Source organism: Vibrio sp. 10N.261.51.F12, from assembly GCF_041471725.1.
Lineage (GTDB): Bacteria > Pseudomonadota > Gammaproteobacteria > Enterobacterales > Vibrionaceae > Vibrio.
Window position 1 is genome coordinate 370,957 of the sequence record NZ_JBFROV010000014.1, and the last position, 48,489, is coordinate 419,445.

The 48,489-nt window shown below is 45.2% G+C and carries 41 protein-coding genes and 1 pseudogene (1 of these 42 only partly in view); 28 read left to right on the forward strand and 14 right to left on the reverse strand.

All coding sequences use genetic code 11. The features are described 5' to 3' along the window. From lpxH to AB4405_RS08975, 3 genes are all read left to right on the forward strand, one after another. On the forward strand, positions 1–289 hold the final stretch of the coding sequence (lpxH, locus tag AB4405_RS08965; RefSeq protein ID WP_372060489.1) for a UDP-2,3-diacylglucosamine diphosphatase. It extends 458 nt beyond the left edge of the window; 289 of the gene's 747 nt are visible here — the last part of the coding sequence; the start codon falls outside the window, past its left edge; it ends in the stop codon at positions 287–289. A 78-nt stretch (positions 290–367) separates the two neighbouring features. Continuing rightward, positions 368–1,600: an EAL and HDOD domain-containing protein gene (locus AB4405_RS08970; protein ID WP_372060692.1), complete on the forward strand. Its 1,233-nt coding sequence runs from the start codon at positions 368–370 to the stop codon at positions 1,598–1,600. Positions 1,601–1,612: 12 nt separating this feature from the next. Then, the gene (locus AB4405_RS08975; protein ID WP_372060490.1) at positions 1,613–2,101 is read left to right on the forward strand and encodes a YchJ family metal-binding protein; all 489 of its coding nucleotides are present in this window, start codon (positions 1,613–1,615) and stop codon (positions 2,099–2,101) included. A gap of 109 nt (positions 2,102–2,210) precedes the next feature. Here the strand turns inward: AB4405_RS08975 and AB4405_RS08980 are convergent, their stop codons facing one another. Together AB4405_RS08980 and AB4405_RS08985 are read right to left on the reverse strand one after the other, a co-directional pair. Next, the gene (locus AB4405_RS08980) at positions 2,211–2,411 is read right to left on the reverse strand and encodes a DUF4250 domain-containing protein (RefSeq protein WP_372060491.1); all 201 of its coding nucleotides are present in this window, start codon (positions 2,409–2,411) and stop codon (positions 2,211–2,213) included. A 123-nt stretch (positions 2,412–2,534) separates the two neighbouring features. Next, complete coding sequence (locus AB4405_RS08985) at positions 2,535–3,218, reverse strand: hypothetical protein (RefSeq protein WP_372060693.1); 684 nt, start codon at positions 3,216–3,218, stop codon at positions 2,535–2,537. Between the two features lie 179 nt (positions 3,219–3,397). Between AB4405_RS08985 and AB4405_RS08990 the strand changes: the two genes are divergently transcribed. From AB4405_RS08990 to AB4405_RS09070, 17 genes and pseudogenes are all read left to right on the forward strand, one after another. Further along, positions 3,398–5,629 (forward strand): YgiQ family radical SAM protein, encoded by a 2,232-nt coding sequence (locus AB4405_RS08990; RefSeq protein WP_372060492.1) that lies wholly within the window; start codon positions 3,398–3,400, stop codon positions 5,627–5,629. A 188-nt stretch (positions 5,630–5,817) separates the two neighbouring features. Next, the gene (locus tag AB4405_RS08995; RefSeq protein WP_372060493.1) at positions 5,818–6,153 is read left to right on the forward strand and encodes an STAS domain-containing protein; all 336 of its coding nucleotides are present in this window, start codon (positions 5,818–5,820) and stop codon (positions 6,151–6,153) included. A 42-nt stretch (positions 6,154–6,195) separates the two neighbouring features. Continuing rightward, the gene (locus AB4405_RS09000; protein ID WP_372060494.1) at positions 6,196–7,017 is read left to right on the forward strand and encodes an OmpA family protein; all 822 of its coding nucleotides are present in this window, start codon (positions 6,196–6,198) and stop codon (positions 7,015–7,017) included. Positions 7,018–7,103: 86 nt separating this feature from the next. After that, a pseudogene (locus tag AB4405_RS09005) lies at positions 7,104–9,122 on the forward strand (SLBB domain-containing protein); the annotation flags it as partial. After that, entirely contained in the window at positions 9,119–9,841 is a 723-nt protein-coding gene (locus AB4405_RS09010) for a chromosome partitioning protein ParA (RefSeq protein WP_372060496.1), read from the forward strand. The pseudogene AB4405_RS09005 and the gene AB4405_RS09010, both read left to right, overlap by 4 nt. Positions 9,842–9,974: 133 nt before the next feature. Further along, positions 9,975–11,459 (forward strand): sigma-54-dependent transcriptional regulator, encoded by a 1,485-nt coding sequence (locus tag AB4405_RS09015; RefSeq protein ID WP_372060497.1) that lies wholly within the window; start codon positions 9,975–9,977, stop codon positions 11,457–11,459. A gap of 18 nt (positions 11,460–11,477) precedes the next feature. Continuing rightward, entirely contained in the window at positions 11,478–12,542 is a 1,065-nt protein-coding gene (locus AB4405_RS09020) for a glycosyltransferase family 4 protein (RefSeq protein WP_372060498.1), read from the forward strand. A 202-nt stretch (positions 12,543–12,744) separates the two neighbouring features. Next, entirely contained in the window at positions 12,745–13,947 is a 1,203-nt protein-coding gene (locus AB4405_RS09025) for a glycosyltransferase (protein ID WP_372060499.1), read from the forward strand. Further along, positions 13,940–15,139 carry a glycosyltransferase family 4 protein gene (locus tag AB4405_RS09030; RefSeq protein WP_372060500.1) on the forward strand — a complete coding sequence of 400 codons (1,200 nt, stop codon included), beginning with the start codon at positions 13,940–13,942 and terminating at the stop codon, positions 15,137–15,139. The genes AB4405_RS09025 and AB4405_RS09030 overlap by 8 nt, the downstream gene beginning before the upstream one ends. Beyond that, positions 15,132–16,538 (forward strand): lipopolysaccharide biosynthesis protein, encoded by a 1,407-nt coding sequence (locus AB4405_RS09035; protein WP_372060501.1) that lies wholly within the window; start codon positions 15,132–15,134, stop codon positions 16,536–16,538. The genes AB4405_RS09030 and AB4405_RS09035 overlap by 8 nt, the downstream gene beginning before the upstream one ends. Next, entirely contained in the window at positions 16,539–17,915 is a 1,377-nt protein-coding gene (locus AB4405_RS09040) for an O-antigen ligase family protein (RefSeq protein WP_372060502.1), read from the forward strand. 105 nt (positions 17,916–18,020) lie between these two features. Beyond that, positions 18,021–18,848 carry a DapH/DapD/GlmU-related protein gene (locus AB4405_RS09045; RefSeq protein ID WP_372060503.1) on the forward strand — a complete coding sequence of 276 codons (828 nt, stop codon included), beginning with the start codon at positions 18,021–18,023 and terminating at the stop codon, positions 18,846–18,848. Continuing rightward, positions 18,841–19,962 (forward strand): glycosyltransferase, encoded by a 1,122-nt coding sequence (locus AB4405_RS09050; protein WP_372060504.1) that lies wholly within the window; start codon positions 18,841–18,843, stop codon positions 19,960–19,962. The genes AB4405_RS09045 and AB4405_RS09050 overlap by 8 nt, the downstream gene beginning before the upstream one ends. Beyond that, the gene (locus AB4405_RS09055; protein WP_372060505.1) at positions 19,959–21,383 is read left to right on the forward strand and encodes a GumC family protein; all 1,425 of its coding nucleotides are present in this window, start codon (positions 19,959–19,961) and stop codon (positions 21,381–21,383) included. Before AB4405_RS09050 ends, AB4405_RS09055 begins: the two co-directional genes overlap by 4 nt. A 149-nt stretch (positions 21,384–21,532) precedes the next feature. Next, complete coding sequence (locus AB4405_RS09060; protein ID WP_372060506.1) at positions 21,533–22,648, forward strand: glycosyltransferase; 1,116 nt, start codon at positions 21,533–21,535, stop codon at positions 22,646–22,648. Between the two features lie 33 nt (positions 22,649–22,681). Next, positions 22,682–23,866: a glycosyltransferase family 2 protein gene (locus AB4405_RS09065; RefSeq protein WP_372060694.1), complete on the forward strand. Its 1,185-nt coding sequence runs from the start codon at positions 22,682–22,684 to the stop codon at positions 23,864–23,866. A gap of 9 nt (positions 23,867–23,875) precedes the next feature. Continuing rightward, positions 23,876–24,517 carry a sugar transferase gene (locus AB4405_RS09070; RefSeq protein WP_102470462.1) on the forward strand — a complete coding sequence of 214 codons (642 nt, stop codon included), beginning with the start codon at positions 23,876–23,878 and terminating at the stop codon, positions 24,515–24,517. 41 nt (positions 24,518–24,558) lie between these two features. Here AB4405_RS09070 and arnF read toward each other — a convergent pair whose 3' ends face one another. From arnF to AB4405_RS09105, 7 genes are all read right to left on the reverse strand, one after another. After that, positions 24,559–24,981, reverse strand: a complete 423-nt coding sequence (arnF, locus tag AB4405_RS09075; RefSeq protein ID WP_372060507.1) for a 4-amino-4-deoxy-L-arabinose-phosphoundecaprenol flippase subunit ArnF — start codon at positions 24,979–24,981, stop codon at positions 24,559–24,561. After that, complete coding sequence (locus AB4405_RS09080) at positions 24,981–25,328, reverse strand: EamA family transporter (protein WP_102470460.1); 348 nt, start codon at positions 25,326–25,328, stop codon at positions 24,981–24,983. The genes arnF and AB4405_RS09080 overlap by 1 nt, the downstream gene beginning before the upstream one ends. A 2-nt stretch (positions 25,329–25,330) precedes the next feature. Continuing rightward, a complete protein-coding gene (gene arnT, locus AB4405_RS09085) occupies positions 25,331–26,980 on the reverse strand; it encodes a lipid IV(A) 4-amino-4-deoxy-L-arabinosyltransferase (protein ID WP_372060508.1) in 1,650 nt (549 codons plus the stop codon). Between the two features lie 70 nt (positions 26,981–27,050). Next, positions 27,051–27,965, reverse strand: a complete 915-nt coding sequence (arnD, locus tag AB4405_RS09090; RefSeq protein ID WP_372060509.1) for a 4-deoxy-4-formamido-L-arabinose-phosphoundecaprenol deformylase — start codon at positions 27,963–27,965, stop codon at positions 27,051–27,053. After that, the gene (arnA, locus tag AB4405_RS09095) at positions 27,965–29,947 is read right to left on the reverse strand and encodes a bifunctional UDP-4-amino-4-deoxy-L-arabinose formyltransferase/UDP-glucuronic acid oxidase ArnA (RefSeq protein WP_102470457.1); all 1,983 of its coding nucleotides are present in this window, start codon (positions 29,945–29,947) and stop codon (positions 27,965–27,967) included. Before arnA ends, arnD begins: the two co-directional genes overlap by 1 nt. Positions 29,948–29,973: 26 nt before the next feature. Next, positions 29,974–30,969, reverse strand: coding sequence for an undecaprenyl-phosphate 4-deoxy-4-formamido-L-arabinose transferase (gene arnC, locus AB4405_RS09100; RefSeq protein WP_102470456.1), 996 nt, complete (start codon positions 30,967–30,969; stop codon positions 29,974–29,976). Between the two features lie 3 nt (positions 30,970–30,972). Then, complete coding sequence (locus tag AB4405_RS09105; protein ID WP_102470455.1) at positions 30,973–32,133, reverse strand: aminotransferase class I/II-fold pyridoxal phosphate-dependent enzyme; 1,161 nt, start codon at positions 32,131–32,133, stop codon at positions 30,973–30,975. A 453-nt stretch (positions 32,134–32,586) separates the two neighbouring features. Between AB4405_RS09105 and AB4405_RS09110 the strand changes: the two genes are divergently transcribed. Continuing rightward, complete coding sequence (locus AB4405_RS09110) at positions 32,587–33,534, forward strand: 1-aminocyclopropane-1-carboxylate deaminase/D-cysteine desulfhydrase (protein ID WP_372060510.1); 948 nt, start codon at positions 32,587–32,589, stop codon at positions 33,532–33,534. 112 nt (positions 33,535–33,646) lie between these two features. Here AB4405_RS09110 and AB4405_RS09115 read toward each other — a convergent pair whose 3' ends face one another. Further along, positions 33,647–34,426, reverse strand: a complete 780-nt coding sequence (locus AB4405_RS09115; protein ID WP_372060511.1) for a tetratricopeptide repeat protein — start codon at positions 34,424–34,426, stop codon at positions 33,647–33,649. A 287-nt stretch (positions 34,427–34,713) separates the two neighbouring features. On the opposite strand from AB4405_RS09115, the gene AB4405_RS09120 reads away from it, so the two are divergent. Together AB4405_RS09120 and AB4405_RS09125 are read left to right on the forward strand one after the other, a co-directional pair. After that, complete coding sequence (locus AB4405_RS09120; RefSeq protein ID WP_372060512.1) at positions 34,714–35,169, forward strand: dCMP deaminase family protein; 456 nt, start codon at positions 34,714–34,716, stop codon at positions 35,167–35,169. Between the two features lie 257 nt (positions 35,170–35,426). Further along, positions 35,427–36,305: a TonB-dependent receptor gene (locus tag AB4405_RS09125; protein WP_372060513.1), complete on the forward strand. Its 879-nt coding sequence runs from the start codon at positions 35,427–35,429 to the stop codon at positions 36,303–36,305. Positions 36,306–36,352: 47 nt separating this feature from the next. Here AB4405_RS09125 and AB4405_RS09130 read toward each other — a convergent pair whose 3' ends face one another. The 3 genes from AB4405_RS09130 to AB4405_RS09140 all read right to left on the reverse strand — a co-directional run bounded on the left by AB4405_RS09130 (position 36,353) and on the right by AB4405_RS09140 (position 40,902). Further along, entirely contained in the window at positions 36,353–38,797 is a 2,445-nt protein-coding gene (locus AB4405_RS09130) for an MMPL family transporter (protein ID WP_372060514.1), read from the reverse strand. A 207-nt stretch (positions 38,798–39,004) separates the two neighbouring features. After that, entirely contained in the window at positions 39,005–39,703 is a 699-nt protein-coding gene (locus AB4405_RS09135; RefSeq protein WP_372060515.1) for a DUF2057 family protein, read from the reverse strand. 167 nt (positions 39,704–39,870) lie between these two features. Then, positions 39,871–40,902, reverse strand: coding sequence for a porin (locus AB4405_RS09140; RefSeq protein ID WP_372060516.1), 1,032 nt, complete (start codon positions 40,900–40,902; stop codon positions 39,871–39,873). Between the two features lie 534 nt (positions 40,903–41,436). Between AB4405_RS09140 and dinG the strand changes: the two genes are divergently transcribed. From dinG to rsmS, 4 genes are read left to right on the forward strand one after another with little or no spacing between them, the layout of a single operon-like run. Beyond that, positions 41,437–43,524 (forward strand): ATP-dependent DNA helicase DinG, encoded by a 2,088-nt coding sequence (dinG, locus tag AB4405_RS09145; RefSeq protein ID WP_372060517.1) that lies wholly within the window; start codon positions 41,437–41,439, stop codon positions 43,522–43,524. A 14-nt stretch (positions 43,525–43,538) separates the two neighbouring features. Continuing rightward, positions 43,539–44,309, forward strand: a complete 771-nt coding sequence (locus tag AB4405_RS09150; RefSeq protein ID WP_102471614.1) for a TSUP family transporter — start codon at positions 43,539–43,541, stop codon at positions 44,307–44,309. Positions 44,310–44,364: 55 nt separating this feature from the next. Further along, complete coding sequence (priC, locus tag AB4405_RS09155; RefSeq protein WP_372060518.1) at positions 44,365–44,874, forward strand: primosomal replication protein PriC; 510 nt, start codon at positions 44,365–44,367, stop codon at positions 44,872–44,874. Next, positions 44,874–45,038 carry a pleiotropic regulatory protein RsmS gene (gene rsmS, locus AB4405_RS09160; RefSeq protein ID WP_372060519.1) on the forward strand — a complete coding sequence of 55 codons (165 nt, stop codon included), beginning with the start codon at positions 44,874–44,876 and terminating at the stop codon, positions 45,036–45,038. The genes priC and rsmS overlap by 1 nt, the downstream gene beginning before the upstream one ends. 155 nt (positions 45,039–45,193) lie before the next feature. On the opposite strand, the gene AB4405_RS09165 is transcribed toward rsmS, so the two are convergent. Continuing rightward, on the reverse strand, positions 45,194–47,311 hold the full coding sequence (locus tag AB4405_RS09165) for a methyl-accepting chemotaxis protein (RefSeq protein ID WP_372060520.1): 2,118 nt from the start codon (positions 47,309–47,311) through the stop codon (positions 45,194–45,196). A gap of 319 nt (positions 47,312–47,630) precedes the next feature. Here AB4405_RS09165 and xthA point away from each other — a divergent pair, with 319 nt between their 5' ends. After that, on the forward strand, positions 47,631–48,437 hold the full coding sequence (gene xthA, locus AB4405_RS09170) for an exodeoxyribonuclease III (protein WP_372060521.1): 807 nt from the start codon (positions 47,631–47,633) through the stop codon (positions 48,435–48,437). The last annotated feature ends 52 nt before the right edge of the window (positions 48,438–48,489 follow it).

The following is a 48,489-nucleotide window of genomic DNA, read 5'->3' on the forward strand; positions in this document are numbered from 1 at the left end:
TAATAAAATACAAGGCGATATCAAAGAGGAAAAAATCGGGAAATCGCTTGATATTATGGACGTGACACAACATGAAGTTGAAGTGGTCATGCAAGCAGAGAATGTCAAACTCATGATTCATGGGCACACACACCGTCCGAATATTCATACATTTGATATCGAAGGCGAAGAATACACCCGTATCGTCCTTGGTGATTGGTACACACAAGGCTCTGTATTGGTCTGCACACCTGGAAAACAGGAACTGCAAATCCGACATTTTGTCAAAAGCATGAGCCATTCCACATAAAATCCGACAGATCGATGGTCAACGTTACTTATTAGACGTTAAGATAGTTGATACGTTTATGAGATCACGATGCCAAATTTGAAATACTCGTACATTGCTAGACAACCTATTCTAGATAATCAACAAAAAACCATTGGTTATGAGTTGCTTTTTAGGGACGGTCCGAATAATACGTTTCCTGATATTGACCCCGATATCGCGACAAATCGTTTGCTTTCTGAGCACTTTTTAGCCACGCATTACAGTACGATAGGCGATAAACTTGGCTTCGTTAACTTTCCCTATCAGAGTTTGGTTAACCTTGTCCCTACGCTATTTCCTAAAGATAACTTAGTCATCGAAATACTCGAGAGTTGCGAGCCGACCAAGGAGCTGTTGTCTGCAGTTCGAAAAATGGCGGAAGCGGGTTACACTATTGCCTTAGATGATTTCATCCCTAAAAAGGAGTGGTTACCGTTCTTACCGTATACCTCGATCATCAAGATCGATATTCGTCAGTATCCGCTTGATAAAGCCAAGGCGCTTATCAACAAACTACATGCTCACGACATCATTTTCTTGGCAGAAAAAGTTGAGACTTATGAAGAATTTGAACTAGCTAAATCGGTAGGGTTTACCCAATTTCAAGGGTACTTTTTTAGTAAGCCGCAACTTATTCGTCGCAAACAGATAAAACCGTCATTTCCAACGGTTGTTCAGCTATGTAAAGAAATCTCCAACCCAAATATAGATTATGATGAACTAGAACGCTTATTCTCGCTCGATGTCACCTTATCCTACAAGCTGCTAACGTTTGTAAACTCTTCTTATCTCATCCGTGCAGAAATCAAATCGTTTAAACAAGCACTGGTTTACCTCGGTGATGATCGTTTACGTAAATTCATTTCCTTGGTCGCAATCACGTCTACGCAAGACGACAAACCAGATTCTCTGTACAGTTTATCGATCCAACGAGCTCGCTTTTGTGAACTGATTTTGCAAGATATGAATAGTAATATCGAAGATGGTCTCGGCTTTCTTACTGGTATGTTCTCATTACTTGATTCATTGTTTGATCAGCCGCTTGAAGAGCTTGTGCATAAAATGCCAATCAATAACCTAGTAAAATCAGCATTGGTGATTAAAAAAGGCAAGCTTGGGGATATATTGAGTTTAGTCAAAGCTTACGAGGCTGCCGATTGGTCTTTTGTGATTCAACTTCGCGATAAGCTTGAACTTAATGATGAGAGACTAGCAAAGCACTATGACGATGCGATAAAATGGACAGAAGATCTACTCACGATCGAATCTGACTATCACACTCACGCTTAATTTAGGTTCACTATGTCACTTTGCTTTTGTGGCAGCCAGCTAGAGTTTTCAGCTTGTTGCCAGCCAATCCATCTCAACCCTGCCCTCGCCACAACACCACAACAATTAATGCGGGCACGTTTCTGCGCACACATCACAAAGAATGTCGATTTCGTTGTTGATACTTACCATCCAAGCTGCCAGGCCGAAAAAGAGCGTAACTCTATTGCCGATTCAATTGATGGGAAATGGACCAAGCTAGAAGTGACAAATACAGAGAACGGGGCAAACTCGCATGAAGGTTATGTCACTTTTAAAGCGTATTTAGAAGAGAATGGATTTGAACATTGCTTGTCTGAACGCTCACGATTTCTGTTTGAAAACGAGCAGTGGTATTACGTCGATGGGGAGTTAGATGATAGCCTACCACCTCGCCCTATCACGATTGAATCATCGAAAGTCGGCAGAAACGATCCTTGCCCTTGCGGTAGCAAGAAAAAACACAAGAAGTGCTGTGGATAACCCTCTGAGCACTCCGATTACTTTCGTTGAATAGATACCGCCAATAAGCTTGTCCTGCGAATGATACACAACTGACAAGCTTACTATATCAACGTTATTTAGAGCGTGTTTATCGCTGATACGCTTTAAATTGATTGGTCAACGGATCGTACTTATAGCCTAGCATATCAAGCTTACCGACAACCCCTTCAATATCTAACTCATACGCGCATACCAATTCTTCAAAGGATTCACACTCTAAACGCAGCTTTTCGTTCACGATTCCCAGCAAAATGATGCTATCAAAACCACTGACATTACTTAAATCCATCGTCACTCTCCCCAAAAAAAAGCCAGTCTTTTAAAGACTAGCTTGGTTTAAAGAAATAGAAAGCGACACGCTGCTCATATTCAAGATGTCAGACTGTGTTCACATGAAACTTCCGCATCCGCCCTACATCACCGCGTAAAGCTGGAACAAGCCGACATTAGCAGAAAGTAAGCAAAAAAAGGCAACACTGAGCTGACGTTTTTCAGGGGCATGATGGCGAACAAGATGCCAGACCCAGCAAGTAACCCCCACTAGCAACATCACAAAAGACATCACAAGCTCAACCACATACTGCTGTGCGACACTTTCTTGCCAGTGATACGCGTTCCCTAAAAAGCTAACGGCGAATACGATCGCAAGTATCACTCCAGAAACAGGGAGAACGCTGTGGAAAGCTTGCAGACGGGTACGAGCAATCGTCAACAAAAGGTGAGCAAAGGCCGTACCAAGCAAAAGACCGGAACTTAACAGCGCTACCCCATGACCAAATGTTGCCTGCGAAGAAATAAGAATAGCGGAAAAGGCAATGCCAAACCCATTGGCTAGATGGATAACCCAAAACGGACCTCGCTCTCGCGTTTTGCCCGTTTTTACTTTTGAATAAAAATAGAAAATAGCAAAAACGACAAGAAAGGCCTCTACTTTAAGCGAGGCAATGGCCAACCACAGCAAACCAATAGCTGGCAACAATTTATGAATTCGGCCGCGCTGACCTGGACAGATATCACCTTTAGCCAATATGAGCGTAAGAATGAGCAATGTCACCGTAATAGATGGCGCTAGTAGCGTTAGAATTGAAGAAACCATAATTCCATTATTCACAGACATAAAAGTGCGCTGATGATATATCAGCTTGAGTCACTTTACTATTGTTGCTCTCAATGCCCATTCCATATAACCCTACGCTCTTTATTGACAAAGCTTTAATTTTGAAGTCTCTCGATTAGAAGTATATAATGCGCGCCTCCAAAGTTAGAGGTCAAAACATGTACAACGACATAACCCCAATCCATGAAACCAAAAAATACTGGGCTGAGTGCTACGGTGTTGCTCCATTTCTACCCACCAGTAGGAAAGAGATGGATGCTCTTGGTTGGGATAGCTGTGACATTATTATTGTAACGGGCGACGCGTATGTGGACCACCCTAGCTTTGGTATGGCAATCATTGGTCGACTATTAGAAGCTCAAGGTTTTCGAGTCGGTATCATCGCTCAACCGGAGTGGAACAACAAAGACGCCTTCATGGCGCTCGGCCAGCCGAACCTATTTTTTGGTATTACGGCTGGTAATATGGACTCAATGATCAACCGTTATACGGCTGACAAAAAACTGCGTCATGATGATGCTTATACGCCTAATAATGAAGGCGGCAAACGCCCAGACCGAGCCACATTGGTTTATTCTCAGCGCTGTCGTGAAGCGTTCAAAGAGACACCTATTGTGCTAGGTGGCATTGAAGCAAGCCTACGTCGAATTGCCCATTATGATTATTGGTCAGATAAAGTACGCCGCTCCGTGCTATTTGACGCAAAGGCCGACATTTTATTGTTTGGTAACGCAGAGCGAGCCCTAGTTGAAGTGGCCCATCGGTTGGCTGATGGCGAGCCGATAACAACGCTGACTAACATCCGCGGTACTGCCATTAACCTTCCTGCAGAGCCAGAAGGCTACAAAATCATTGATTCATCGCGAATAGAAAAACCGGGCAAAGCGTTTGTCCCACAGAATCCTTATGAAGTCGAAACAAATTGCGACACAAACAAAAAAGAAACCGATGTCACGGTAGAAGCTCAACCAATTGCGATTCGACCTTCCCGCCACGACTCAAAAACAACGGCCGTTAGGCTTCCGCCGTTTGAAAAGCTCAATAACGACCGTATTTTGTATGCGCACGCTAGCCGAATCATGCATTTGGAAACCAATCCTTATTCAGGTAGAGCGCTCATTCAACGTCACGGAAACCGTGAACTTTGGGTTAACCAAGCACCAATCCCACTGTCTACGAATGAAATGGATTACGTCTTTGGGCTTCCTTATGCTCGTGTACCTCATCCTGCCTACGGCAAAGCCAAGATTCCAGCTTACGAGATGATCAAAACCTCGGTCAATATCATGCGTGGCTGTTTTGGTGGCTGTTCATTCTGCTCTATTACCGAGCACGAAGGACGCATCATTCAGAACCGTTCTAAAGATTCCATCATCAATGAACTGGAAGAAATTCGTGACAAAGTGCCAGGATTTACCGGCACCATCTCTGACCTTGGCGGACCAACGGCTAACATGTACCGCTTAGGGTGTTCCGACCCTAAAGCAGAAGCAAACTGTCGTCGACCATCGTGCGTGTTCCCGGGCATCTGTAACAAGCTTAATACCGACCACAAACACACCATCGACCTCTATCGCTCAGCGAGAAAAGTCGATGGCATTAAGAAGGTCCTGATCGCTTCTGGTGTTCGATACGATTTGGCAATTGAATCACCAGAGTATGTCCGTGAACTGGTTACACATCACGTCGGTGGGTATCTAAAAATTGCCCCTGAACACACAGAGAAAGCCCCGCTGGATCTGATGATGAAACCCGGTATGGGCACGTACGATCGTTTCAAAGAAATGTTTGAAAAATACAGCAAGGAAGCAGGTAAGAAACAATATCTTATCCCTTACTTTATCTCAGCGCACCCAGGCGCCGAAGACGAAGACATGCTGAACTTGGCGCTTTGGCTGAAGAAAAACAACTTTGAGTGCGATCAGGTCCAAAACTTCTACCCATCTCCAATGTGTAATGCCACGTCCATGTATTACTCGGAGACCAACCCGCTCAAGCGAGTGAAGTACAAAAAACGAATCGATATACCCGTTGCAAAAGGTGAACGTCAGCGTCGACTCCACAAGGCGCTACTTCGCTACCACGATCCATCTAACTGGCCAATGATACGTGAGGCCCTCATTAGCATGGGTAAGGCGTACTTGATTGGCGAAAAAGACAGTTGCTTGGTTCCGGCCGAAGATCTGGATTCAAAAACCCCAGCTCAACGCAGAAAATCAGGCCGTCACGGTGCACATCGCTTCGCAACTAAGCACACCAAAGGTCAACCAGACATTCGTACCGATGGACAAAACCAACGAAATGGCAAAAAAAAGCCGGGTAGCCGAAACAATAGCGCAACGCCACCCACTAAAAAGCCAAACAAGAATAGACGACCTAACGCCAGATAAATCGACAGCGATGCAGGTTAAGACCCAGTATTGAACCGATTAGAAAACGCTTCTCAATTTGAGAAGCGTTTTTTTATTTTGGGAATCCCATTCCTTAATAATTTTAACCCATTGATTAAAAACAAATAAATTTCTGGCACGTAAGCTGCAATTCCTAATTTGTCTAACCTATCACTGAGGCAACAATCATGGAATTACTCAAAGCAGAAGCCAACAATAACCAAACACTTCATGTACAACTATTTGGTGACTTTGATGCTAAAGGAAGCCGAGAAGCTCAGACAGAAATAGATCATATTATTCATAATGATGGACATCATGAAGTAGAAGTTGATCTCAAGCAGGTTCACTTTATGGACTCTTCGGGCATCGGTGCTATTGTTTATCTATATAAGCGTCTTGTTGAACGTGAACGCGTGATGCGAATCGAGAATGCAACAGGACAACCGCTACAAATCATGAAGTTATTACGGATTGGGCAAGCCATTCCGATCAACACACACATCAGCAACGAATACTTATAATAACAGCGTGAAACGTCATCACGTTGAGCTAGGGATGGTTATATGGATGTAATTTCTCGCCTAAAAGTGATCAGTGTCGTCATGCTTCTATCGGCATGTACCAGTTATCCTGATGAAGGAACCGGAGGCATCGCTGAACAATATGCAGGATCCGACTTTTCACCGGTCATGCCTGATGAACCACTAGGGCCAGAGCATGGACTCAGGTTCGACTGGAAGCTCAGTAAGCTGCATTTAGACACGCTCATTCGAGAAGGCGCCAATTGGTGTTTCCCTGCTGCGGTACTGCAGGCTCAAGAAAAGCAAAATAGAATCGCGAGAGAATTAGAGGGCGGACTGTGGATTGACGCCGCCAACGATATCGTCATTCAACGCCAGAAACTGAATGACCTTGAACTTCGCCTTGATTACGTTCGCACACAATCCTCTTGCACGCCTCCCATGCAAGGGCAAGATTTCGATAACCTAATGGCTGTGGTTGAGGAAGTTTATGGGCTGCTCAATGTTGATAATCAATTTGCCTACGATTCAATTGAAGTCAACCCAAAGTACATGGGCCATTTAGCTGAAGCAACCAACATCCTAAAACAACACCCTACCATACGTTTGTCCGTCACCGGCCACGCTGACGCCACGGGTGGTGAAGAGTATAACGAACGCCTAGCATTAGGTCGGGCCAAGCAAGTGAAACGTTATTTGTCTATTTTTGGCCTTAACCCCAATCGTGTTGACACTAAATCATTAGGTGACGAACTCCCGCTTTATGAAGGCGATTCAGAAGGGGTGAAGCTGACCAATCGTCGCGTGAGTATTGAAGTCCTCGCCGATGATGATAGCTCGTATAGTTCGGGAGGTTCTCAATGATGTTTAAATCAATACTGGCTCACATCTTGACCTTCTTGTGCCTAATTGGGCTGGTTGTTACCCCTAATGCACTTGCCGATGACAAGCAGGTTCAGGTGGGCGACCTCATACAAGTTGATCTGCCGGGGGAACCGACACTCAATCGCGGTTTTCAAGTCGATAAACGAGGTCGTATTACCCTACCCGAAGTCGGTGCTATCTTTGTGGCAGGTTATGATGAAACCCAGCTCGCCACTACTGTGAGCACGGCTCTTTCGCAAGCTTTTCGTGACACCAGCAATGCGCAGGTCTACATCGCTGAAAGACAGATTCTTGTTTCAGTACAAGGGTACGTGACCTCTCCTGGTGAATATACGTTGCCGTTTAATTCTAATGTTCAAATGGCACTTCACGCGGCAGGCGGGCTACGCTCTGGCGCCCAACTTAACAAGATGATATTGAAGCGTGGCGCAGAGCGACAAAATTTTGATTACAAACGTTTCTTGGATACGGGCGACAATGACAACTTACCGCAACTACAGTCTTTAGACACATTGTTTGTCCCAGCGTCCCCTCTTGTTGGTAATATCGAACAAGAATTTGATCCCGCTAAACTGGCTGATGCAGGCGACAGCGCTGACGCAAGACGGGCTGTCAAAGTATTTGGCGAAGTCAACGCGCCCGGTTCGTTTTCATACAAGCCCAACACAGACCTTGTTGATGTGTTGATGCGAGCGGGAGGAGTGACACGATACGCTGGCGTAGAGCAGATCAGAATTATCAGTAACAACACGCCGACATTGTTTAATTTAAAACGTTATTTGGATTCAGGGGACGTCTCCATGCTCCCTCCCCTTGAAGCCGGTGCGACTATTTTTGTTCCTCGCCAAGAGGAAGAAATAAAATCAGGCGCCAACACCGTCTATGTCATGGGCGAAGTGGCAAGCCCTGGGGCTTATGAAGGCAAGCGCGGCGCTACCTTTATGGATATTCTCGCCAACGCTGGCGGCCCCACTCGTTTTGCAGAATCACGACAAATTCGCGTTATCAAATCAACGGGAAAAGTAGTTAGATTTGATATGACCGCATTCACCGAGGGATTAAAGGGTGGCCAAGCACCGGATATCGGGCCTGGTGATGCTATTTTTGTTCCTGAAAAAACAGACATGAATGAAAAATCATGGCTGAAGATCGCGCCGGACCGCGCGGTGAACGTTATTGGCGAGGTGGTGAGACCGGGCCGTATCGAGTGGTCAGATGAAATGGACCTAATGGATTTGCTTGCCCATGTGGGTGGTCCAACGCTTCGTGCTGATACGACAAAAATTGAAATTGCAAACGGACGCAAGACGACAGTTTTCAATCTAGACACCTTTATAAAAAAAGGCGCACCACAATCAGAGCTCCCGTACATCACAGCGGGTACCCTTATACGTATCCATGACCTGCCACAAGACCCATCCGACAACAAATCTCAATGGGTTCGTCAAAGCTCAGACGCCTCGATTTATGTTTTCGGACAAGTGAACGCACCCGGACGTTATCGATTCACCAATGAGATGCATTTTCTTGACATTTTATCGGCAGCCGATGGGCCTACCAAGGATGCTGACATTCATAATATCCGCGTCACTCACCGCGATAAAACGTACGCTAAAGTGAGTAAACTTAATTTATCTCTTTATTTTGAAACCGGTGATGAGACTATCCTACCGAGCGTGAGACCAGGCGATACCATTTACTTGCCAGAAAAAGACAAAAACTGGCTAGATACGCCTAAGGAAGAAACCATTCGTGTACTAGGCGCAGTCAACAACCCAGGTCGATATGCCTTTAATGACAACATGACCATTCTGGACATTTTAGCCGAAGCAGGTGGACCAAGCGACAAAGCCTACATGGAAAAAATCAGTGTCGTCAATATGTCTTGCTGCCAAGGCCAAGCTCGCACCTTTGACTTAGTCTCTTTCAGTAAAACAGCCGACATTCGAAAACTGCCAGTCCTACGTGCAGGCGATACCATTTACATCCCAGATCGACGTGACAGCTTCGCCGAAAAAGCGCGAATCGGGCTTACTGATATCCTAAGACTAACAACCACTATCGTATTAATAGGAGCACTATGATGACGATTCCGTCTACGCATTCAGAAATTGAAGACATTTATCTTAGTGCTGAGCTGCATCAATGCCGCTCATTATGTATCTCTGCGTGTAACGAGGCCGAGGGGACAACATCCATCGCTCAAGCCTTAACTGAACGATACCTCCTTGCGGGACACAAGACCTTGCTGGTCGATCTAAACCTCAATCATCCGACACTTTCTCCGCTGTCAATTGGGTCACAACAGGATGACCCTCTCAACGAGCAAGCTCATGGCTCTAGCACTTGGGTGCAACACAATGATTCACCAAAGGTTTTTCTTGGCGTCTCTGCCCCTAGTGACCCAGGAACGCGTTTAGCCTACAAAGATCCAAACTTTTTAAGGCAAGAAGTGGCGAATTGGCTTACCGAATTTGATCGAGTAATCATCGACACTTCTCCCATTCTTAACGTTAACAAAAATAATATCCCTGCATCTTGCGTTGCTAATGCTTGCGATGGCACATTCCTTGTTGTTTTAGGTGGTGTTACGCTCGTTAATCAGGTCTCAGATGCGGTGCGACGCCTTTCCCAAGGAGAGCACACCCAAATATTAGGGACCATTCTTAATTACCAACATCAACCTACGTTATCTGCAGAGATTTGTCGGGAATTAAACCGATTACCTTGGCTACCTCAAAGCTTAATGACTCGTTTGAAGAACAAAGTTAACAACAGTTCGTTTTTGTCGCTGTCAATTTAGGTGTCGTTGAGATGAGTTTTTGTGTTATCGCTATTAGTTTCAGGTTGTTACCGATACTTTTCAATAACACCACCTTACTTTTCGTCTATGATTAATGCATAGGGATATACCAAGAAAAGCAAAGGATCTCGATATGACACCGAAAGTACTTCTGATTGAGGACTCATCGTCTTTGGCAGTACTCTACACACAGTTCTTAAAAGATGAGCCTTACGACGTCATACACGTTGCAACGGGCGGTGAAGCCAAAAGAGTCTTAGAGCGGACGTTACCTTCATTAGTGATTCTTGACCTGCAATTACCTGATATGCAAGGCGAAGTCATATTGGAATGGATTGCAGAACAGAATCTGCAAGTGCCCGTCATCATCGCGACAGCACATGGTAGTGTCGACATTGCCGTCAACCTTATCCAAAAGGGTGCCAAAGACTTTTTAGAAAAGCCGATTCGTGCTGACCGATTAAAAACCTCAATTCGCATCCACTTAAAGCAAGCAAAACTCGAAACGATGCTTGATGATATTCAACAACGAATGGATCGACAGCATTTTCATGGTTTTATTGGTGCTAGCCTTCCCATGCAAGGGGTATACAAAATTATCGATGCTGTTGCGAACACCAACGCCAGTGTGTTTGTCATCGGTGAAAGTGGCACCGGTAAAGAAGTGTGTGCGAATGCTATCCACAATGAAAGCGACAGAAGAGACAAGCCTTTTATCGCCATCAACTGTGGTGCCATACCCAAAGATCTTATGGAAAGTGAAGTATTTGGTCATATGAAAGGAGCATTCACAGGGGCAACCACCGATCGGAAAGGCGCAGCTTCTCTCGCTCATGGCGGGACCCTATTTCTCGATGAACTTTGCGAGATGGATTTAGAGATGCAGAAGAAACTACTTCGTTTTCTGCAAACTGGAACCTTTACTCCACTTGGTGGGACAAAGGAGCACCAGGTCGATACTCGAATTATTTGTGCCACCAACCGTGACCCATTACTCGAAGTCCAAGAGGGCCGCTTTCGAGAAGACCTTTACTACCGAGTGCATGTGGTACCGGTTCATATGCCGCCTTTGCGTGAACGTGGTGACGATATCGTGACCCTTGCCGAGCACTTTCTGTTGCAATACGCGAAACAAGATAAGAGAAGTTTCCAATCCATCACTCAAGATGCAAAGAGGTATTTCAAGAAGTATCAGTGGCCTGGCAACGTTAGACAGCTGCAAAATATCATTAGAAATATAGTGGTACTTAACGATGATAAATCACTTGGCATTGAGCATTTACCAAAAGAAATCAAAGGAGCGTCAATCACTAAGCCACACCTCGTTCCCCAGCCTTCGACTTTCGTGGAGCCAACGACCCAGCCTCCTGTTAGCCAAAACGAAGCAACGCAAAGTGATGCCCCAGCGATGATTGATGTTTCCACAGACGTGTCAACCAACTCCGCGACTCAAAGCGATAACATACGGCCAATGTGGCAAATTGAACGAGAAACCATCCAACAAGCCATTGATTTTTGTGATGGCAATGTCCTAACTGCAGCAGTATTACTAGAACTAAGCCCATCCACCGTCTATCGAAAGAAACAAGCTTGGGAAGCGGAAGATCGTGCTTACTAATACTAAGTCCAACGCATCATGATTTGGCTAGTACTTGATAGTAGCGGGTTTGGTGGGATCGAAACCCATGTGGTTGAACTTGCCAAAGGGTTAATAAGCCACGGACAACAAGTGAACGTCGTGCTGCTCAGCGACTACGGGGAACGCTCCGCGGTCGTTGACAAGCTCGACCAAAATGATGTGCCCCACATGGTATTGAGTACCCATTACCCAGACCAACCTCAATGGTCGCACATTGGTTTGGCCATCAAGGCCGCGCAACTCGATGGCAATGGACCGGCAACCATTCACTCTCACGGCTATAAAGCCAATATTCTCTGTCGACTCACGAAATTACGCCACCGCTCCTTCAAGATTACCTACGTCGCGTCTTTTCACGCAGGTGAAACACCAACTGGGCGTGTGAAAATATATGATTGGATTGATCGCTATACCTCCCTAATGAATCATGAGCGAATTGCCATCAGTCAGCTCATTCTTAGCAAACTGCCTTTATCGTCGCGTGCACGGTTCATTAATAATTTCGTCCCTATCCCTGACGAAGATAACAGCAAAAAAGACAGTAATAAGACCAAAAACGTGTCCATAGGGTTTGTAGGGCGCTTGAGTGAAGAAAAAGACCCCCAACGTTTCTTATCTATCGCCAAGCACTGCCACTTCGCTCAATTTAATATCTATGGTGATGGGCCAATGCGAGAAGCCCTCATCAACCATGCCTCTAATAACGTCGTTTTTCATGGTCAGCAGAGCCAAATGAATACCGTCTGGCCAACCATTGATTTACTCCTGATAACCTCTCAATTCGAGGGGTTACCGATGGCTGCACTCGAAGCCATGTCGCGAGGCATTCCCGTCATCAGTTTTCCTCTTGGTCAGCTGCCCGAGTTGATTACGACGGGTTCGAGTGGTTGGATTGTCGACACCTCTGAAGAGATGATACTTCAAGTAAATCATTGGATGACCTTATCTCAGCAGCAACGTCGTAGTATTTGCCAAGCCGCAAGAGAACGCATTAAACACGCCTATTCAACCGATGTTGTCGTACCGCAGTTTATCAACTTGTATCAACGGCTAATCAAGTAAGCCCCTTCTTGATCGTTAGCCATCGTCCTTGCTCCCTTACTCAATGGTCGTCTCAATCTGATTCCTATATTGAGAACATTCTATCCATTGAACTTACCTATGTTATAAAAAACCACTAACCCACTGTTATTATGGTGAAAATTTAATTGGCATTGTCTTTGCTCTCTTCCTTTATCAAATAAGCGAAGAATCAGAGGCAAGTATGAAAAATATTTTATACGTTCATTTTGGTGATAACTGGATTAGAGGAAGTGAGCAATGCTTACTTCAATTAATTGGCAGCTTAGACACCCAGCGCTTCTGCCCCATCGTTTGGACCAATAACCCAGCACTCCACGATAAACTTATCTCCAACGGCGTGTCCTCGTATCTTGATTCGTTCACTTTGATGATGGGCGGATACCAGCCTAACTTTGATGTAAAAAATTGGTTGTCGCTCGTATTGAAAGGAAGAACACTAATTCGTAACAACACTATCGATGCGATACACGTCAACAGCGGCGCACCATGCCAGTGGATGAATCTCGTTGCTAAGTTCACCAAAACACCGCTGGTCACACAGCTGCATTCCGATTACTTACTTAGTGATCGTTTCTGGTTAGCGATACACCTGTCACCAACGGTCGTCACCGTGAGTCATGCCATTTCAGAGAACCTACTATCAGATGGATTCCCAAAAAAAAGATTAGAGGTCATCCACAACGGCATCGCAAACCCCTCAGTCATAACCCATCAACCAAATTGGGTTAAAGATAGGCTCGGCATCAAACACTCAACCTTGTTGTTTGCTACGGTCGGTTCCCTGATACATCGTAAGGGCATCGACAGGCTACTCAATGCACTGGTCACGCTGAAGACAACACTTAACCCTCCGCACCTGCTCATTATTGGTGACGGTGAGCTTAATCAGGCGTTGCGATCTCTGGCTACGCACCTAAAGGTAGATAAGCAGGTCACGTTTGTTGGCGAGCAAGATAACGTGGCGGCTTGGTTACACGGTGGGGTAGACGCGTTCATTAGCGGGGCGAGAGAAGAGGCTTTCGGGTTAGTAGTGGCAGAAGCGGGGCTCGCGCAATTGCCAATTATTGCACCAAACATTGGTGGTATCCCTGAATTTGTCACACACCATGTCAGTGCCTTGTTGTATGACAACGACCGTGAATTACTGGACTGTTGGCAGACTCTTATCGAGCAATATGACACATTAGCACCAAAGATTAGCCAACAAGCTCACAACTATATCTCCAATAATCTGAGCATTGAAGCGAATACGCATGCACTACAACGTGTATATGACGTCATAATTTCCAATCAAAACAATCGCCAAACCTCTCTTTTCGCAGCGTTCAGACCATTAAAAACCTTAGCGCAACGTTATTGGACAGGAGTCATGCACAATGCTTAATCAAAACACATTATCACGTCACATCGTTGTTTTTGACCCTATGCCATTTCATGGCGGCTCTAAAGTAGCAACTCAAAGTATTTTATCGCTTTGTGACGAACCGAATATGACCGTCAGCGTTATCACGGCTCATCCAAAAGGGTGGGAAAACACGGGTCTGCAGGGCCACATTTCCGTCAATATTCTCTCTATTCCGTTCGCTTCAGTGGTCTCTAAATTAAAAGGTCGCGCGTTCTATCTGTTGTTAGTCTACCGACTGTTCTGGTGCCTGATTTATCTCGCTTGGTTACCAAAAGTATCGCTTCTTGTTGGCTCGACACAGCCTGGTTCTGATATGCCTTTGTACTTTCTTAAACGCTGGTTTGGCTATCCCGTTTTACAATTTATTCACGGCCCCGTTGGAAACTCACGCTCTGTCGCTTGGTGTTTAAAGAACGCTGATAAAATCTATTATCTCGATAGTGCAGTAGAGTCGATTTTGATTGCGTTAAACTTGAGTCCCCAACCGAGTCAGCACAGCGACTTCGCCGTGACTGGCGCTACAAAACCTCTCACATTAGAGGATATTAATGCGTCACGCTTTATTAATGGGTTGAGCGTGGCGCAATGGCCAAGGTTACGCAATCAAAGCCGTGCACGTGTATTTTGGGCAGCATCATTACTTAAATGGAAAAACTTAGATTTATTGACCGAAGCGCTTTCGATGCAAACACAACCAATAAGCGGTGATGTTTGCTACATAAGACCCAGTAAGATGGTTGCACTTCAAGATCAATGTGTCGCGCCACAAAATACACCTAGAATCACCTGGCACCAACAGCCCAATAATCTTGATGAAATTCGTATGAACTCGAGTATCTTCGTCTCAACAAGTGTTAACGAACCATTTGGCTTATCGATATTAGAAGCAATGGCGGCAGGGTTGTGTCCAGTTATACCGCACGACGGGGCTTATTGGGACAACCAACTCACCGACGGGGTAAACTGCATCAAATACACCGCCAATGACGCATCATCTCTGGCGAGCAAGCTCCAGTTTATCACTCAACACCACTTAGCAAGAGAAAACATCAGTATTGCCGCTCTCGAGTACGCACAGCACTACCAAGCCGATAATGTTTATCGTGATATCCTAACGTCGATCATGTCCTTGTCGAAGCCAGCCATGCTGCATGAGGCTTCCAATGAATAAATCATGGCATCAGTTTCTCACCTATGCGCTAAGCATTGTTATCACTCGAGGTCTTTCTTTGATCATGCTGCCTTTTATCACGCGTTATCTAGCGCCTGAACAAATAGGTAGATTAGAATTACTTGCCACCATCGGCGTGTTTATTGGTTTGTTCATCACCGTCTGCCTTCACGAGGCCCTGTATCGCTTTGCAGGACATTACCGTTCATTAATAAAACAATATGTCATCGCCAGTAAGCTGTTTACGTTGTCTTGTTTCGTCGCCATCATTATCACTATGATCGTCTTAGTGGCGTCGCTATTCATCCCTAATGAGTCGCTACTGCCCATCACTCGCCAAGAACTTGTCCTTACCCTCATCACTGTGATGTTTACCGGGCCGTTGTCTATTGCCACCGCTTGGTTGCGAATGCAAGACAAAGCTCGCTTATTCTTAGCCATCAGTTCAGCCGCGAGCCTTATCCAAGTGCTATGGATTGTTGTTGCGCTTACCACACAAGCATCCGTTGCCAGTATCTTGTGGGCGGCTCTCATTTCAACATTGATTCAAATCGTCGCACTGCAGTGGGTCAATCGACTCTCGCTTAGAACATCAAGTTTGAAATCGATACAGACCTACACATGGTACACCTTCCCTATCGTTGGTTCGGGTGTGGTTGCCTTTGGGTTAAGTGGGGCAGAAAAATGGATACTTGCTGCAAGTACGTCATTACTTGAGTTAGGCTGGTATGCCATCGCGGCAAAGTTTGCGCTTGCCGCTTGCTTGTTAGTGCAACCATTTGGGATGTGGTGGATGCCAAAACGATTCAATGTCCTTAGAACAGCCGGAAATAATCAAACGGTTAAAATCACCCAAGCCGGCCTTATTTATGTCTGTATCGTCACCACCTGCATGAGCTTCATCGCCCCTTTATTTATTACCGCCGCGTTGCCAGACACCTACCACTCAGCAATTAACTATATTGTTCCAGTCCTCATTATTGCCTTGTTCAAAGAGCTGTCTGAAATCACCAATATTGGTATTCTTTATCGCAAGCAAACCAAACAATTGCTGGTGATTAATTCCGCATGCGCAGCCGCAGGTATCCTATTAGCAACCATTGCTAGTCAGTGGGGCATCATGGGTATTTTGACCACGTTATGTACTGTCGGGTTTGTTCGCTTTATTGCCGTTTATATCGTCAGCCAACGGCTATTGCGACTAGAATACAATGTATTACCTGTCGCGTTTATCATACTTTTAACCGTTGTCTTAATCTCATTTTCAAGCCAAGTTACGCAAGTTGAATCACGCCTTGTGCTATCGTTGCTCGCCCCTATTTGTGTGCTATTGGTCACGCTCATATTGCAACGTCTCTCTCATATCAATTTCCCTTCCCTATACCTGAGGGAGCGCTAGATGTCAGTCACTCACCAAAGCACTACAGAGCATCATTGCACGCTGAGTATCGTGTTGACGCTGACCGTTGGTCTTATTTGGTATTTGGTCCCACACCCTATTCTCGCAGTGGTGATTAGCTTATTACCTATTGCTATTTTAGTGGTGTTGAGCCAAACATTTTGGCTTGTATTACTGTTTGTTGTGTTTTCTTTTTTTCGAATCCATGAAGTATTTCCAGCGCTCTACCCCCTTAGAATTCCGTTAATGCTCTCTGCTGGTGCACTTGCCGCGCTGCTCTGGCATACACTCATCAGTCGTCAGGTAACGCTATTTTGGCATCGCTGCTTTATATGGCTGTTCGCCTTCTGGGGTATCGTCCTGATTGGAGTGCTCCTAGCAGCCAACCGTGACGTCGCGATGACCATGTTTAAAGGCACCTATTGGAAAATCATGATAATGACTTTGGCAATTGCATGGCTCATTACCTCACCCAAAGAACTGTCTAGGTTTTCTGTTCTCATGATTATTTCAGGTTTTTTAGTTAGCTGTGTGGCATTGTTCAATTCGGTGAATGGGATTGGATTGGTGGAAGGTTCACGAGTCACAATTGGACGGGACTTCGGGTCAATGTTAGGTGACCCCAACGATTTAGCCTTGGTATTGATGTTTCCATTAGCATTTTCAGTGGCGATCGCTACAACCAACGGTATCAACAAAGGCTTTAGAACCTTATCTTTCATTACCTCGCTCTTATTAATGATGGCCGTCATTGCGACGCAAAGCCGTGGCGGTTTACTAGGCTCTCTGGCAGTATTGGGCGTTTATGCTTGGCGATTAATCCCGTCTAAAACTTTGCTTGTTTTTGTGGCTTCCACAGCCATGGTTGTACTCTATGCAGTAGCGGGTATTTCTAGTCGAGCATCCGGAGGAGCAGCAGAAGCTGGCATTGATGCATCAGCAATGGGGCGTCTATACGCCTGGGAAGCTGCGTTTAAAATGGCACTCGACAACCCCATTTTCGGCGTCGGTTTGAACAACTTCTATTACAACTACTACTTCTACAGCCCGCATTGGGATGGCCTCAATCACGCGGTTCACAGTACATGGTTCGGTGTGTTAGCAGAGACCGGTTTTTTGGGGCTAGGACTGTTTATTATCTTTATCGTTTCTCTTGTTCGCTGTGCGACAAGTACACTTCGCAAACTCGACAGCACAACCTCAGCACCACCTTATTTAAAAGCCATGGCTATCGCGGTCTACAGCGGCTTAATCGGCACGATAATATCTGGTACCTTTTTGACACAAGGATTCAACTGGCCCATTTACATTCTGGCCGCTCTCACTATTGCGGTATCACAAATTGCTTCTCAATTTGAGAATCGCCCTCAGCAATAATAGAATCCAAACCCAAACCATTGATAATTAGCCAATTATTTTATGGCTCAATTCTTGTAACCCTCTTAGTTAACTCAAACGCTTGATACTAAAAGGACGATCAGAATGAGTTTTGTCACAGCGCACAATTTAAAGTATTGGTTGAAGAATCATCCTAGTCCCTGGGGACCGCGTCTTTTTGTCTTCTTAAAACAGTGTCGCAACGCAAGCTTACCTGCGCCACGCTGGTTCAACAAAAGTCTCTACATTGTTTGTACATCTGCTCGAGATGCGTTTGCAACGCTCACCCGAGTGTTTGTCTATACCCCTGCGTTTAAGGGGCGTCTGCAACAGTGTGGGCAGGCGCTCTATCTTTACGGTGGATTGCCATTCATCTCAGGACCGGTGAGCATCAGTGTGGGCAATCAATGTAGAATTTCTGGCCAGACAACATTCAGCGGGCGTTCGACTACCACACCCAGCGCTAGTGGCCCTCAACTGATCATTGGTAACAATGTCGGCATCGGCTGGCAAGTGACGATGGCAATAGGGCAAACTATTGAGCTACAAGACAATGTACGTATCGCGGGTCGCTGCCAACTTTTCGGCTACTCTGGCCACCCACTGGACGCAGTCAAGCGAGCAAAAGGTGAACCCGATGAAGATCATCGTGTTGGCAGCATAGTTTTGGAGCAAGATGTTTGGTTAGGATCAGATGTCACGGTACAAACTGGAGTGCGCATTGGACAAGGTACCATTGTCGCCGCCGGCAGCGTTGTTACCCACGATTTACCGCCCTTTGTCATCGCCGCAGGCTCTCCGGCGAAAGTCATTAAATCTATCACTGCTGACACTGCGTCATCAGACACAGACGTCCTCTCTGTTATCCGTGAACAAAAGATTCACCAAGACCACGATGTTGAGAATAACGAGCAGGAGAATACCCATGAATGATCTCATCGTTTTTGGCGAAGACTACGGGGCTCTGCCTTCTAGCACGCAACATCTCATCAGCCGCATCGCGAATACAAGACAAGTGCTTTGGGTCAATTCCATAGGCTTACGCCAGCCTCGCTTCAACAAAGCAGACTTAACACGAGTGGGCCAAAAATTACTTGGTCGGGGAAAGTCTGCACAGGTTGGCATGCAATCTTCGGACATCCCATCTTCGATTCAAGTGATCAACGTGCGAACTATTCCGGCTCCTAGTTCGAAGTTTGGGCGCATAGTAGCAGCGGTACTCACTCGTGCTCAAATAAAGCCATGGATACGAAAACTCAACCTTAATGCCCCCATTTTATGGACATCCCTTCCAACAGTCGCGGATCTTTGCGGCACCCTTGGAGAGTCAAGTGTGGTGTATTATTGTGGCGATGACTTTTCGGCACTCGCCGGCGTAGACCACCACACGGTTCGCGAGCATGAAAGACGCCTTGTTGAACAAGCTGATATGATTCTCACGGCCAGTGAGAAGCTACAACACAAATTTCCCGCAGATAAACAGCGCCTATTAACACATGGGGTTGACTGCCAATTATTTTCTTCCCCAAGCATACGAGCGAACGATCTTCCTGATGGCGACCGACCTATCGCTGGTTTTTATGGCAGCCTTTCTAGTTGGCTCGATTATGAGCTTCTTAACCAAGTTATCGTCGAAATGCCTGATTGGGATTTCGTCTTCATCGGGCCAAATGAAATGAAGTCGAACCCTCTCATAAAGGCAGATAACGTCTTTGTCCTTGGAGCTAGACCTCACTCTGAATTGCCTAGTTATAGTCAACACTGGACGGTTAGCTTGTTACCGTTTTTAAATAATTCCCAGATAGAAGCCTGCAATCCTTTAAAACTAAAAGAATACCTAGCCGCACGACGCCCCATTGTCACTACAGAGTTTCCAGCGCTCGACCCTTATCGTACTCACATCAATATTGTAGAAGACAAAACATCGTTGATTTCGACACTCAGACAACTTGAGGCACACCCTGACCTGTTGCCAGAAGGGATTGTTGATAACGAAAGTTGGGACAACCGAGTCGTAACATTAGAACGTTACTTGGAGTCACTATGAATGAACTAAAATTTCGCCTTTTAATTATTTTCAGTGCAGCTTGGCGACGCCGATACGCCATCGTGATTCCTATCTTACTAATGCCAATTATTGCGTTTGCCATCAGCGGTGTTACTCCACTTAAATATAAAGCGCATACCAGTATGTTGATTCAAGAAACGGCAAAAATGAACCCTTTCCTTGAAGATTTGGCCGTCTCAACCATGCTAAAAGACCGAATCACGGCTCTGAAAACATTGCTAAATAGTCGTCATGTATTGAGATCCGTGGCATTTGACCTTGGACTAATCAATGACAATATGCGTCCCGACGATATCGAACGTATCATCAGCAAGATCGCCGTTAGCTTGAAGGTGACGCAGTTAAGCAAAGACTTTATCAAAATTGAGCACACCGCTGACCGCCCTGACGGCATGGAAGCGTTACTCGAATCGGTCAGTATCCACTTCATTGAAGAGCTTCTCGCTCCGGAACGATCATCCATCCGTGATTCCAGTGAGTTCCTTGCTATTCACATCGACAAAAGGAAAAAGGAGCTCAACGAAGCCGAGCTCGCGTTAGCGGACTATTATAATCGTTTCTCATCATCAACACCTGAAATGCAAAACGAAAACCTTAGTCGCCTTGCTTCCCTAAGGCAGACTCTGGCTGAAAAGGAAGCGGAACTTTCAGGGGTCGAGAAAAGCCTGGGTACACTCGATCAACAGCTCTCTAAAACCAACCCGATAGTCGGGCGAATCGAAGAACAAATCATTGAAACACGCAGTGCACTTACCTTACTTAAAGCCAAATACACCAGCAATCATAGTGCCGTTCAGGCTAAAAATCGCGAACTGCAACGTTTAGAACAAGAAAGAACGTTACTTCTCAATTCCGAACAGTCTTCTTTGGACAGCGAACAACTATGGGGAATTGCTAGTGCGTCATCAGGTAACGACAGGACTAACTTGCAACCTCTATTAATTACGCAGTTACACAGCTTGCAGCTCGTTCGGGGAAAATACGAATCGCTCAAACAGGAAACGGCGAGCCTAACAACGATGATTGACGATCTCACGTCAACCTCACAAACCTACGGGAGCAATGCGAAGCAACTACTAGAGCTCACCCGAGACGTAGGATTGAAACGCCAGCTTTATGATGAATTAGTACAGCGGTATGAGATGGCTCAGTTGACTGGATCACTCAGTGTCTTCGAACAAAACAAACGGGTAAAGATCATCGACAGGCCATTTACCCCCAGCGTACCCACTAACCTGCCCACGTTCTTCTTTATCTTAGCAGGAATAATCGGCGGGATTGCGTTAGGGGTTGGAACTGCCATTTTATTAGAGCTGTTTGATACCACTATCAGAACCAAGCAACAACTAAAACAAGTGTCGGGACTTTCTATTGTTACCGCCATACCGAAATGTAACTAACTTAAAGCGCCAAGATTAAAAATGATTCTCAATTTGAGAATACGGAGTAAAGGGTATTCAAAACCCCATTAACCAATTGAAATTTAAAAAATAAAAATATGGCACAGTACGTGCAATATCTAACCATTACGAATACGACGGAGTGTATTATGACCACGTCCCCTTTAATTCCCAAAAAGATCGCAGGGAAAACCCTCAAAATTGTTCATGTCGTGCAGCATATGGCGCCAGGCGGACTCGAAACAATGGTACTGGAGTTATTAAAACAGGCGAGTGACACCGAACGAGTCTTTATTGTCAGTTTGGAGGGTAATCTTGAGCAGGCGCTCGACCATTGGCCGACTCTTCGCCCATACCGAGCACACCTGTTTTTTCTCACCAAGCAGTCTGGCACGCAAATCACCATGTTTCGTACATTGTCACGACTTTTACGCGCCCTTTCCCCTCAAGTTGTCCATACTCATCACGTCGGTCCGCTTATTTATGGAGGCCTTGCCGCTCGATTGGCGAACGTACCGGTAAGAATTCACACCGAGCATGATATGTGGCATCTCAATTGCGAGAAGCGTAGAAAAGTAGAACGTCTCGCGCTGCGTTTCGTCCAACCTATCCTCGTTGCCGATGCCTGCGCCGTTCAGCAACAACTCATAGCCTGGTTTCCCGAAACGCAGCCAACCGTCATCAAAAATGGCATAGACTGCAATCGATTTATTCCGGGTGACCAAACTACTGCAAGACACGGGCTTAATCTCCCTTCACACGTTACGATTATCGGCACAGCGGGTCGCTTAGAGCAAGTCAAAGGTCAGGCTTCTTTGATCAAAACTCTCGTCAGATTGCCATCGCACGTGCACCTTGCGGTGGCAGGAATTGGCTCACTTGAGCAAGAGCTCAAGCAGTTAACCGTGGCACTTGAGCTTGATGAGCGTGTCCATTTCATGGGATTGGTGACCGATATGCCATTGTTCTATCAAGCCCTTGACGTATTTTGCTTGCCATCCGTTCATGAAGGGTTCCCTTTGTCTCCTTTGGAAGCTCAGGCCTGTAACATTCCGGTCGTTGTTACCGATGTAGGTGCGGCAAGAGAGACCTTATGCCCCTTGTCTGGTGTCGTCTCACGTCCAATGAGCGTCATTTCTCTCGTTAACGCCCTTGACGCCACAATCCGAACTAAACACTTATTTAGCCCACGAGATTTCGTTGTCGAAAATAACGATGTGCGAATGATGAGTCAAGCGTATCGCAACCTCGTTTTTAAAGCATAGCGTCGTACCGTCGTTAACCAGCGTTAGGAGTATATTATGGATGGATTATGGGTTGGAGCCTTTGCAATCAGCGTATCGCTCATTGTTTATCATCATGTGGGCTACCCTCTTTTGCTAAGGTGGTATTCGAGTCGGCACCCAATAACACAGGTTGCACACATAGGCCGAGGCTATCGAACTCTAAAAAGAGACAGAGCCTTGCCAAATATTACGGTCCTTATTCCAGCGTATAACGAGGCGGCTTGGATTGCGGAGAAAATTCGTAATCTCGCCTATCTAGATTACCCAAAAACCAAACTACGCGTACTTATTATCTGCGATGGGTGTACCGATAATACGGTTCAAGAAGCGGAGTCAACCATTCAGGAAGCGATTTGCGCCGACACCCATTTTGAAGTCATTGCGAACGAAGAAAACCAAGGGAAAGTAGCGATTCTCAATCATTATATTCCTAAGATTAGCACTGATATTGCCGCGATTTCAGACGTCTCGGCTCTCATTTCCATTGATGCCCTGATTATCGCAGCTGAGCAATTTCAAGATCAAAGCGTTGGTGTGGTGAACGCGACGTATCAACTACTCGACAACGACAGCGGTGAGTCAGCTTACTGGCAGTATCAAAATCAAATTAAGTACCGAGAAACCACGTTAGGTTCAACCATCGGCAGTCATGGCGCTTTGTACTTCATCCGCACGGCATTATTCAATCCATTACCCGCCAACGCCATTAATGATGACTTCTTGATCCCGATGCAAATTATAAAATCGGGGTATCGCGCAACCTATGCAGAGGATATGAACGCTGTTGAGCTTGAATCCACCAATTTGGACAATGATTTCAAACGGAGAGTCCGTATTTCCGCTGGAAATATGCAACAAACAATGCAGTTATTCGGCTTGCTCTCACCCCATTACAAAGGTGTTGCTTTTGCCTTTTTCTCGGGGAAAGGATTACGTCTGATAACGCCGTACTTAATGATTATTGCGTTGGTTTCTTGTGCTTTCCTATCCAACTACCCCATTTTTGCGATTCTTTTTAGTGCGCAGATACTGATTTACATTATTGCGATATTGGGCGTTTATATCCCTTCATTACAAAGACTTAAAGTTATTAAACTTATCACTTATGTCATTCTTGGTCATACAGCTAATCTGATCGGCGGCCTACGCTATCTGCTGGGTTTGGAGAATGGTAAATGGAAACGCATTACGCGCTAGGAGCCAGAAATGAAAATTACCACATTCGAAAAGCCATCGATTAAAGTGTCAAAAAGAATCTTTGATGTCATCGGAGCATCGGTGGGTATGCTAATTTTGGCATGTTTGTTTATTCCTGTGGCACTCGCGATTAAGTTAACATCACGGGGACCCATTTTTTATACGCAGTTGCGTGTCGGTAAGTGGACACCAACCAAGATGGATTTTATTCATGTGATCAAATATCGAACCATGTACATTGATGCTGAGTCTCGCAGTGGCGCGACCTGGGCGACTGAAGATGACCCTAGAATTACACCTGTAGGTCGTTTTTTAAGAAAAACAAGACTCGATGAACTCCCACAATTTATCAATGTATTAAAAGGCGAAATGTCACTCATTGGACCGAGACCCGAACGCCCGGATTTTTACCAAAGACTTGAAAATGATATCCCGTATTTTGTGGAACGTACTTATGACGTTTTACCCGGAATTACCGGACTCGCACAAGTCAATCAAGGTTATGATACATGCATTGACGACGTGAGACGCAAGGTAGGTTTTGACCATAGTTATGCTCTGTCGTTATCATCATTCAAAACCTGGATAATCACTGACGTTCACATCGTCATTCTTACCTTGAAGATCATGGTGGGAAGACACGGCAGATAGGCAGCTAAATATCTAGGTAGGTAATACAAAAAAATCCAGTGTTAACTGGATTTTTTAGCGGTAAAGATAAGCCCAAGTCCGAGCAATATAAAAGCAATGCCAATTAACTTCACCCCATCGAAAGGCTCATCTAGCCAAGGTAGGCTCACTGCGAGCGCATAAACCACCACATAGCTTAAACTCAGTAGTGGATAGGCAACACCCAAAGGCAAATGCTTAAGCGCCATCACCCAGCATGCCATCGACATTGCGTAGCAAAGTAAGCCGAACCCAACGCACAACAGCGCGGGCCAAACCTGAATCCAAACGGCTTGCCATTGTGCTTGTTCGAACATTGTCTGCAGCGTCATCCATGAATCGGATAAATGGCCCATTCCCCACTTCATTGAGAGCTGAGCAATAGATATTAATGAGACACTTAATAAGGCGACCGGTAAGCCAGCCTTTAAGTCTTTCAGCACCATTAACTCGCGCCTCCCAATATCCCAACGCCAACCATGATAAACATGACGCCTATCCACTGTTTAGGCACAATCACCTCACCAAAAGCAAACTTGGACACCAATAACATGATGACAAAATTAATACTCAGTAATGGATAAGCCATGGACACATCCCACTGACTCAAAACACCAAGCCACGTCAGCGCACTCGTCCCTAGGAACCCAATGCCTAGCATCATAGGAAAGCTAAATAGCTTTCCTAGTGCGGATAGATCGGGATGCTCTTCAAAATGCATCGCGGCTCGCTTTTGCCAATATTGACTCAACGAGCTCGCAATAACCGAGAGCACAAAAAGAAAAGTGGTCACGTTTACTGATCTTTCTTGTCAAAGATCAACGCATGATAACGACCAAGATCAACGTGATCGCTGGATTCTGGAAAACCGTCTGGTAATGTTGGTAAGTCCCTAAAGTGTAAAAGAACCGGTCCCGTTACTTGCTTATCTTTTATAAACTCACCCAGCACGTTCCATTCAATATAACGATGTTTTGAATCTTCGTACTTGAGACCATAATCCACCTCACCCATACCGCTGGTTAAGTAAACATCGCTGCGCTTCAAGTACCAATTCAATGCTGACATGGTATCTGGATAATCCGCAATCAATACCATGTCATCCGAAACCATAGGCGCAAGTTTTGCCATAAACTGTTCAGGCATTTTCGAATGAACAGCGGTGTTTGGTACCGCGAAGGTAAACAGCGTGAACAAGGCGAGAGGGGACACCATATAGGCGGCACATTTTTTCTCAAAAGATGAGGCTTTTACTGCATAAAATGCGCAACACGCCCAGAAGCCTAGAATAAATGCAGCAACCCAAGGACGGTAAGACTCAGAAGCCTCTAGAGGCAACTTGCCCATGAAGAACATGACCAGCAATGTGATGGCGACAACAGTGAAGAATGCACCATTGAGCAACGAACCAATTGTGAGACCGCGCACCTTTTTGTCACCCGCTTTAATTAAGCCGTGAGTCAGCAAAATCGCAATAGGTGCCATACATGGCAAGATGTACGTAGCAAGCTTACCGCTCGCATAAGAAAAGAACAGGAACGGGATAATAGCCCAAAGCAGAGCGTAGCGAATCAAAGGTTTACTCAACTCTCCTTTTAGCTGCGCGACCGCTGATGGTGCCCAGAAAACCCAAGGCAATGTCCCCAAAAATAGGAATGGGATGTAGTACCACATCGGCGCAACGTGTTGAGCATCTTCCGCGGTAAAGCGATGAATATGCTCTTCCCAGAAGAAGTAATTCCAATAGTCTGGTTCCACTGCATGAATGGCTAACGACCACGGCAAACAGGTAACAAGAGCGACCAGCATGACCCACCAGCCCCAACGAAGGATCTCTAAGAACTGTTTTTGCATGATCATGTAAGGCACTACCACAATGACAGGAAGCGCCAATGCAAGAAAGCCTTTCGTTAGTACCGCGCAGCCACAGAAAAAACCCGCTAGGCCGTAATTAAACCAACGCTGTGCGGTCGTTTGAGATTGTGTCGCAAAGAAGAACGCGACATAGCAACCCGTTAACCAAAATGCGAGCATTCCATCAAGAACACTATAAGTACCCACGGCAGCGACCATGAACATGCTCAAGAAGACACCGGCAGTTAACCAACCTTGGCGTCGATTCGTCACACGTCCTACTAATAGCACTAGGCTCATCGCAACACCAAGTGTTGCCAACGCTGAAGCGATACGAACAGAAAAGTTGTTTTCGCCAAAAATTACCTGGGCGATCGCATTAAACCAATAGCCCATGATAGGCTTTTCGAAATAACGTAAATCATTAAAAGTGGGTACAATCCAGTTTCCTGATGTGACCATCTCTCGTGATATTTCACCATAACGTAGCTCATCCGGCGACCACAAAGGACGGATATCCAAAGGCAAAATATAGAGGGCTATAAAGAACAGCGGTACCCAGACCGCCCAGTTAATTCGAGATTGTTGCATTCTTCATCCAATTGAATAAAAGCCCACGACATTCATGGGCTTATGTTTTTTAATGTTCAGCTAGCGTGGTTTACAATCCCATTTTTTTTACAAATGAGGTTTGATGCGTCAACCACCCTTCGCGCCCTTCCATTTCAATATTACTAATGGTATCACGCGGAAGTGGTTGCTCTACGCTGCCTAGCAAATCGATCATAGGTACGAATTCTATATTCTGTTGCTTAGCTCTGACAATCAATTCTTCAAACATTTCTGCACAAACAATACCTTCCACCTCAGCATGGATGGTGTAGACGTTCAAACCATCACGTTTAATCAGCTTCAGTATTGCATCATTGTAGTTGCTGTTATCAACGCCGTCTTGTCCAACCAATTCATCATACGTTGGCAAGGTCACAGGGATTTGTGGTGCCATCCCTTCCCCTGGAGAGAAGATGGAATCGCCACGGCAATCACTGTTGTACTTAAAAGGAAAGGCATCTTTTTCGATCAAGGTTTGATCGGTACAGCGCCATCCGGCCACTGCACTACAAGGCAAGTCTTTACCCGTAATGTCTTTGAGAAGGTTGTAACCTAGCGTTATTTGATTGCGAAGTTCAGCATCAGACATCGTATCTGTCTTCATCTGCCATTTGTGATGATCCCACGCATGAAGCCCAATCTCATGACCGGCGACATCAGCGGATTCTATAATCGAGCGTAGTTTTTTGCCAATAATAGGACCAGGCCAAAGCGTACCGCGGATAAGGATATCGTAGCCATAAAGGCTGGCGGCTTTCGAGCGAAGCATCTTCTTCAAAAATGCAGGACGCAAAAGGCGCCATATATGGCGCCCCATGTTATCAGGTCCAACAGTAAAGAAGAATGAAGCCATCACTCCATGCTTTTCGAAAATTTCGAGCAGCTTAGGTACCCCGAGTTTTGTTCCTCGAAAAGTATCTACGTCGATCCGAAGACCGACCTTAGTGACTTCATTCTGATTCATTACTTATCTTCTGCTACTGCACCTTTAAGGAAGAAATCTAGTGTCTCTTCAATCGTATCGTTCATGTGCACTTCTGGTGCCCAATCAAGAAGTTTCTTCGCATTGGCGATGCTTGGCTTACGATGTTGAACATCTTGGTAGCCATCACCGTAAAACGCTTTACTCTCTACGAGGTTGTAACCCGCAAATGGAGGGAAATTGCCACGTAGTGGGTGGTTTTCAAACTTCTCTACCAACGTTTCAGCCAGCTCTTTGATGCTCGCTTCATTCTCTGGTGCACCAATGTTGATGATTTGACCATCACATAGGCCATCTTTGTTTTCGATGATACGGAACAAAGCTTCAATCGCTTCAGAGATATCAGTGAAACAACGCTTCTGCTCGCCACCGTCAATCAGTTTGATTGGCGTACCTTCAACAAGATTTAAGATAAGCTGAGTGATCGCACGGCTAGAGCCAACACGTGCAGAATCTAGGCTATCAAGGCGTGGACCCATCCAGTTAAACGGACGGAATAGAGTGAAATCTAGACCATCTTTTTTACCGTAAGCCCAGATAACACGGTCAAGCAATTGCTTAGACACAGAGTAAATCCAGCGTTGACGGTTGATAGGACCTACAATCAGTGGCGATGTATCTTCGTTAAACTCAGCGTCCGTTGACATACCGTAAACTTCTGACGTCGACGGGAAGATGATGCGCTTGTTGTATTTCACACAACCGCGAACAATCTTCAGGTTTTCTTCGAAATCAAGTTCGAACACTTTAAGCGGGTTACGCGTGTATTCAATTGGTGTTGCGATAGCAACCAACGGCAATACGATGTCACACTTCTTAATGTGGTATTCGATCCATTCGTTGTGAATGGTGATATCACCTTCAACAAAGTGGAAGTCTGGGTGGCCTAGATGATCAGAAATCTGGTTTGAGCTCATATCTAGTGCGTATACTTCATAACCGCCATCATCAAGAAGACGCTTAGTTAGGTGCGTACCGATAAAGCCATTCGCGCCAAGAATCAATACTTTTTGACGTTTCTTCGCATTGATGATTGCACTTGCTTGAGGACCAAAACGCATGCCTTCGATTAGGTGCAATTCCGCCGCTAGCTGCTCACCACCAAGGTATAGGCCGTTTTCAGCTTCACCAGAGTTCACAATCACAGAGCCTTGAGCACATGCAATCGTAAGAGGAGACGTAGCGACAATAGAACCAGGTGTCGCATCAAACGTTTTATCGCTTGGCGTTACGCTCCAGATCGTTAGCTTACGCTCACCAAGGTAAGTAAACGCGCCAGGGAATGGTTCCGTTACTGCACGTACTAGGTTAAATACAGTACGTGAATCGGTTGACCACTTAATTTCGCCGTCAGCAGGCGTACGACGACCAAAGCATGTCGCTTTCGTTTCGTCTTGTGCTGTGGCTACCGCGCTGCCGTCCACGATGGTTGGCAATACTTTCGACATAAGATCGCTTGACGCTACCGCAAGACGCGAGTGTAGTGTTTCTGCTGAGTCTTCGTCAGTGATAGCAATTTTCTCTTGACCAACGATGTCACCTGCGTCCGCTTTTTGCACCATTTTGTGCAGCGTCACGCCGGTTTCTGTTTCGCCATTCACGAGCGCCCAGTTGATTGGAGCGCGACCACGATACGTAGGAAGTAGAGAACCATGTAGGTTGAAACCACCTTTAGGGGCAATATCTAATACTTCTTGGCTGATCATGTTGCGGTAGTAGAAAGAGAACAACGCGTCCGGTTGCATCTGACGAATCTTCTCAACCCATAAAGGGTGATTCACATCTTCCGGCGCATACACAGGGATACCGTTTTTCGCCGCAAGCTTCGCTACAGACTCAAAAAATACATTTTCGTTGCTGTCATCAACATGAGTAAATACCGCTTCGATTTTAACACCTGCATCTAGCAAGCTACGAACACCAGTACAACCGATATTGTGGTAGGCAAACACTACTACTTTCATGGAATTTTCCTCTAATATAAATCTTATTATTTATTTTTTGATTCGTCTGTTTCACGTGCGTTTTTAGTCGCTTCACCCACTAAAACATCTTGCACGTAATAACGCGGTCTTGCTCGAACATCAGAATAAATTCGACCAATGTACTCACCTAACAAACCTAAGCCGACAAACTGTCCACCAACAAATACAAATAGAATAGCAAATAACGTAAACAAGCCGTCACCCGCCCATTCAGAACCGAATATGATGCGCATCAACATCAGTATGATACCAAACGCAATACCTGCGGCTGCTGTCATGCCACCAAAAATACTAAGTAAGCGAAGTGGTGCGGTCGTCATACTCGTAATCAAATCAAACATGAGGCTAATAAGCTTCATGAAACTGTATTTTGATTCTCCGTCAGCGCGCTCATCATGATGAACCGGGATCTCTGTCGTATGACGAGAAAACCCATTCGCTAATACCGGAATAAATGTGCTGCGCTCATGACATTCTAGCATCGCATCAACAACATGACGGCGATAAGCACGTAACATGCAACCATAGTCGTTCATTTCAACGCCAGTTGAGCGTTTCACTAGCTTATTAATGACTTTTGATGGGTAACGACGAAGTGCACTGTCTTGGCGGTTTTGGCGAACCGTACCAACAGAATCAAAGCCCTCTTCCGCCTTTGATACAAGATTCGGAATTTCTTCAGGTGGATTCTGTAAGTCAGCATCAAGTGTAATAATTAAATCACCACGAACCTGTTCAAAGCCCGCCATAATCGCATTATGTTGACCATAGTTGCGATTAAGAATCACCCCAACAATATGGCTGCCTTCTTCTGCAGCTGCTGCCTCTATGATCTCGACACTACGGTCGCGGCTGCCGTCATCAACAAGCACAAGCTCGTAGTCTTTGCCTAAACTGTCTGCCGCTTTCGTCGTACGTTCAATTAGCTCTTGTAAGCAGCTCTCTTCGTTGTATACCGGTATGACGATAGATACGAAATTAATGGTGTCATTCTGTTTCATGTGTTACCCAATTATTTCTGAAACGGCATTCACTACACGCGCTACGTCTTCCTGAGTCATATCAGGAAACAAGGGTAGTGAACAAATCTGGTCGCTATTACGTTCGGTATTCGCTAGGTTAGGCGTGATGGCACCGAACTTGTCCGCGTAATTCTCACGATAATACTTTTGTGTGTGGCAAGCTTTAAAGTGGATGCCTGCACCGATACCTTTTTCTTTCAATTTAGCAATCAATTCGTCACGCGTTAGACCCGCTTGTGCAGGATCGATACGAACGATCATCAAATGCCAGCAGTGCTTGTGATCATGACTCGCCAACCCAAGTGGCGTGACACCTTTAAGCGAGCTCAGTTTCGCGCGGTAATTTAAGGCTAAGTCCGTACGCGCTTGCGTAATGTCGGCGATACGGTCCATTTGCCCTAAAGCCAATACTGCACAGATGTCTGGCATATTGTATTTAAAGCCTGGTTCAATAACCTCTGCTTGCGGCGCTCGACCTTGTGTTTCGCGGTCAAACGCATCCACACCTAGCCCATGAAATTTAAGACGACGAATTTTGTCAGCGAGCTCAGAATCGAAGGTCGTCATGACACCGCCTTCTGCAGTGGTCACGTTCTTAATCGCATGCATGGAGAACAAACAAGTTCCGCGCGAACCAATCGGTTGGCCTTTGTATTCTGCGCCAAGTGCATGAGCGGCATCTTCCACAACAGGGATACCATGTTGCTCACCAAGTGCATAAATAGGGTCAAGATCCAGCGAAGCACCTGCGTAATGCACTGGGACAATGAGTTTCGTTTTATCCGTGATTAGAGGGGCAATTTTTTCGGCATCTGTCATCAAGGTTTCGGCATCAACGTCAACAAAGACAGGTTTTGCCCCCACTAAGGTAATCATGTTAATGGTCGATACCCATGTCAATGATGGTGTGATGACTTCGTCGCCTGGACCAATGCCCAGCGCTAGCAACACTAGATGCATTCCTGCGGTCGCACTACTCAATGCGACGGCTTGTGGTGCGCCAGTATAGGTTGATATTTTTTTTTCTAAATCCGCGTTTTTTGGACCGGTGGTAATCCATCCAGAACGAAGAACATCAACGACAGCTTGAATATCGTTTTCATCTACCGCTGGTCGACACAAAGGGAGAAATGACTGGCTCATATATTTAACTCACAGATAACCGTGCATGCTAGCACGAAGAACATTAAAGTTTACTAGGGCGTTCAAAGAATTAAAAGGGCTGTTGTACTTCTGAGGTCTAAATTATTAACCTTTAGGACACTATTAAAGCAAACATTCATTAAATGCATTCTTTTATCGACAGAAGACAAAAGAACTTAACAAATTATCTACTTTTATGGCCTCTAAATTATACTGAGTAACCACGAGACCGGTATTTTCACGAAACCTGCTCGTCAACCACTGTGAACGTCAGTTTTTTGTCAAAAAAAAAGATACCTTTTTCTGGCTCAGCCTCTAATTCACCACACCAATTAATGGCCAGTATCGCATACCTGCTAGGTTGCCAATGTATGCATTTGTAACACCAACCATTTGTCACACCGCACCATTAGCGTTAGACTTCTTTCCCCGAATTTTCAGGCGGTGTATCCAGTGAAACTACAAGACAGCCCCATCACACAGCACAATCTGAATGGTCGAACGTTTTACTTAAAACGGGATGACCTACTGCATAGTCATTTTAATGGTAATAAAGCACGTAAGTTTGCCGATACACTGCAACAACAATACCCGCTGGTGACTCGGTTGATCGGTTGGGGTTCAGCTCAGGCTAATTCGCTCACAACGCTGGCAGCCCTAGCAAAAATTAAAGGCTGGTCTCTAACCTATTATGTTGACCACAAACCCAGTTGGTTGGATGAAAAACCAATGGGGAATTATCGCATGGCACTAGAACTCGGAGCGACCATTGTCTCCTTAGCTGACATTAACGGTTCTGATTGTATGCCGGAGACTAAGATGCATCCGTCAGACTTTATTCAACGACACCATGGTAATGACGAAACGTGCCTTATCATACCTGAAGGTGGGCGTTTTCAATCGGCACAACTGGGCGTTCAACAACTTGCCAGAGAAATTTTGACCTGGTCACGATTCGAAAAAAGTTCAGCACTTAAGGTAGCTCTGCCGTCGGGCACCGGAACGACGGCATTATACTTAGCAAAAGCGCTACAACCCGAAGGTATTGAGGTCCTCACTTGTCCTTGCGTAGGAGGAAAAGAGTATTTGATTCGCCAATTCCATGAGCTTGCTGAATATGACAATCACCCTACAATTCTTGAGCTAGAGAAAAAACATCACTTTGCAAAGCTCTATGAAGATGATTATTTGATGTGGCAAACCATGAATGAACAAACGCATATCGAGTTTGATTTACTGTACGACCCGCTCATGTGGCGATGTTTGGTACCATGGCTTGAAGAGAATAAAGAGTCGACATTACTGTATATACATCAAGGGGGATTACTGGGTAATGAAACCATGCTCCCTCGATATGAGCGCAAGTTCGGAGCGGCATCTAAGAAAGTGTTGAGTTGGTAGATAGATAGATATCGAAGAAATGTAGCATCGAGCCTGAACTACGCGTGTTACTAAACAAGACACAAAAAAGGGAAGCACTGCTTCCCTATCTAACTGACCGCGGATAGGTCTATTACTTATGGGACGAGTAAGCCTCTAGATATTGCTTCGCAAACACCATCGCTTGTTGAGTTTCATCTTCATTCAACTTCAATGCTAATTTATCTCGTAATTGCTCTGCACTCTTGTAACCATTTGTAGATGCGACTGATGCCCACGCAAATGCTTGAATATTATCAAGCTCAACGCCCTCGCCTAGCGAGTATTTGAACGCAAGGTTTCTTTGACCGTAAGCATAACCATTTTCAGCCGCCTTTCGATACCACTTTACCGCTTCAGTATCGTTGTGCTCAATCCCTAAGCCTTTTGCGTACATGACACCTAAGCTATTTTGAGCAACATCGTAGTCACGCTCTGCCGCTAGGCGATAGTATTCCACCGCTTTAGCATTACTTTTTTCTACGCCTCGCCCCCACTTGTACATGCCAGCAAGATAATATTGCGCTTGGTCATGACCGATAGCAGAAGCTTTTTCAAACCACGATGCCGCTTCTTTCGCGTCATAGTGCACGCCGTGCCCATTATCGTACATCATTCCCAATTTATACATGGCCGTTTCACTGCCTTGCTTTGCAGCTTTAGCGTACCAGTCAACCGCGACGCTATCGTCTTCTTTGATTCCATTACCCGCAGCATAACGATCACCAAGCTCGATTTGAGCAAACAAATCGCCTTGTTTTGCACCTTGGGTTACCGCTTTAACGCTCGACGCTGACCAATCCTTTGTAAATGCAAGGCTTCCCGCACTAAAACACAGACTACATAGTGAAACCGCTAACAGTGTTTTTCGCATTATTATTTCCTGTCTTGAAGATTAAGCCGAATACTGCCACATGATCATTAATGTTTTAGCGTTTTCATACAGAATTCGCAATACTCTGACAAAGAATTTCGGTCGAGTCACAAAAATCATTTCATTCTGCGTAGCCATGTTTATTTGATATCAGAGGTCACGACCTTTTGGTCCGTTGTCGCTTGGGTCGAATAAATATAATGTAATCGTTTGCAATTAGCGCTCGTGTTCCCTTATTAACTTTTGTAAACTTATCCACAAATGTTTTTCGATAATATGGAGTCGAAATGGTCTCAAAATGGGCAAAACGATTTATCCAAATGGCAGAGCTCGTCGGATCATGGAGCAAGGATCCTTCAACTCAAGTGGGTGCCGTCATTACAAAAAATAACCGAATTGTGTCCGTCGGTTTTAATGGTTATCCGCATGGTATTTCTGATAGCGCAGAAAGTGACGAAAGAGAAACTAAGTACCTCAAAACGCTGCATGCGGAAGAAAATGCCATTCTTTTTGCAAAACGAGATTTGGATGCCTGTGAAATTTGGGTCACTCATTTCCCTTGCCCTAATTGCGCAGCAAAAATCATCCAAACCGGCATATCTGTTGTGCACTGCCCTGCGCAGTCTGAGGATTTCCTTTCTCGTTGGGGTGACAAGATTTCTCTGAGCCAAGATATGTTTGAACAAGCCGAGGTTGAAATTGACTGGCTTGAGCTTTCCGGCGAAGAAAAGCCGAACGACTGAATGTCATCACTAGGTGGTTTCGTCATTAACGAAGCCGCCTTGTTTAAACGCACTATCTAACGCTGTCCTACGACTAAAAAACCATCGAAGTACCCACATTCGTTGTCAGTTGTTACATTTTTAATAGGTATATTCATTCATAAGCAACTAAAAACCATATTTAAAACGATATAATCCCTTTCCAATAATACTGCTATCCTTTAAAATCCGCGCTCGCTATCAATACGACACGTATCATCATTAAAAAGAGTAGGTTCATGGTCACATCTCGTTCGCTATCGATTGCCTTTACCGCTATGGTTGGCGCAACAATCTCACCTATGTTAAGTGCTATCGAGCTGCCTCTCTTCAAAGAAGAAGCAGAAGCTCGCGGCTATACCTTGCCTGAAGCATTTGGGCTTAGTTTAGGCTATATGAACGTGTCTCAAGGTATCAATGTCGATTCAATAGCACTGACAGGATTACCGAGTATAGTCAAAGCGCTGAACATTAAAACTGAAGGTGGCTATCAAGAAAGTGAAGTTCTGACATTGAAAGCAGATGTTTGGGTTTTACCATTTCTTAACTTCTACGCCATTGGCGGGAAACTAAACGGCTATTCGGAAACCACAATAAAATCTGTAGACGGTACTCTTGACTTAGGCATCATAGGTGAACGTGATTTCCATATCGACAATCTTGATGCCCCATTTCGCCTCGACCTTGACGGGCATATGTATGGGGCGGGAACAGTAATAGCAGGTGGATATGAGAGTGTATTTGCTTTAGTCGATGCCAGCTACACCAAAACAAAACTCACGGTCATTGATGGTGAAATCGATTCGATAGTAGTATCTCCTCGTATTGGCTATGATTTTTCAAGAAACAGTGATTGGCCACTTCGCGCTTGGGTTGGCGCGCAATATCAAAATATTGAACAAACTTTAACGGGAAATGTGAAAGATTTACCACTCGGATCAATTGGCGACTTAGGGTTTATACAAGACGCTAAATTCACCGTGAATCAAAGCCTCGCCAACAACTGGAACTCCCTCGTTGGTGCGCAATATGAATTCACACCAAACTGGGTATTGATCAGCGAGATCGGTTTCGGACAAAGAAAAAGTTTCTTCATGACGTTAGATGCTAGATTCTAGATTCTAGATACACCTCCAAGAATAGAACCATTTTTTGAAAGAGGCCCTTAACGGGCCTTTTTCTTTGTCGCTTCTAGCATAATTGGCAGTAACACCAAACTGAAGAGAAGGATGCTTGATAACGCAATGGTCAGAACCAAACCAATCGAGTGCATACCTTGGTGTTTCGCAATAATCAGGGCACCAAAGGTTGCCAGTGTTGTCAGACAGCTTATTAACGAGGCTTTAGGGGTTGAGGTAGTAAAAAATGCCGTTAGACTGCCGACCGCTCGAAACCGCTTAACGATATGAATGCCATTATCGACACCCAAGCCAAAGATCAATGGCACAACAATAATATTCGCCATATTCATCGACAAATTCAGCCAGTACATCATTCCTAATGTGGTGATCGTCGCGAGCCCTAATGGAATAAAAATAAGAATAATGTCGCGTTTCTTATCCACGGTCCAAATAAGAATCAGTGCGATGGCAAATACGGACATAAGAATCGCCGAGCGAAATGCATCCACAACGATAACGCCGACCTCTTTTTCAGCCACCGCCCGACCTGTTGCATTTGGCGCGATAAACTGCACATCACCAATAAACTGATTCAGCTCCTCAACATTACTCATATTGCCGCTTGGGGTTACGGTAACTAACCATTCCCCGGCTTGACCAACATATCGGGTCAGCAACGATTTCGGTAGGTCGGTCTTAAGGTCCAACTCATTGCTATTCGCCCCGATAGCGGACAACAATCCCGAATCTAATCCACTAAACAAATGACGAGTCGTATTTTCGACATCAATGGTGTCTGGAATATCTTTAGCTCCCTGCCAGCCCATTGCCATCGCTTGTTGCTTAAAATTACTTAACGAAACAGGGCTAACGGTCGAGTCTACAGCCAAAGAATCCGACAGCGCTTTCGTTCGTTCCTGAAGATCGTTGGGCATAAAGTCACTGGCAATGAGGACATGACTCACGCTGGCTTGCTGCACCAATTGAGACTTCCATTCTTTGGCTTCCTGTTCGTTACTCGCAATCGCATACAATTGATAACTGGAACCCAAACCATGCAGCTGTAACGCGTGCAGCCCTAGTACCGATTCAGATTCGGGGTTCTTTAGAACCAATGTTGAGAAATCAAACTTAAACTGAGTCGCACCGTAACCCATCACGCAAGCGGCACCAAGTATCAACAGACAAATACTACGCTTATAGGTAGTTAGCAATGAACCAAACGCGGAAAAAAAGCGCGTGTCGGTTTTATGCTTAACGGTTGGGTAACCAAATAAGGTAAAAAATAGCGGAATCACAATAAAGGTCGCAGTCAGCCCTAGCAGCATACCTAACGCCGATACAATGCCCAGTTCGCCGAGACCAGTGTAGGCGGTGGGATAAAAACTCAGAAACCCGATACCGGATGACAATGCGCACAGAGAAAGGGGTTTGAAAGAGTGCGCAACTGCATGAGTGAGGCTAAGGGTATTGTCTTCACCTTTGATTCGCAGCTCTTGAATATGCAGGCATAAATGTATTGAGAAATCGACAGCCAACCCGATAAACATGACCATAAACACAATGGATATCGTGTTGTAATAACCCACGACGAAAAGTCCGGCGGCAAACGTCCAGGTTAAGCCAATGATCACCGTGAGGTAACAAGCAATAATGACACGAACGGAGCGAATACCAATCGCAAGGATCAATACCAAACCTGCCAACGACGCCGCCCCAGCTATCGCGATACTGTTGTTCGCGTCGGCGATCTCATCAAAGTCCAATGCCGCTTGTCCGGTAATCTGGACCTCCACTTTTGCCGACAGGTTTGCCTCATTAATGATCTGATGGATCGTTTCAATAATGACTCTGTTGGGTTCTTTCACGCTATCGTCTGGTTGTGCGACTAGCGTTATCGCATAGGCATTAGGGGACGTAATCTCTTGACGTAAGCGTTGATTCCAATCGATATCTTGTCCGCTTATCGCGGCCAAAAGCGGGTCCAATACATGCGCGTCTAAAAGTGGATCATCATGCGTTGAATTTTTGGCGACCAATTGCCCAAGATACACATCAAGCTGTTGTGACTGAGCCCCCGCCATTAGCGGCGCCATTTCTTTGCTCGTGATACCTTGTAAAGTCTTAAACTCGGCCTCAGAGATAAATCCTAACGCATACTGCTGAAACCAAGAAAGCAATGAAGGTGCGAATACATCTTTGAAGATAACCGTCTTAGCCAGTTTCTCATATAACGTGTCAACACTTTGTTTGGCGAGTTCGGGATCATCGCTGGTGATCAACACCACGACGTTACCCGTTTCAGGAAAGGTGCTATCAAGACGGACGAGATTGTCTACCCACCCCCCTTCCTGCTTCACTAAAGAAGAAAGATCAGCATTCATTTTGAAGTGCTGCTGCCCATACCAGGCACTGCCGGCGGTTAGCATGAGAACAATAAGTAGAATCGTTTTTGGAAAACGTTGGATAAGAGCGATAAGTTGATTCACGATAGGCTTACAATGCATTGCAATAATATCGATAGTTTAACGCAAAATTCGTTTTACTCGTCAATTTATTGTTAGTGGTATCGTTAAATACGCGGTAGACCTGTGAGGCAACACAGCAATGGTAGTCGTTGTATTTAGCGCTATAGGTGGTAGTGCAGGTAATAAAAAAGGAGCCAAGGCTCCTTTTTTAAATCGGATCAATCTGATCTATTCTTGGTCAATCATCCATTTACGGAATTCTTTACGTTCTTGCTTAGAGGCTTTCAAATACCATGCTTGCAACTGCGCGACATTATCAGAAGCGACTGGCGCCGCCGCCGTTTCATTAGATGGCGTCGCTGAGGCACTTGTGGACGCAACGGTCGTCGCCGCGACAGCAGTAGTAGCAACGACCGCGGTGGTAGAAGGCGTGGCGGCTTTCGCCACGACCATATCACCAGAAGCAAAAGTAATACCACGCTCAGCATTATGTGCAGCGATCAATTCATCCATCGCCATATAAGGCAAGAAACCATCTTTGCCTTTTAGCTTTTCTTGCTCGTACGTTAACGCGTAGCCATCTTGCGTCACTCGCCATTCTGGCGAATCTCCACGAAATGCAACCTTAGCTTCTTGCTCACTGCGCGCGACTGGATGGTTGATTTTCACCTCTTCGCCTGTCACATTAAGCGTTAGTACATATGGCGCAGAAGCAAAAACATTTGAACTACTGCCTTTGCCCAGCTTTTTATCCATACGCACAACAACTTGATTTTCACCTTCAACCAATTGGTTCTTGCCAATTTTCTCTTCGGCTTCTTGCCCGTTAATAAAGTAAACCGACACCCCTTTCATAGGGACCAGTGTTGCGGCATTAACGCTAAATGCAAGGCTCAACGCGGTAAGAATAACAATACTATTTTTCACAATCGGCTTCCTTTACTACGGCCTATTTTCTTGTCAAACAGCATGCCACAGAGGTCACTCGCAAAAAAGGATTTTTTAGATAAATTGACATCTAAATCACTAATTAACAGACATAAAAAAGCCACCCAAGGGTGGCTTTCAATATAATCTGTTAGCTAAAAGCTAGATTAGAATTCAGCTTTTGCACCAAGTGCGAAACCGATATCATTTGACTGGTAGTTTCCAGAGTTATCAAGACCGTGACCATCGTTGCCACCAAGTTCAGCGTAAACAGTTGCGCCTGGAGCTACTATATAACCAGCGTTTACGAACCAACCCATTTCTGAGTCTACATCTTGTATTGAACCGTTTGCACTCTGAAGTTCTTTTTTGTCAAATGTTGCGTACTGAAGGCCGGCAGCAAGAATAACTTTGTTAATAGTGTAATCTGCAGCAAGACCATAGATATCCATGCTTTTATCTACATTAGCTTCAGTATGATTCATACGATAATAACCAGCTTCTAGATTTAGGTTTTCAACACCAGCCCAGCGGCCTTCTAGAGCGTATAGTTCTTCACTATCACCTGAATTTGTAATAGTAGCGCCTTTAAAGTCTGCTTTGCCGTAGAAACCAGTAAAATCAAAGTCTGCTACACGGTAACCAAGTTTAGCGTCGACCATGTTGCCGTCTTCACCCAAATCTGCGTTGTCGTTTTTATCTTGTTTGTATGCGATACCAGCGTAGAAATTGCCTTTATCGATGTCATAACGGATAGATTCGTCAGCACCAAATGGTGAGTTATTAGAGAAGAATGCATCGAAACCAAACTGATAATCTGAACCGATACCAGCATCATCTAGGATAGAGTCAAGACGGCCGACAATCAACGAACCTGCAGCTTGAGAATATAGACCTACGTATGTATTACCAACTTGTGCAAAATCGTTAGTACCGCCGGTTACGTCGCTACTCGCACCGTCAAATTCCCAGTACGCACCAAATTGTAGATCGTCGTTAATTGCGTAACGAACATCGAATCCGAAATCCGCATCTTGAATTTGCTGTTCAGTGCTTTGGTCTACGCCAATATCTTGAAGATAAACAACTTCAATGTCACCTGTAAGACTAACAGATACTTTGTCTTGGTTATAAATTTCGATACCTGCTTGCGCAGAACCTGCTGCAAATACTGCTAGAGCTACTAGAGTCTTTTTCATGATAATCCACTGCCTTTTCATTAGATGGGAATTCCCTTTCGGTTCCCTTTTTTAATATATATCGCGCCAAAATCATTTTTTAGAACAACAACCTTTTGTTCTTAAGTCGTTTCAGCGTCGTTAAATCTCGAAATCAAGAATGCAAAAGTTATAAGACAATGTCAAACACTCTAAAGTAGTTTGGTAAATTATTATAAACAGATAAAAAACAGCAAGTTACAGCACTTTCCGTGATGCACTGCAAAGTTTTTTAATGGTACAAAACTGCAATATTTAACTAAATCCAACAGCCAATAATTACATATAACTCCACAAAGAGTGCAATAAACACCCCAGCAACAGAACAATCAGCTACCAATATATGTTTTTTGGCGTTTTATATTTTTCACCGATCGAATTATATGGTTACTCATGAAAGTTCACTCATTTTTTGTGATATAGATCAAAACTCTAACAGCAATACCCTGTCGAGAATCTTTAATTGCCATGGTTCGAAGTGTGCTATCATCGCCCGACTGCAACTTGGATCACAGTATGACAACCAGTAAAATTCAAACGTCTATTCGTAATAGCTATCAAAACCTGCAACATCAGTTGGATAACTTTGTGCCTCGCCGGGCGCAAAACTACCTGGTTTCCGAAATTGCCAAGACATTGCTTGGGCAATATCACAAATCAACACGCATTATTGTTGCGGAGGCTGGGACAGGTATTGGGAAAAGTCTCGCCTATTTGATGGCCACGATTCCTATTGCAGTGCAAAATAACCGTAAGATTGTTATTTCCACCGCAACCGTAGCGCTTCAAGAGCAGCTGCTCGATAAAGACTTACCGCTATATAGACGAATAACCGACCAAAACTTCTCCTTTGTCATTGCCAAAGGTCGTCAACGCTATTGCTGTGCGGAGAAGCTAGCGGTCGCTTGCGGTATCGGTCAGGCTGATGACAACAGCCTGCTCGCCATGTTTGATGCTAAACCAAAGAAAAGTGACATCACACAGCTTCAAGATATGTATGAGAAGCTGTCTCAAAACAAATGGAATGGTGACCGAGACTCATGGCCTAACCCGATTGACGATTCAATCTGGCAGTCTATTGTCAGTGAAAAGCACAGTTGTAATAGTGGATTACCCGCACATAGGCAGTGCCCATTTGCTAAAGCACGCTCTGAGCTCGATAAAAACGACGTCATTATTGCTAATCACAGTCTGGTCATGGCAGACGCTGATCTGGGCGGCGGGGTCATCCTACCCGAGCCAGAAAATACGATTTTTATCTTTGATGAAGCGCATCACCTGCCACAAGTCGCGCGTGATCATGCGTCGGCTTCCGCGGCATTAAAAGGGACAGTGAGTTGGTTAGAGCGCTTAAACCAAGCGGTATCTAAATATTCGGGGCTGGCTGACGAGAAACGTGTCGGTCGTTTTCGCAATGAACTTCAAGACTCGATACAGCAGCTTATTCCGATACTAGGCGAAGTGAATACATTTTGTTCTAGCCTAACCTTTGAAGACAATAACTGTCGATTTGAAAACGGCGAGCTGCCGACGTGGCTGGAAACCCAAGCGAAAGATCTTAAATCCATCACCCAAAAAGGCGCGCAGGCTTCCGCTAAAATAGCCGATCTGATTTCAGAGCGACTAAAAGATGGAGAGATCGCGACGCGCATTGCAGAACCTGCGCTGGCTGAGCTTGGATTCTACATCCAGCGTTTTGACAATCTGGCGGCAGTTTGGCGCTTAATGAGCGAGGCACAAAAAGAAAAAGGGGCGCCGCTTGCTCGCTGGATTGAGCAAAGTAAAGAACGCGATAATGACCACATTGTCAGCGTATCGCCACTCGAAGTTGGCTGGCAACTCGACCAACAGCTGTGGTCTCGTTGTGTCGGCGCCGTGCTCGTCTCCGCCACCATGAGAGCGCTTAATTCTTTCTCATTTTTCTGCCATCAAAGTGGCATTAGTCAAAAAGAAGACGATGGTGTGCAGTTTCTTGCCCTTGCTTCGCCTTTTGACTATGCGAATCAAGCAGATTTGATTGTGCCAAAGATGAAGTACGAGCCACAAGCCACGCCTTTTACTGATGAGTTAAAAGAGAAACTCATGGAATACATCGCTAATGGTAAAAGTAACCTTGTGCTATTTTCATCTTATTGGCAGATGAACCAGGTCGCCAATGACATTAAAGGAAAGTTCGCATTAAAAGGCTGGCACCTGCAAGTACAAGGCGAACGCTCGCGCACAGAAATTCTAAATAAACATAAAACGCTGACTCAATGCGGTAAAACCAGCGTTCTTTTTGGAACCGGTAGCTTTTCTGAGGGGCTCGATCTTCCAGGGGAGTTATTAGAAAACCTCATTATTACCAAAATACCGTTTGGCGTGCCTACTTCACCGATAGAGCAAGCGCATGCCGAATATATTGAGCGCCGCGGCGGTAACCCATTTCTGCAGATTACAGTTCCAGAGGCCAGTAAAAAGCTGATACAATCGGCCGGACGTTTACTGCGAAAAGAAAGAGATTGCGGAACCTTGTATATTCTCGACAGGCGTATCGTAACCAAAAGGTATGGCAAATCTCTTCTCGATTCCCTGCCCCCATTTAAAAGAACGATAGAAAAGTAAGGTGATCGGTTTCCATGGAATTTATTGAACCCAGCATGTTGGTGGTTCTTGCGCTAGTGGCGTTTGCTGCTGGTTTTATTGACGCCGTCGCAGGTGGCGGCGGAATGCTAACGGTTCCCGCCCTGCTCTCTCTTGGGTTGCCGCCGCATATCGCGCTTGGTACCAATAAACTCGCTGCGACTTTTGCCTCCTCGACAGCGGCCTTTACTTACTATCGTAAACGACTGTTTAAACCCGAGTGCTGGAAACGAGCATTCGTGTCTACATTGATTGGTGCCACGCTAGGCACGCTTGTCGTTGATATGATCTCAACACAATGGCTCGAGAAAGTGCTTCCGCTCGTTATCCTTGCCGCTGCGCTTTACACTGTTTTTCACAAAGCACCAAGCGCGGATGGTGATGGCGTCAATCGCGGATGCCCAAAATTCAATCGTAAACAATACTTGCAAGGCTTGTCACTTGGATTTTACGACGGTGTCGCGGGGCCAGGTACGGGCGCATTTTGGACCGTGAGTTCAATGGCGTTGTATCGTTTGAATATCTTGTTGGCTTCTGGTCTGGCTAAGGCAATGAACTTTACCAGTAATTTCACGTCCCTCATCACTTTTGCCATTCTCGGTCATATTAATTGGGTTTTGGGGTTAACGATGGGCGTGTGTCTCATGGTTGGGGCTTACATTGGCGCGCATTCGGCCATTCGGTTTGGTGGCAAGTTCATTCGCCCGATTTTTGTGACTGTTGTGAGTATTCTAGCGATCAAGCTCGCTTACGATGCGTGGTTTTGATCGTTAACATTGATTGTTTGATTCGCCAATGTGAGTAAAACGCTTAGGAGAAACCATGAGATTAACCGATCTACACGCACGTCTCGATGTTCTCCGACGGTCTGCTTCTGCGCTTGATGCACAGCGTCAGAAACACGCCCCGGCTTTGTTTGATCAGCAGTTATTTAATTCGCCATCTCGGCTGTTGTCACCCTGTGTACAAGAAGCAAAGGAGAACCTGCGCCAGCTTTCCTCTCCAGACCTTCACGCCAACAAGGCACAATACCTGTCAGAGCGGTTTGTCGCACAGTTAGAAGCCTTAGAGCGAGCACTCGCCTCTTCATCATTAGCCGCAGATAATCATGCTACGCCTATTAATGAACTTAATGCCAGCCTTGAGCAGCACAAAGTGTGGGAAATCAGACTGTGTGATATGGTCAGACAAAAAGAAGTCCAGTATAAATCAGCCCCACATAATGTGGCGCTAGAACAAGCATGGCGAACCGCCGAGCAACGCTTGCAACGCTGCCGGTCAGCCATACTCAATATTGAACATCAGATTAGCGAAAGTGAGAAGTTTTTATAATGCCAAACAATCAAAGCTTAGACAGTGCACCAGAAGAAATAAAACTGGCCGTTGACCTTATTTATTTGTTGGAAAGTAATGATATTTCACCGGAAATAGCATTGAAAGCTATAGAGATCGTTCAATCCGATCTTCGTCGACAACTCGAATGCAGTAAGCAGTAAGCAGTAAGCAGTAAGCTAGTTTCGTAATTTGCCACACAATAACCACGCTATCGAATACAGGTATCAAGGGATCAACCGTAGCCCTATCACGTTGAAAAGATCAGGCACTCTAAGATCGATGCCAGATCCTTTCAACCATTGTAATCAGGGACAAATCACACTTTAAATTGATTCATTAAACGCTGCTGCTCCGAAGATAGCTGGTAAATATCATTACCCACACTTTCCGATTCGCCAGCTTGGTCTAAGATCTTCGCGCTCAAGTCCCGTATATTGGTGACGTTTTGGTTCACCTCACTTGAAACGGACTGCTGCTCTTCCGCCGCTTTTACGATTTGTGAGTTCATATCGTTAATCGCCGATATTGATTCAAAGATACTACTCAACGACGTCACCGCTTGTTGCACATGAGACGCAGTAGAATCGGCAAGCAGAGAACCTTGTTGAATCGCTTGAACGACATCTTTGGTTCCCTTTTGCACGCGGTCAATCACCTCGCGAATCTCCCCCACAGAGTCATGCGTTCGACTTGCAAGATTACGAACTTCATCTGCCACCACCGCAAACCCTCGTCCTTGCTCTCCAGCTCGAGCGGCTTCAATTGCTGCATTGAGAGCGAGTAAATTGGTCTGTTCAGAAATCCCCTCGATGACCGCTAAAATTGCGGTGATATTGGCGTTGTTGTTCGCCAATTCCTCAACAATAGGCACGGTCGCCTTCATTTGTTCAACAAGTCTCACCATCTCGGCCGCTGACAACTCCGCGACTTCTTGTCCTTGACTTGCGGAATTATTAGCCGATTCTGCCGCTTCAACCGCCGTTTCCGCATTTTGAACGACAAGCGAAGCCGTCTGTGTCATTTCTTCTGAAGCGGTCGCCACTAAATCGACTTCTCTAAACTGAGCGTCACAGCTAATTCGACTTGATGCCGCGGTTGATTTTGCCTGCGCCGCCGTTTGAGTCACTTGTTCAGAGGTGACAGCAACCTGAGAGATAGTCGACTGAAGTTTTTCTAAAAACGCATTAAACTGCACGGCGAGTTGGCCTATTTCATCCCCTGATTTTACTTCCAGTCTTTGCGTTAAATCACCTTCACCCGTCGCAATATCTTCAAGCCTAGCTACAACCTCACGAATCGGCTTAACTAGACTGTGTGATACAACACCAATCACCGCCAACCCGATAATAACAAAGCCTAACCCAGCTAAAATCTCAATGAGAACGCCTTCTTCTAATTGAGTAGTCAGCGTTCGATCTAAGGTGATGGCATCACTCAAAACGGCACTTCTAGGCATATCAAAGAAGACACCCCAAGTCTGATTAGCAATATAGACGGGATTGAATACCGTCAACCACTCGCCATCCTTGCTCCATTGAATAACAGATTCCTCTCCAAACATCAGGTCCGTCACTTGGTCTTTTGACAATACGTGACTAACGAAAGGCGTCCCAGTTTTTACATTGGGATCATCACTCGCGATAACGGACTCATCCAAACTGACAATATTAATATTACCGCTACCGCTAAATAAACTGCTATCTGAATCTGTGACGGTTTCTGCGAGTTGTGTTAAGCGCAGGTCGATCCCCAGAAAGCCAATAACCATGTTGTCTACACTGATCGGCAGAGAAAGTGATGAACTTAGGTGGTTATTGCCCCCAATTTGAGTGCTTTTAGGGGTGCTGACACAGGCTGACTCCGATGCAAGAGGACAATAAAACCGTTCCGCATTATCAAAATTATCCAGGTCCGCTTTGCTTAACACTTGGCGGACTGCGTTCTCTCCTGACTCAGTGATCTTCCAATACGTCGCAAACTGACCGAGTTCATTCGAGCCTACATAATCGGCCCCTTCGTAGTTAGAATCTTCACCATCAAGCATATTTGGCTTGAAAACGAGATAAGCGCCTTCAATCGAAGGAAATTGAATCACCGCTTGGCGCAGCATCTCATCCAGTGCTGTACGCAAGTCCTCACTTGGGACAAAATTCTCTTCCGCATTCGATTTTTGAAAGGTTGCATTGGAAATTAACATCTCCGCTCGAAAGATGGCCTCGCTAAAATAGTCTTTCACTTCACGAGCATTTATTTCAGCCCGTGCTTCCAATAGTGCCTCAGACTTTTCAACCACTGATTGAGAACTCAGTAATTGCGTAGCTTTTTGATTATTTGTAGCGTTATAGAGAGAGAAACCAATAAGTGCAAGCGACGTAAATAATAAACAGCAGCCAGCTAAAAGGGTAATTTTCCACTGTACGGAGAGAGTTCGCATAATACTTCCTTGTTCGCAAACGGTTATGCATATAAAGATGTTATCGACAGAACATCCTTTTTATTGAGTGTTTTATTACAACATGTTTATAACGATACCTCAATAATTTGAAGTATACCCATCTCTATGACAGTGCTAGTATTTCTTCCATAACAAAAAGCGTACTGCGATAGAACAACACTGGATTACGACGCTTCATTTCACATTGACCGAGAGTGCTATGTGCATTCATATTCCAGGCTTGTGTCTTTCGCTTTCACGTGAACAATTTATTAGATCGAATCACCTATTAGACCGAACCACCTATAGGATCGCCAAAATGAAAGTTATCAGCTTCAACATTAACGGGCTAAGAGCCAGACTTCACCAACTTCAAGCATTAATTGACAAACATCAGCCTGACGTTATCGGCTTACAAGAGATAAAAGTACACAATGATGCTTTCCCTCTTGAGGCAGTCGAAGCCATGGGCTATCACGTGTATTTCCATGGCCAAAAAGCCCACTATGGGGTTGCCATGCTTTGTAAACAAAAACCAAGTTCGGTTCAATACGGATTCCCTACCGATACAGACGATCATCAAAAGCGTATGATCATGGCAACGTTCGACGATGAAAACGGTAAAAAAGTCACGGTATTAAACGGTTACTTCCCTCAAGGGGACAACATCGCCCATGAGACCAAGTTCCCATACAAACGTCAGTTCTATAGTGACCTGATGACTTACCTTGATGAACACCATACGCCTGAAGACAACGTCATCGTGATGGGCGACATTAATATCAGTCCAATTGACCTCGATATCGGCATTGGTGAACCCAACCAAAAGCGCTGGCTAAAAACAGGAAAATGTTCATTCCAACCGGTAGAGAGAGAGTGGCTCAAACGACTTCTTGACTGGGGATTCATTGATACCTTCCGTCAATTGCACCCGACAGTAGATGACCAATACTCTTGGTTTGATTATCGCTCGAAAGGCTTTGTCGACAACCGAGGTCTACGTATTGATGTCGTTCTTGCAACCCAAGGACTGGCTCAAGATTGCACTGAAGCAGGCATCGACTATGAATTGCGTGGAATTGAAAAGCCATCAGATCATGCGCCGATTTGGTCTAGCTTTAAATAGCCACTTCAGATCAAGTAACGTTTTCAAAAAAAGCGCTGAACCTAAAAGGTTC

Excerpts from the sequence above, each read along its gene's own strand:
- AB4405_RS08975 (WP_372060490.1), top strand. The coding sequence starts at position 1,613 with ATGTCACTTTGCTTTTGTGGCAGCCAGCTAGAGTTTTCAGCTTGTTGC.
- AB4405_RS08980 (WP_372060491.1), bottom strand. The coding sequence starts at position 2,411 with ATGGATTTAAGTAATGTCAGTGGTTTTGATAGCATCATTTTGCTGGGA.
- AB4405_RS08985 (WP_372060693.1), bottom strand. The coding sequence starts at position 3,218 with ATGGTTTCTTCAATTCTAACGCTACTAGCGCCATCTATTACGGTGACA.
- AB4405_RS08990 (WP_372060492.1), top strand. The coding sequence starts at position 3,398 with ATGTACAACGACATAACCCCAATCCATGAAACCAAAAAATACTGGGCT.
- AB4405_RS08995 (WP_372060493.1), top strand. The coding sequence starts at position 5,818 with ATGGAATTACTCAAAGCAGAAGCCAACAATAACCAAACACTTCATGTA.
- AB4405_RS09000 (WP_372060494.1), top strand. The coding sequence starts at position 6,196 with ATGGATGTAATTTCTCGCCTAAAAGTGATCAGTGTCGTCATGCTTCTA.
- AB4405_RS09010 (WP_372060496.1), top strand. The coding sequence starts at position 9,119 with ATGATGACGATTCCGTCTACGCATTCAGAAATTGAAGACATTTATCTT.
- AB4405_RS09015 (WP_372060497.1), top strand. The coding sequence starts at position 9,975 with ATGACACCGAAAGTACTTCTGATTGAGGACTCATCGTCTTTGGCAGTA.
- AB4405_RS09020 (WP_372060498.1), top strand. The coding sequence starts at position 11,478 with ATGATTTGGCTAGTACTTGATAGTAGCGGGTTTGGTGGGATCGAAACC.
- AB4405_RS09025 (WP_372060499.1), top strand. The coding sequence starts at position 12,745 with ATGAAAAATATTTTATACGTTCATTTTGGTGATAACTGGATTAGAGGA.
- AB4405_RS09030 (WP_372060500.1), top strand. The coding sequence starts at position 13,940 with ATGCTTAATCAAAACACATTATCACGTCACATCGTTGTTTTTGACCCT.
- AB4405_RS09035 (WP_372060501.1), top strand. The coding sequence starts at position 15,132 with ATGAATAAATCATGGCATCAGTTTCTCACCTATGCGCTAAGCATTGTT.
- AB4405_RS09040 (WP_372060502.1), top strand. The coding sequence starts at position 16,539 with ATGTCAGTCACTCACCAAAGCACTACAGAGCATCATTGCACGCTGAGT.
- AB4405_RS09045 (WP_372060503.1), top strand. The coding sequence starts at position 18,021 with ATGAGTTTTGTCACAGCGCACAATTTAAAGTATTGGTTGAAGAATCAT.
- AB4405_RS09050 (WP_372060504.1), top strand. The coding sequence starts at position 18,841 with ATGAATGATCTCATCGTTTTTGGCGAAGACTACGGGGCTCTGCCTTCT.
- AB4405_RS09055 (WP_372060505.1), top strand. The coding sequence starts at position 19,959 with ATGAATGAACTAAAATTTCGCCTTTTAATTATTTTCAGTGCAGCTTGG.
- AB4405_RS09060 (WP_372060506.1), top strand. The coding sequence starts at position 21,533 with ATGACCACGTCCCCTTTAATTCCCAAAAAGATCGCAGGGAAAACCCTC.
- AB4405_RS09070 (WP_102470462.1), top strand. The coding sequence starts at position 23,876 with ATGAAAATTACCACATTCGAAAAGCCATCGATTAAAGTGTCAAAAAGA.
- arnF (WP_372060507.1), bottom strand. The coding sequence starts at position 24,981 with ATGGTGCTGAAAGACTTAAAGGCTGGCTTACCGGTCGCCTTATTAAGT.
- arnT (WP_372060508.1), bottom strand. The coding sequence starts at position 26,980 with ATGCAACAATCTCGAATTAACTGGGCGGTCTGGGTACCGCTGTTCTTT.
- arnD (WP_372060509.1), bottom strand. The coding sequence starts at position 27,965 with ATGAATCAGAATGAAGTCACTAAGGTCGGTCTTCGGATCGACGTAGAT.
- arnA (WP_102470457.1), bottom strand. The coding sequence starts at position 29,947 with ATGAAAGTAGTAGTGTTTGCCTACCACAATATCGGTTGTACTGGTGTT.
- arnC (WP_102470456.1), bottom strand. The coding sequence starts at position 30,969 with ATGAAACAGAATGACACCATTAATTTCGTATCTATCGTCATACCGGTA.
- AB4405_RS09105 (WP_102470455.1), bottom strand. The coding sequence starts at position 32,133 with ATGAGCCAGTCATTTCTCCCTTTGTGTCGACCAGCGGTAGATGAAAAC.
- AB4405_RS09115 (WP_372060511.1), bottom strand. The coding sequence starts at position 34,426 with ATGCGAAAAACACTGTTAGCGGTTTCACTATGTAGTCTGTGTTTTAGT.
- AB4405_RS09120 (WP_372060512.1), top strand. The coding sequence starts at position 34,714 with ATGGTCTCAAAATGGGCAAAACGATTTATCCAAATGGCAGAGCTCGTC.
- AB4405_RS09125 (WP_372060513.1), top strand. The coding sequence starts at position 35,427 with ATGGTCACATCTCGTTCGCTATCGATTGCCTTTACCGCTATGGTTGGC.
- AB4405_RS09140 (WP_372060516.1), bottom strand. The coding sequence starts at position 40,902 with ATGAAAAAGACTCTAGTAGCTCTAGCAGTATTTGCAGCAGGTTCTGCG.
- dinG (WP_372060517.1), top strand. The coding sequence starts at position 41,437 with ATGACAACCAGTAAAATTCAAACGTCTATTCGTAATAGCTATCAAAAC.
- AB4405_RS09150 (WP_102471614.1), top strand. The coding sequence starts at position 43,539 with ATGGAATTTATTGAACCCAGCATGTTGGTGGTTCTTGCGCTAGTGGCG.
- priC (WP_372060518.1), top strand. The coding sequence starts at position 44,365 with ATGAGATTAACCGATCTACACGCACGTCTCGATGTTCTCCGACGGTCT.
- rsmS (WP_372060519.1), top strand. The coding sequence starts at position 44,874 with ATGCCAAACAATCAAAGCTTAGACAGTGCACCAGAAGAAATAAAACTG.
- AB4405_RS09165 (WP_372060520.1), bottom strand. The coding sequence starts at position 47,311 with ATGCGAACTCTCTCCGTACAGTGGAAAATTACCCTTTTAGCTGGCTGC.
- xthA (WP_372060521.1), top strand. The coding sequence starts at position 47,631 with ATGAAAGTTATCAGCTTCAACATTAACGGGCTAAGAGCCAGACTTCAC.